General features: G+C 48.4%; 61 protein-coding genes (1 of these 61 cut by a window edge). 45 read left to right on the top strand and 16 right to left on the bottom strand.

What is annotated here, in order from left to right; all coding sequences use genetic code 11:
- The 6 genes from PMI05_RS03130 to PMI05_RS03105 all read left to right on the top strand — a co-directional run.
- Window positions 1-319, top strand: partial view of an RluA family pseudouridine synthase gene (locus PMI05_RS03130; RefSeq protein WP_007717096.1) — the end only. Its footprint begins 602 nt before the window's first position; only the last 319 of its 921 coding nucleotides appear in the window; the start codon falls outside the window, past its left edge; its stop codon occupies window positions 317-319.
- Window positions 320-600: 281 nt separating this feature from the next.
- Window positions 601-1512 (top strand): fumarylacetoacetate hydrolase family protein, encoded by a 912-nt coding sequence (locus tag PMI05_RS03125; protein ID WP_007717094.1) that lies wholly within the window; start codon window positions 601-603, stop codon window positions 1510-1512.
- Window positions 1513-1536: 24 nt separating this feature from the next.
- Window positions 1537-2697, top strand: a complete 1161-nt coding sequence (locus PMI05_RS03120; protein ID WP_007717089.1) for a homogentisate 1,2-dioxygenase — start codon at window positions 1537-1539, stop codon at window positions 2695-2697.
- Between the two features lie 19 nt (window positions 2698-2716).
- Window positions 2717-3337: a flavin reductase family protein gene (locus tag PMI05_RS03115; protein ID WP_007717087.1), complete on the top strand. Its 621-nt coding sequence runs from the start codon at window positions 2717-2719 to the stop codon at window positions 3335-3337.
- Between the two features lie 116 nt (window positions 3338-3453).
- A complete protein-coding gene (locus tag PMI05_RS03110) occupies window positions 3454-3801 on the top strand; it encodes a PspC domain-containing protein (RefSeq protein WP_007717084.1) in 348 nt (115 codons plus the stop codon).
- Window positions 3802-3950: 149 nt separating this feature from the next.
- Complete coding sequence (locus PMI05_RS03105) at window positions 3951-4130, top strand: hypothetical protein (protein ID WP_007717080.1); 180 nt, start codon at window positions 3951-3953, stop codon at window positions 4128-4130.
- 65 nt (window positions 4131-4195) lie between these two features.
- On the opposite strand, the gene PMI05_RS03100 is transcribed toward PMI05_RS03105, so the two are convergent.
- The 3 genes from PMI05_RS03100 to map all read right to left on the bottom strand — a co-directional run bounded on the left by PMI05_RS03100 (window position 4196) and on the right by map (window position 6758).
- Complete coding sequence (locus PMI05_RS03100) at window positions 4196-4792, bottom strand: TetR/AcrR family transcriptional regulator (RefSeq protein ID WP_007717076.1); 597 nt, start codon at window positions 4790-4792, stop codon at window positions 4196-4198.
- A gap of 14 nt (window positions 4793-4806) precedes the next feature.
- Window positions 4807-5832 (bottom strand): LLM class flavin-dependent oxidoreductase, encoded by a 1026-nt coding sequence (locus PMI05_RS03095; RefSeq protein ID WP_007717071.1) that lies wholly within the window; start codon window positions 5830-5832, stop codon window positions 4807-4809.
- A 179-nt stretch (window positions 5833-6011) separates the two neighbouring features.
- A complete protein-coding gene (map, locus tag PMI05_RS03090; protein WP_007717062.1) occupies window positions 6012-6758 on the bottom strand; it encodes a type I methionyl aminopeptidase in 747 nt (248 codons plus the stop codon).
- A gap of 132 nt (window positions 6759-6890) precedes the next feature.
- Between map and nadE the strand changes: the two genes are divergently transcribed.
- From nadE to PMI05_RS03075, 3 genes are all read left to right on the top strand, one after another.
- The gene (nadE, locus tag PMI05_RS03085) at window positions 6891-7643 is read left to right on the top strand and encodes an NAD(+) synthase (RefSeq protein WP_007717057.1); all 753 of its coding nucleotides are present in this window, start codon (window positions 6891-6893) and stop codon (window positions 7641-7643) included.
- Window positions 7644-7645: 2 nt separating this feature from the next.
- The gene (locus PMI05_RS03080; RefSeq protein ID WP_007717054.1) at window positions 7646-8470 is read left to right on the top strand and encodes an MBL fold metallo-hydrolase; all 825 of its coding nucleotides are present in this window, start codon (window positions 7646-7648) and stop codon (window positions 8468-8470) included.
- A 64-nt stretch (window positions 8471-8534) separates the two neighbouring features.
- Window positions 8535-8756: a hypothetical protein gene (locus tag PMI05_RS03075; protein WP_007717051.1), complete on the top strand. Its 222-nt coding sequence runs from the start codon at window positions 8535-8537 to the stop codon at window positions 8754-8756.
- A gap of 64 nt (window positions 8757-8820) precedes the next feature.
- On the opposite strand, the gene PMI05_RS03070 is transcribed toward PMI05_RS03075, so the two are convergent.
- The gene (locus PMI05_RS03070; protein WP_007717049.1) at window positions 8821-9306 is read right to left on the bottom strand and encodes a DUF2062 domain-containing protein; all 486 of its coding nucleotides are present in this window, start codon (window positions 9304-9306) and stop codon (window positions 8821-8823) included.
- A 212-nt stretch (window positions 9307-9518) separates the two neighbouring features.
- Here PMI05_RS03070 and PMI05_RS03065 point away from each other — a divergent pair, with 212 nt between their 5' ends.
- The 7 genes from PMI05_RS03065 to PMI05_RS03035 all read left to right on the top strand — a co-directional run bounded on the left by PMI05_RS03065 (window position 9519) and on the right by PMI05_RS03035 (window position 16895).
- On the top strand, window positions 9519-10148 hold the full coding sequence (locus PMI05_RS03065) for a DedA family protein (protein ID WP_039960143.1): 630 nt from the start codon (window positions 9519-9521) through the stop codon (window positions 10146-10148).
- A complete protein-coding gene (locus PMI05_RS03060; RefSeq protein WP_007717045.1) occupies window positions 10141-10659 on the top strand; it encodes a YkvA family protein in 519 nt (172 codons plus the stop codon). The genes PMI05_RS03065 and PMI05_RS03060 overlap by 8 nt, the downstream gene beginning before the upstream one ends.
- Before the next feature lie 19 nt (window positions 10660-10678).
- The gene (locus PMI05_RS03055) at window positions 10679-11626 is read left to right on the top strand and encodes a 3'-5' exoribonuclease YhaM family protein (protein ID WP_007717040.1); all 948 of its coding nucleotides are present in this window, start codon (window positions 10679-10681) and stop codon (window positions 11624-11626) included.
- A 121-nt stretch (window positions 11627-11747) separates the two neighbouring features.
- The gene (locus tag PMI05_RS03050) at window positions 11748-13310 is read left to right on the top strand and encodes a YcdB/YcdC domain-containing protein (RefSeq protein ID WP_007717037.1); all 1563 of its coding nucleotides are present in this window, start codon (window positions 11748-11750) and stop codon (window positions 13308-13310) included.
- 166 nt (window positions 13311-13476) lie between these two features.
- Window positions 13477-14472: a hypothetical protein gene (locus PMI05_RS03045; protein WP_007717034.1), complete on the top strand. Its 996-nt coding sequence runs from the start codon at window positions 13477-13479 to the stop codon at window positions 14470-14472.
- A complete protein-coding gene (locus PMI05_RS03040) occupies window positions 14469-14744 on the top strand; it encodes a hypothetical protein (RefSeq protein WP_007717030.1) in 276 nt (91 codons plus the stop codon). The genes PMI05_RS03045 and PMI05_RS03040 overlap by 4 nt, the downstream gene beginning before the upstream one ends.
- A gap of 81 nt (window positions 14745-14825) precedes the next feature.
- Window positions 14826-16895 (top strand): YecA family protein, encoded by a 2070-nt coding sequence (locus PMI05_RS03035; RefSeq protein ID WP_007717027.1) that lies wholly within the window; start codon window positions 14826-14828, stop codon window positions 16893-16895.
- 73 nt (window positions 16896-16968) lie between these two features.
- On the opposite strand, the gene PMI05_RS03030 is transcribed toward PMI05_RS03035, so the two are convergent.
- On the bottom strand, window positions 16969-18186 hold the full coding sequence (locus tag PMI05_RS03030; RefSeq protein ID WP_007717025.1) for an MFS transporter: 1218 nt from the start codon (window positions 18184-18186) through the stop codon (window positions 16969-16971).
- Window positions 18187-18414: 228 nt separating this feature from the next.
- Here PMI05_RS03030 and PMI05_RS03025 point away from each other — a divergent pair, with 228 nt between their 5' ends.
- The 9 genes from PMI05_RS03025 (at window position 18415) to PMI05_RS02990 (ending at window position 27290) form a co-directional block, all read left to right on the top strand.
- Window positions 18415-19368 (top strand): carbohydrate kinase family protein, encoded by a 954-nt coding sequence (locus tag PMI05_RS03025; protein ID WP_007717023.1) that lies wholly within the window; start codon window positions 18415-18417, stop codon window positions 19366-19368.
- A 57-nt stretch (window positions 19369-19425) separates the two neighbouring features.
- Complete coding sequence (locus PMI05_RS30955; protein ID WP_007717021.1) at window positions 19426-19563, top strand: hypothetical protein; 138 nt, start codon at window positions 19426-19428, stop codon at window positions 19561-19563.
- Between the two features lie 229 nt (window positions 19564-19792).
- A complete protein-coding gene (locus tag PMI05_RS03020) occupies window positions 19793-21253 on the top strand; it encodes an LCP family protein (RefSeq protein ID WP_007717019.1) in 1461 nt (486 codons plus the stop codon).
- Between the two features lie 174 nt (window positions 21254-21427).
- Window positions 21428-21742, top strand: coding sequence for a hypothetical protein (locus PMI05_RS03015; RefSeq protein WP_007717017.1), 315 nt, complete (start codon window positions 21428-21430; stop codon window positions 21740-21742).
- Between the two features lie 75 nt (window positions 21743-21817).
- Entirely contained in the window at window positions 21818-22288 is a 471-nt protein-coding gene (locus tag PMI05_RS03010) for a hypothetical protein (RefSeq protein ID WP_007717013.1), read from the top strand.
- Between the two features lie 146 nt (window positions 22289-22434).
- Window positions 22435-24438, top strand: a complete 2004-nt coding sequence (locus tag PMI05_RS03005) for an FAD-dependent oxidoreductase (RefSeq protein WP_007717010.1) — start codon at window positions 22435-22437, stop codon at window positions 24436-24438.
- Window positions 24439-24603: 165 nt separating this feature from the next.
- Window positions 24604-24900: a hypothetical protein gene (locus PMI05_RS03000; protein WP_007717008.1), complete on the top strand. Its 297-nt coding sequence runs from the start codon at window positions 24604-24606 to the stop codon at window positions 24898-24900.
- 74 nt (window positions 24901-24974) lie between these two features.
- Window positions 24975-25823, top strand: a complete 849-nt coding sequence (locus tag PMI05_RS02995) for an MBL fold metallo-hydrolase (protein ID WP_007717007.1) — start codon at window positions 24975-24977, stop codon at window positions 25821-25823.
- A gap of 231 nt (window positions 25824-26054) precedes the next feature.
- Window positions 26055-27290, top strand: a complete 1236-nt coding sequence (locus tag PMI05_RS02990; RefSeq protein WP_007717005.1) for an MFS transporter — start codon at window positions 26055-26057, stop codon at window positions 27288-27290.
- Here PMI05_RS02990 and PMI05_RS02985 read toward each other — a convergent pair.
- Complete coding sequence (locus PMI05_RS02985; protein WP_007716996.1) at window positions 27282-28070, bottom strand: GDSL-type esterase/lipase family protein; 789 nt, start codon at window positions 28068-28070, stop codon at window positions 27282-27284. The two genes, PMI05_RS02990 and PMI05_RS02985, sit on opposite strands and share 9 nt — an antisense overlap.
- A gap of 129 nt (window positions 28071-28199) precedes the next feature.
- Here PMI05_RS02985 and PMI05_RS02980 point away from each other — a divergent pair, with 129 nt between their 5' ends.
- The 3 genes from PMI05_RS02980 (at window position 28200) to PMI05_RS02970 (ending at window position 30650) form a co-directional block, all read left to right on the top strand.
- Window positions 28200-29159 (top strand): ABC transporter ATP-binding protein, encoded by a 960-nt coding sequence (locus PMI05_RS02980; protein ID WP_007716993.1) that lies wholly within the window; start codon window positions 28200-28202, stop codon window positions 29157-29159.
- Complete coding sequence (locus PMI05_RS02975; RefSeq protein ID WP_007716991.1) at window positions 29125-30120, top strand: ABC transporter permease; 996 nt, start codon at window positions 29125-29127, stop codon at window positions 30118-30120. The genes PMI05_RS02980 and PMI05_RS02975 overlap by 35 nt, the downstream gene beginning before the upstream one ends.
- An 89-nt stretch (window positions 30121-30209) precedes the next feature.
- Window positions 30210-30650 (top strand): small multi-drug export protein, encoded by a 441-nt coding sequence (locus PMI05_RS02970; protein WP_007716989.1) that lies wholly within the window; start codon window positions 30210-30212, stop codon window positions 30648-30650.
- A gap of 48 nt (window positions 30651-30698) precedes the next feature.
- Here PMI05_RS02970 and PMI05_RS02965 read toward each other — a convergent pair whose 3' ends face one another.
- On the bottom strand, window positions 30699-31157 hold the full coding sequence (locus PMI05_RS02965; RefSeq protein ID WP_039960134.1) for a GNAT family N-acetyltransferase: 459 nt from the start codon (window positions 31155-31157) through the stop codon (window positions 30699-30701).
- Window positions 31158-31304: 147 nt separating this feature from the next.
- On the opposite strand from PMI05_RS02965, the gene PMI05_RS02960 reads away from it, so the two are divergent.
- On the top strand, window positions 31305-31565 hold the full coding sequence (locus PMI05_RS02960; RefSeq protein ID WP_007716985.1) for a DUF2573 family protein: 261 nt from the start codon (window positions 31305-31307) through the stop codon (window positions 31563-31565).
- Between the two features lie 178 nt (window positions 31566-31743).
- On the opposite strand, the gene PMI05_RS02955 is transcribed toward PMI05_RS02960, so the two are convergent.
- Genes PMI05_RS02955 through PMI05_RS02945 form a run of 3 tightly spaced genes read right to left on the bottom strand, consistent with a single transcriptional unit; the run spans window position 31744 to window position 35399 of the window.
- Window positions 31744-33132: a hypothetical protein gene (locus PMI05_RS02955; RefSeq protein WP_007716979.1), complete on the bottom strand. Its 1389-nt coding sequence runs from the start codon at window positions 33130-33132 to the stop codon at window positions 31744-31746.
- Window positions 33113-33682: an RNA polymerase sigma factor gene (locus PMI05_RS02950; RefSeq protein ID WP_007716978.1), complete on the bottom strand. Its 570-nt coding sequence runs from the start codon at window positions 33680-33682 to the stop codon at window positions 33113-33115. The genes PMI05_RS02955 and PMI05_RS02950 overlap by 20 nt, the downstream gene beginning before the upstream one ends.
- 52 nt (window positions 33683-33734) lie before the next feature.
- Complete coding sequence (locus PMI05_RS02945) at window positions 33735-35399, bottom strand: DNA repair helicase XPB (protein WP_007716976.1); 1665 nt, start codon at window positions 35397-35399, stop codon at window positions 33735-33737.
- Window positions 35400-35540: 141 nt separating this feature from the next.
- On the opposite strand from PMI05_RS02945, the gene PMI05_RS02940 reads away from it, so the two are divergent.
- The 5 genes from PMI05_RS02940 (at window position 35541) to PMI05_RS02920 (ending at window position 40900) form a co-directional block, all read left to right on the top strand.
- Window positions 35541-36860 carry a hemolysin family protein gene (locus tag PMI05_RS02940; protein ID WP_007716973.1) on the top strand — a complete coding sequence of 440 codons (1320 nt, stop codon included), beginning with the start codon at window positions 35541-35543 and terminating at the stop codon, window positions 36858-36860.
- A 133-nt stretch (window positions 36861-36993) separates the two neighbouring features.
- The gene (locus PMI05_RS02935; RefSeq protein WP_007716972.1) at window positions 36994-37998 is read left to right on the top strand and encodes an ABC transporter substrate-binding protein; all 1005 of its coding nucleotides are present in this window, start codon (window positions 36994-36996) and stop codon (window positions 37996-37998) included.
- A gap of 92 nt (window positions 37999-38090) precedes the next feature.
- A complete protein-coding gene (locus tag PMI05_RS02930) occupies window positions 38091-39146 on the top strand; it encodes an ABC transporter substrate-binding protein (protein WP_007716971.1) in 1056 nt (351 codons plus the stop codon).
- Between the two features lie 28 nt (window positions 39147-39174).
- Window positions 39175-40110: an ABC transporter permease gene (locus PMI05_RS02925; RefSeq protein WP_007716970.1), complete on the top strand. Its 936-nt coding sequence runs from the start codon at window positions 39175-39177 to the stop codon at window positions 40108-40110.
- Window positions 40103-40900 carry an ABC transporter ATP-binding protein gene (locus PMI05_RS02920; RefSeq protein WP_007716969.1) on the top strand — a complete coding sequence of 266 codons (798 nt, stop codon included), beginning with the start codon at window positions 40103-40105 and terminating at the stop codon, window positions 40898-40900. The genes PMI05_RS02925 and PMI05_RS02920 overlap by 8 nt, the downstream gene beginning before the upstream one ends.
- A gap of 9 nt (window positions 40901-40909) precedes the next feature.
- Here the strand turns inward: PMI05_RS02920 and PMI05_RS02915 are convergent, their stop codons facing one another.
- Window positions 40910-42133: an MFS transporter gene (locus PMI05_RS02915; RefSeq protein WP_007716968.1), complete on the bottom strand. Its 1224-nt coding sequence runs from the start codon at window positions 42131-42133 to the stop codon at window positions 40910-40912.
- A gap of 132 nt (window positions 42134-42265) precedes the next feature.
- Here PMI05_RS02915 and PMI05_RS02910 point away from each other — a divergent pair, with 132 nt between their 5' ends.
- From PMI05_RS02910 to PMI05_RS02880, 7 genes are all read left to right on the top strand, one after another.
- On the top strand, window positions 42266-44068 hold the full coding sequence (locus PMI05_RS02910) for an SgrR family transcriptional regulator (RefSeq protein WP_007716967.1): 1803 nt from the start codon (window positions 42266-42268) through the stop codon (window positions 44066-44068).
- A gap of 100 nt (window positions 44069-44168) precedes the next feature.
- Window positions 44169-44600 (top strand): DUF533 domain-containing protein, encoded by a 432-nt coding sequence (locus PMI05_RS02905; RefSeq protein WP_007716966.1) that lies wholly within the window; start codon window positions 44169-44171, stop codon window positions 44598-44600.
- Between the two features lie 108 nt (window positions 44601-44708).
- Complete coding sequence (surE, locus tag PMI05_RS02900; protein WP_007716965.1) at window positions 44709-45530, top strand: 5'/3'-nucleotidase SurE; 822 nt, start codon at window positions 44709-44711, stop codon at window positions 45528-45530.
- Between the two features lie 3 nt (window positions 45531-45533).
- Complete coding sequence (locus PMI05_RS02895) at window positions 45534-46574, top strand: hypothetical protein (protein ID WP_007716963.1); 1041 nt, start codon at window positions 45534-45536, stop codon at window positions 46572-46574.
- A gap of 149 nt (window positions 46575-46723) precedes the next feature.
- A complete protein-coding gene (locus PMI05_RS02890; RefSeq protein WP_007716961.1) occupies window positions 46724-47206 on the top strand; it encodes a hypothetical protein in 483 nt (160 codons plus the stop codon).
- 64 nt (window positions 47207-47270) lie between these two features.
- Window positions 47271-47867, top strand: coding sequence for an RNA 2',3'-cyclic phosphodiesterase (thpR, locus tag PMI05_RS02885; protein WP_007716959.1), 597 nt, complete (start codon window positions 47271-47273; stop codon window positions 47865-47867).
- Between the two features lie 49 nt (window positions 47868-47916).
- Window positions 47917-48585 carry a hypothetical protein gene (locus PMI05_RS02880; RefSeq protein WP_007716956.1) on the top strand — a complete coding sequence of 223 codons (669 nt, stop codon included), beginning with the start codon at window positions 47917-47919 and terminating at the stop codon, window positions 48583-48585.
- Window positions 48586-48621: 36 nt separating this feature from the next.
- Here PMI05_RS02880 and PMI05_RS02875 read toward each other — a convergent pair whose 3' ends face one another.
- Both PMI05_RS02875 and PMI05_RS02870 read right to left on the bottom strand, forming a co-directional pair.
- Window positions 48622-49101: a chemotaxis protein CheW gene (locus tag PMI05_RS02875; RefSeq protein ID WP_007716954.1), complete on the bottom strand. Its 480-nt coding sequence runs from the start codon at window positions 49099-49101 to the stop codon at window positions 48622-48624.
- Between the two features lie 215 nt (window positions 49102-49316).
- Window positions 49317-49838, bottom strand: coding sequence for a hypothetical protein (locus PMI05_RS02870; RefSeq protein ID WP_007716952.1), 522 nt, complete (start codon window positions 49836-49838; stop codon window positions 49317-49319).
- 86 nt (window positions 49839-49924) lie between these two features.
- Here PMI05_RS02870 and PMI05_RS02865 point away from each other — a divergent pair, with 86 nt between their 5' ends.
- On the top strand, window positions 49925-50605 hold the full coding sequence (locus PMI05_RS02865) for a TerC family protein (RefSeq protein ID WP_039960132.1): 681 nt from the start codon (window positions 49925-49927) through the stop codon (window positions 50603-50605).
- A gap of 41 nt (window positions 50606-50646) precedes the next feature.
- On the opposite strand, the gene PMI05_RS02860 is transcribed toward PMI05_RS02865, so the two are convergent.
- Both PMI05_RS02860 and PMI05_RS02855 read right to left on the bottom strand, forming a co-directional pair.
- On the bottom strand, window positions 50647-51735 hold the full coding sequence (locus PMI05_RS02860) for an HD-GYP domain-containing protein (RefSeq protein ID WP_007716948.1): 1089 nt from the start codon (window positions 51733-51735) through the stop codon (window positions 50647-50649).
- 154 nt (window positions 51736-51889) lie between these two features.
- Entirely contained in the window at window positions 51890-52507 is a 618-nt protein-coding gene (locus tag PMI05_RS02855) for a MerR family transcriptional regulator (RefSeq protein WP_007716946.1), read from the bottom strand.
- Between the two features lie 233 nt (window positions 52508-52740).
- Here PMI05_RS02855 and PMI05_RS02850 point away from each other — a divergent pair, with 233 nt between their 5' ends.
- The 3 genes from PMI05_RS02850 to fabI all read left to right on the top strand — a co-directional run bounded on the left by PMI05_RS02850 (window position 52741) and on the right by fabI (window position 54543).
- Window positions 52741-53466 (top strand): ZIP family metal transporter, encoded by a 726-nt coding sequence (locus PMI05_RS02850; RefSeq protein WP_007716944.1) that lies wholly within the window; start codon window positions 52741-52743, stop codon window positions 53464-53466.
- 39 nt (window positions 53467-53505) lie between these two features.
- Window positions 53506-53673 carry a hypothetical protein gene (locus PMI05_RS30630; RefSeq protein WP_007716942.1) on the top strand — a complete coding sequence of 56 codons (168 nt, stop codon included), beginning with the start codon at window positions 53506-53508 and terminating at the stop codon, window positions 53671-53673.
- Window positions 53674-53769: 96 nt separating this feature from the next.
- Entirely contained in the window at window positions 53770-54543 is a 774-nt protein-coding gene (gene fabI / locus PMI05_RS02845; protein WP_007716940.1) for an enoyl-ACP reductase FabI, read from the top strand.
- Window positions 54544-54692: 149 nt separating this feature from the next.
- On the opposite strand, the gene PMI05_RS02840 is transcribed toward fabI, so the two are convergent.
- Window positions 54693-56860, bottom strand: a 2168-nt coding sequence (locus PMI05_RS02840) for an ATP-dependent helicase (RefSeq protein ID WP_007716939.1), incomplete at its 5' end; no start/stop codon positions are given.

The following is a 56860-nucleotide window of genomic DNA, read 5'->3' as shown; positions in this document are numbered from 1 at the left end:
GGATGGGCAGACAGCTGTTACCCATTATCGTGTGCTTGCCCGAGGGGAAGGAATGAGTTTTGTCGAGGTGAAGTTGGAGACAGGGCGCACTCATCAGATTCGTGTACATATGAGCAGTGAAGGGCACCCACTTGCAGGAGATGATCTGTATGGGGGAGAACGGGAGCATATCAGCAGACAAGCTTTGCACGCATGGGGGCTATCTTTTGTCCATCCGCGTAGCGGTCTTGCGATGAGCTGGGAGGAGCCGCTCCCACGTGATATGGAGCAGCTAGTCCAACAATTTTTTCCCGATTATCCGTGTAAGGAAATGACCTAGGCGAAAAATTTCGTCATTTCCCTCTGGAAAGCTGTAAGCGTTTTCGATATGATAGAAGATATTCGTTACAAACATTGGAAACACAACAGAGAATAGCTGGCTGTCTGCGGGGGAAAATCCCGCAAAGATTTTTTTCAGTAGCAGACTAGACCCAGCTTGCGCCTGAAGCCTGTTTCGGATCGTTTTGACAAAGAGGGTTTCCCTTTCTATTTGTCATGCACCGGAATTGCTTTGGGGGTGAGCTGGGTTTTCTTATTTGCCCAAGAGAAGGAGAGGGTTTCATGAAGCTAGTTTCCTATCGAGAAAGGGATGCTTGGCGAGCGGGGCTCTTGCACGAAGGAAAAGTCAAAGATATTGCACATGCTTGCCCGGGTGCGCCAAGCACAGTGAGTGGTTTGCTCGAGGAGTGGGAGAACTGGCTACCCGTTCTCCAAACAGCATACGAGGCACAGGATGGTTGGGATTTGGAGCAAGTCGAGCTAGGTTCGCCACTCCCACGTCCCGCCAGCTTTCGTGACTTTTACGCCTTCGAGGCCCATGTGATGACAGCGCGAGCCAACCGCGGACTTCCGATGGTGCCCGAATGGTATCACTTCCCCGTCTTTTATTTTTCAAATGCAGCAGCTTTTACAGGGACACAAGCGAATATTCGTAGACCCAAAGCAACCGAGTGGCTGGACTATGAGCTGGAAATTGCCTGCGTGATTGGAAAAGCAGGAGTAAACATTCCAGTGGAACGAGCGGAAGAGCACATCGCAGGATATTGTATCTTAAACGACTGGAGCGCCCGGGATATACAACGGGAAGAGGTCAAGGTCGGATTAGGGCCAGCAAAAGGTAAAGACTTCGCAACGTCCATGGGACCGTGGCTGGTTACACCGGAGGAGCTGGCGGATGTACGTATCACAGGCGAAAAGGGCAGCCGCTACGATCTGGAGATGGTGGCACGCATCAATGGTAGGGAGTATTCAAAAGGAAACTTCAAAGACATTCACTATACATTCGCTGAAATGATTGCCCGCGCCTCGGAGGATTGCTCCTTGTATCCCGGAGATGTCATCGGATCAGGAACAGTAGGGACTGGCTGCATTTTGGAGCTGGGGACAGAGCAGTATGCTTGGCTTGGGCCAGGTGATGTAGTAGAGCTAGAAGTGGAACGCCTCGGTGTGCTTCGCAATACGATTTGTGAATAAGGATGAAAAAGGAGGAAGGAACGTATGGCTTTTTATCAACGAATGGGGGAAGTTCCACAAAAGCGGCATACGACGTTTTACAAGCCGGATGGGGGACTGTACCGTGAGCAAGTGATGGGAACCAAAGGGTTTTCCGGAATTCAATCAATCCTGTATCACCACAATCCGCCTACCCAAGTGAGGGAGACGCGCAAATACGCAGATGTCCGCTTGGAATATGTGGAGCAGGTTGATTTGAAGCATCAGCATTTTAAAACGTTTGATGTTCAGCCGGGCGGGGACCCGATTTTCGGACGTCGCTACATGATGGGGAATACCGATGTCGTCATGGCAGTATGCGCACCTACAGAGCCGATGGATTACTTTTATCGCAATGCGGATGGGGATGAAGTCGTCTTCGTCCATCAAGGTGAGGGAGAGCTGCAAACGATTTTCGGTACACTCACTTACAAGCCGGGGGACTACCTCGTTATTCCAATCGGCACGACCTATCGGATTGTACCTTCTGTGCAGAGTCGTTTCCTCGTCATCGAGTCCCAGAATGAGATCGTGCCACCAAAGCGTTATCGCAACGAGCACGGTCAATTATTGGAACATTCGCCGTTTTGTGAACGTGATATTCGTTTGCCGGAAAAATTGGTGACGCATGTAGAAAGCGGAGACTTCGAGGTGCGCGTCAAACGCCAATCTGTGGTCTACAGCTACTTCTTTGACTTCCATCCGTTTGATGTCGTGGGCTGGGACGGTTATTTGTATCCGTATGCACTGAGTGTTCATGATTTTGAACCGATTACTGGACGCATTCATCAACCGCCACCTGTCCATCAAACCTTTGCCGGTCAAAACTTTGTCATCTGCTCGTTCGTTCCGCGGATGTACGACTATCATCCGCAAGCAATCCCTGCGCCTTACTACCACAGTAATGTAGAAAGTGACGAGGTGTTATACTACGTTGATGGCAATTTTATGAGCAGAAAAGGTATTTATGAGGGTTCTATCACTCTGCATCCAATGGGGATTCCTCACGGGCCGCATCCAGGCAAGGTAGAGGCGAGCATTGGGAAAAAAGAAACGCAGGAGCTGGCTGTTATGCTGGACACATTCAACCCGCTTCACGTTACAAAGCAAGCGTTGGAAATCGAGGATGAGGCATACATGTCAAGCTGGTTGCCACCGCAGGAATAGGAAGAGGTGCAAAAACGCAATGGAAATCGCTATTCACGAGATTGAACGGCAGGAAAAATACAAGCTCTTGATCGGATGTATCGTCCCGAGGCCGATCGCTTGGGTCACCTCGTTAGGGGAGGGGACGATCGTCAATGCTGCTCCTTTCAGCTATTTTAATGTCGCCAGCATTGAACCGATGATGGTTTCGGTTGCCGTCATGCGCAAGCCGGGTAGTGTTCCAAAAGATACGGCACGAAACATTATGCAAACGGGAGAATTCGTGGTCAATATGGTGGACGTACACAATGTGGATGCGGTCAATCAGACTTCTGCTGATTATCCGCCAGAGATCAGTGAAGTAGAGGCATTGGGGCTGGAAGTCGCACCATCTGTTCTCGTCAAGGTGCCGAGACTGCGTGCATCCCGCATCCATTTTGAGTGCAAGCTGCATCAGATTGTGGAATTAGGTAGTCCGACGACTTCGGATTTGATTATCGGGGAAGTGGTGCATGTACATGTAGCAGATGAGCTGTATCATGCAGGACGGATTGATGCAGCAGCGTTTGCACCGGTTAGCCGATTAGCGGGTCATACGTATGCGACCCTGGGCGAACAGTTTGATCGTCCCCGCCCTGTTTATGAGCCGCCTGCTAAATGATTGATCTCCGTCCAGCGACGGAGGACAAATCCCTCTACGGACCATTTTACCGGAATCGCCTATCGGGTATCCTGTAGATACAAGGCAAGCGGATACTGTAGAGAGGGTGGAATGCAATGATGGAAAGACGACTATACCGTTCTCATGATAAACGGTTATTTGGAGTTTGTGGTGGGATTGCGCAATTTCTGCGCATTGACTCTACGCTGGTACGTGTAGGAGTTGTCGTTCTCACTGTTTTTACAGGAGTACCGATTTTGCTTTACTTGCTGATGGCGATGATCATGCCAAAGGAACCGCAGTGGTCATACGCTTCTGACGGTTTCCCGATGCATGATGCACCATACAGTGGACATGCACGTATGAACGATTTGGATCAGGAGATTGACCGTTTGGAGAAGCGTGCTTTGGTACAAGAAGTGTATCGCCTGCGCGAAGAATTGGGCAAATACAAAGGATTCTAAAGCAAATAAGAGACTTCCAGGGCTTTTACGCTCATGGGAAGTCTCTTTTCACTTTTACCTATTTCGACCCTACAAAAAAATGGTCAGCAACTTCTGGAGATCGCTGCATATCATGTAAGGTGGAAAACCTACATAGGGAGGGAAAAGCAGTGTATCTCGGCGTGTTCGATTTGAATCAGCGTTTGGAGCAAACTCGCAAAATCTTGCGGGAAAAGCAACATCTGAAAAAACTGATTGAAGAAGACATCCTTGACTTGGAACAAGACGTCAAAGAATTAGAAGCGATGACGACGAAACAAGACAAGTATGCAACCAGTGCTCAGCGCTAAAACAGCTGTATGAACGACAAAAAGAGGAAGTGGCAACTGCCCGAAGAAGGCAGGGAGCCACTTTTTTAATTGTGAAGCGCTTGGTCCAAAACTTTTTCTACGATGGCAGGAACCATGCGGATCGCTGCACTATCGGTTCCGTATGTCTGGCTATCCGCGTAAGTACCTTCCATCAACAAGATAAGCGTATAGGCCAGCTCGCAGGGATGTGTAGCGCCAAGGGCAGTCGTGCGGTCCAAAAAAGCGTCGCGGATTCGTTTCTGATGCGAGCAAACCAACTCGCGAACAGGATGAACCGGATCAGGAAACTCGACAGCTACATTAATAAAACAACAGCCGCGAAATTGCTCGTTGGACGCTCGCTCAGCCAAATCAGCAAAAAACTGAATGAGCTGCTCTCGTGGCCGATTGGGATGTTTGGCGATGCTCTCTTCCCACTCTTGCCAAAATACGTCTTGCTTTCGGCTCATATAGGCGAGAATCAGGTCCGTTTTCGAGGAAAACTGCCGATAGACGCTCATTTTATTCATTCCGGCACGCTCGACGATGGCGTCTACACTGACGGTATGGATCCCTTCTTGATAAAACAATTCTTCAGCAGCGTTCAATATGATCTCTTGTGCTTTTTCTCGAGGCACGCGAGGCCGTTTTGCTTCCGTCATATACCATCCCCCATTTAGGACTTCCAGACGTCGGCGACAATTTCAAAAGAGCGCACACGATCGGCATGGTGGTACATTTGCGTCGTAATCATTAGCTCATCTGCTCCTGTAGCATCGACCAACTCTTGCAGTTTGCTTTTCACGGTAACAGGGCTGCCGATGATGGAAGAACGCAGCTGTGCTTGGACAGACAGTCTTTCGAATTCGCTCCATAGCTCATCCATATTGTCCACAGGTGGTTGGATTGGCTTGAGATCGCCGCGGACGAGATTTAAAAATGCCTGGTAATGGGAGGTGGCCAGTCGATTCGCTAGCTCATCGGTATCGGCAGCCATCACATTGACGCCAACCATGGCATATGGCTGATCCAGCACTTCCGATGGTCGGAAACAATGGCGATACGTCTGCAATGCAGGCAAGGTGAAGTTCGGCGAAAAATGCCCAGCAAAAGCAAACGGCAAGCCGAGCATACCCGCCAGTCGTGCTGAGAAATCGCTGGAACCGAGCAGCCAGATCGGGATGTTCAGACCTTCGCCAGGGATAGCGCGGATGGCTGATGCCGACTCGCTTGTTCGCGGACGAAGATATTCACGCAGCTCCTCCAATAGCTCCGGGAAATCGTCTCCACCAATCCGCAAATCGCGGCGTAGCGCACGTGCTGTTCGTTGATCCGCCCCGGGTGCGCGTCCAAGACCTAAGTCGATCCGGCCAGGATAGAGAGACTCCAGTGTCCCGAATTGCTCGGCGATCACGAGTGGAGCATGGTTGGGCAGCATAATGCCGCCTGAGCCTACACGGATTTTGCTGGTGCCTCCGGCAATGTAACCGATGAGAACGGAGGTGGCAGAGCTGGCTACGCTAGGCATTGCGTGGTGTTCGGCGAGCCAATAACGTGTAAATCCCCATTTTTCCACTTGTTGTGCCAGATTGAGACTGTTTTTGTACGATTCAGCAGCGTTGCTACCCTCCGTAATAGGTGCTAAATCAAGAACGGACAATGGGATATCTCGAAGCTGCTTAGATGAGATTGTATCGGACATGGGATGGAACCCTCCTTGTGCTTAACGGTTGCTGGTCGGAATAGTTTGTTACTGAGTAGTAACAAAACGTACTTGCATCATACGGAGCAGAAGAAGGGATGTCAACGCTTGGATGTGCGATCGAGCACATTGGGAGAAAAAGAAAAAGCCCTGACAATGCAAGGGCTTTTCGTACATCCTTATTGTTTTGTTAAGATAACAGGTCCATTCGCGGTAATAGCGAGGGTATGCTCGTATTGAGCCGACAGCTTCCCATCGCGAGTACGTGCTGTCCAACCATCTTCATCGACCATCGCGTGGTACGTCCCGATGTTCAGCATGGGCTCAATGGTAATGACCATGCCTTCTTTGAGGCGTTGTCCTCTGCCAGGAGGGCCAAAGTGAGGAACGAACGGCTCCTCATGCATTTCTTGACCGATACCATGTCCGGTAAAATCGCGCACGACGGAGTAGCCTTGTTCTTGCGCATACGTTTGGATGGCGTGAGAAATGTCACCGATCCGATTGCCTACGACAGCTTGCTCAATACCGAGATACAGCGATTTTTCAGTGACTTCCAGCAGTCTTTTCGCTTCCGGGGACACTGTTCCCACTTCATAAGACCAAGCGGAGTCAGCCAGCCAACCGTTTTTACGAACAACCATGTCGATTGTAACGATATCGCCATCACGCAGAGGCTCTTTTTTCGGGAAGCCATGGCAGATGACATCATTTACTGAACCGCATGTGGCATAGGGATATCCATGAAACCCTTTTTGCTCAGGGGTCGCGCCATTTTTAGCCAAAAATTCTTCTGCGAATTGATCAATCTCCCAGGTAGAAATGCCTGGACGAATCATCTTGGCAATCTCACGATGACAAGCAGCCAAAATCTTGCCTGCTGCATGCATGAGTTCAATTTCTTCAGGTGTCTTGAGGATAATCATCGACTCTCTCCTTCTCCTCGTTAGTCAAAAACTCTCTATAGTATATAGTGTAGTCCCGTTCTGCGCCAATTGCCACACCGAAAACGGCATGGTAGGATGAGGGAGAAATAATCAACCCTGGGGGTAGGTAGCGTGGACAAGTTTCAAGAACATCTGGCGAACTACCAGATTCATGTAAAAGAAGACGTGAAAAAACGTATTGCCTTTATTCGTGAGCAAATTGACGGAAATGGCCTCGGCGGTGCAGTCGTCGGTATTTCTGGTGGGATTGACAGTGCCGTTACGGCAGCGCTGTGTGTTCGTGCATTAGGCTCTGAACGCGTCATTGGCGTTTGGTTGCCTGCTTACTCGCAAACCCTTCATGAAACAGATTCCAAGCGACTTGCTGAAGCGATTGGATTGAATTTGCACACGGTTGATGTAGGGCCAGCCTACGACGCTTTGGTTCCTGCTATCGAGGGTGTACTTGGGCTTGATGACAAAACAAAAGGAAATACAAAGGCTCGTTTGCGGATGACAGTGTTGTACGCCGTCGCTAACCAAAAAGGATACTTGGTAGCGGATACGTGCAACCGCAGCGAGATTCATGTTGGCTATATGACAAAAGGTGGAGACGGTCTTGCCGACTTTAATCCAGTAGCAAGCCTGACCAAGCATGAGATGCGAATTCTCGCTGCTGAGCTCGGGGTGCCTGCTGAGATCATTACGAAGCCGCCTTCAGCTGATTTGTGGGAAGGGCAGACAGATGAACAGGAGATGGGCTTCACCTATGAGGACCTGGATCGTTTGCTGATTACTGGGGAAACTCGACCAGAAGCCAAAGAACGCATCGATTACCTGCATCGAATCTCTGAGCATAAGCGCAACATCATGCCAGGCATATAGATATGGCACAACCCTACAAGCTGTTTACAAGTTGTCTGTGGCAAACGACAAGTGCAGTCGTATCAACCGAGCAGCGTCTCTACTTGTTTGATCCGGCCTATTTTCCCCATGAGATAGAGGCAATTGCTGACTATGTGCAAAGGGAGAGGAATGGAAGAGAGCTCGTTCTTGTCCTGACTCACGGAGATTGGGATCATGTTGTTGGAGTCGGCAAATTTCCGGATGCCAAAGTCATTGCACAAAAGGGAATCCTGACCGATGGACGGATCGAGAAGAAGCTGAACAAGGCAAAACGGTTTGACGGGTCGTATTATGTGGTCAGATCGTATGAAGTAGGAATGCCGAATTTCACGAAATTAGTGGAGGATGCACAAGAGTGGCAGGAAGTCTTTTTCTTGCCTGTACCAGGACACACACACGACCAGATGGCGACCTTGTTCCGGGAGCAGAAGCTGCTTGTTGTCGGTGACATGCTATCCAATTTGGAGTTTCCGTTTATCGATGATAGCAGTGCCTATTTGGATAGTCTGGAAAAAATCGAGCGGTTGGTCCTTCAAGGAGATGTGGAAGAAGTCATTCCTGGACACGGAGTACCTGCAAAAGGACGCGATGAAATCCTGCATCGGATTGAGCGGGATCGCCAGTACTTGTTGGATACACGTGCAGTTGTTTTCGAGGGTATCGCCAATAACGTAGAAGAAGACGTACTGAAAGAGCAGTTTTCCCAGCTGACGTATGATGGGGTATCGATCGATGAACATCTCCGTTCCTCCCATGACGAAAACCGGGATCAACTATGCAAGGAAGCTATTTCGCAGAAAGGTTGATTATTCCACGGTTTTATAAGATAATAGGCGTTACGCAAATCTTTCTAGGAAAGAGGTGGAACAGATGTCTACGACTGAATTGATGCTGAGAACAAGTCTGGAAGGACGTGTGAAGCGTACGTTGCAAACGTACTTCCGTCGCCCTAACGACGTGTTGATCGAGGAAAGCCTCGGAGCGAACGGTTTGTCCCCAGAGCAAGTGAAAGTAACCGTGAAGCTCTTGAACGAAGAGAAAACTGTTGCCGAAATCATGGAGCACCTGCAGGATAAAGGCTACTTTGCATAACATTGCGAGCAAAAAAGACCGGACTGACATTCGATTGTCGGACCGGTCTTTTTCGTTCGAAAGATTAAGGGGTAGGGCTTTCCTCAGGTAATGAACGCCGTAATTTCTTGCGACGATACAATTGAAGGCCAGTTAAAACGAGAAAGTAGCTCACGAAAGCCACAATCAGCCCCATGAGGGCACTCCCGGTAAAATAGACAAGTCCTTTTTCTTTCACCCAGACAAGCCATTGCATCCTAGACTCATGGTGGATCAAATGCCCTTGTAACGGTTTGCCGATCAACACGTATCCAATATTGTAATTGAAAAGGATGAAAAGCGGCAAGATGAGCTTTCCAATGACAAACGCAACCAAACCAGCGGGCAAACTAGCGCGAAACAGCTTGCTTAGCGGGAAAAGCAACAGAAACGCGAGGCCAAAAGTAGGCAGGGTAATGAACTCGATGAAGATTCCGAGCGAAAATCCGCGGGCGACAAAAGCTGGAGCCCCTTTCATTCTCAGCACCTTGTAGTATTCGAATTTTAGCTTTCGATATGTTTTTTTCCACATCCGTGCTATCCCTCGTTTGTCCCAAGTCATTTGTCTGTAATATTCTCTAAGGGTAAGGCAAATGGTGAGGCTGGATTCGTTTTTCGGTTGATGTTGTAGAGTATCTCCAAGTTGGCAAAAATTAATAGTTACCATATGAGCTCTGATTTGAGAATGCGCCTTTCTTTTGGCATAATGGAAGAGGGCAGCTTGCTGGAAAAGTGGTGACATTCGTGGAAGATGTAATGGGAACCTTCGGTGACTATATTGCGCAATATGGGTATGGCGCCTTGTTTGGGTTGTTCTTTCTAGGAATTTTGGGGATGCCCTTGCCTGAAGAAACGCTGCTCGTTTTTTCTGGATTTCTTGTTTCAACGGGAAAATTGGAATTTTGGCCTACTTTTTTCGTCTGCTTTCTCGGTTCCGTTACAGCGATGACGGTGGCATACTGGATCGGCAGAACGTTAGGCTACGCTTTTCTCGAACGATATGGGAAACGATTAGGGATGGGCTACACGGTTTACAAAAAAACGGAAGAGTGGTTTAATCGCGTCGGTAAATGGGCGCTTCCGCTAGGCTATTTCATCCCTGGTGTTCGTCAGTTTACGGCCTATTTTGCGGGGATTACGCGATTGCCTTTTCCGACTTTCATGCTCTATACCTATTTGGGTGGGCTGTTTTGGAGTTTGCTTTTTGTGACGCTTGGCTGGCAATTAGGAGAACGCTGGGATGAGCTGTTTAGTTTGATTGCTCGTAACCTCGCGATTTTCTTTATCGCTTTGCTCGCATTGATCGCAACCTGGTCGTATTTCAGACACAAGAAAAATGTAAAAAAGCAATTACGGAGGGATCAGAATGAGTGAAGAAAACCGCAACGAAAATCTACTGCCTGTGGTTCAGAAGCCAACCGAACTGGTTCCTGTAGTATTACCAGAAAAACATCAGCGATTTTATGATAAATTGCGTGAAAAAATCGAAACGTTCATTAGGGACAAGGGAGTCAATGATTCCGTAGCCAATTTTATATTGCTTGCACCAGACTTGTTTGTACTCTTGGCCCGCCTTATGCTGGACAAGCGCGTAGGTGTTCAATCAAAAGCGTTAGCGGGTGTAGCGGTTGCCTACTTCATTACCCCGATTGATTTTATTCCGGAGGTATTAGTCGGCGGATTCGGACTTGTGGACGACGTTATTTTGGCTGTTTATGCTTTGCGCAAGATTTTGGTGGATATCGATGAATCGATTGTACGTGAGCATTGGAATGGCGAAGAAGACCTTTTGGCTGTCATTACGAAGGTGGTTCGATCAGCGGATGATTTAGTCGGCAAGAAAATAGTGAAAAAGCTGGAAGAAACCCTGTTCCGAAAAAAATAAGCTAGGATGGGACATATAGATGAAATATTTATTGGATTATCAAGAGGGAGAGCGTGTTGTCGCTTTTTGCCTGATTAAAAGCAAGGAAGCTGGCGTAGCGAGTAACCAGAGTGAATACTTGAATCTGGAGCTGGGAGATCGCTCCGGAACGATCACGGCAAAACTATGGGATGTCAATGCAGAAATGAAGGAATGGATCAACGTCAAGGCTGTCGTGAAGGTCGATGCTGCCGTCCAGGTGTATCGTGGGAAAAAGCAACTGGTGATTCAACGGATTAGACCGGCTGCCGCATCCGACGAAGTTCAGATGGAGTCGCTCATTCCGATCTCACCAGTTCCAGTAGATGAAATGTGGACAAAGCTTACCCATGCAGTCGACAGCCTGCAGAGTGCCACGCTCAAGGCCATTATTCAAGAAGCACTGTCAACAGAGGAGATTCAGGATCGCCTTCGCCATTATCCGGCTGGCGTTCGCATGCACCACAACTATTATCATGGTTTGCTCGAGCATATTGTCTCCCTGTTGACGGCGGCACAGAGCCTCTTGCCACTGTATCCACAAGTAGACAGGGATGTACTTATTGCGACTTGTATCTTGCACGATATTGGAAAACTGTACGAGTTATCTGATCCTATCGCCCCGGATTACACCACGCCAGGTCAGTTGATTGGTCATCTGGTCATGGGAGTCGAGATGGTAAGCGGCATTTGCCGCAAGCTAGATATTTCTTTAGGGGACGCGGAGGTTCTGCACTTGAAGCATTGCATTTTGAGTCATCATGGAGAGGTAGAGAACGGCTGGGGCAGTGCTGTATCTGGAAAAACGCCTACAGCTGTCATGTTCCATTACCTGGACCAGATCGACAGCAAAATGAACGCTTTGAGCCAAACACTAGCGGATATGACGGAAGAAGAGGAATGGGCGTACGCTGGCGTGCTTAGACGAAAAGTCTGGCGCGGGTATTAATTCATGCCATAAAAAGCCAACTGCTAAGCAAAACGAAGCAGTTGGCTTTTTTAGATAAATCAGAAACGTTTTTGCAGGAAGCTCGTCTTAACAGTAATGCTTGTAAATAGGAGGTATTCATGTGAAAAAGCGAAACAGAGCTGCCATGTTTGTGTTGGCAGTCAGCATGGTCACGACACCAGTTGCACTTCTGCATCCGTTGTCTTCCTATGCGTATGATGGCAAATCGAGTCTGGAACCCATTGAGTTGCCAGAAGACATCGTCCACTTGTTAACAGAGTTGAAAGAGGACTATGTGCCTCTCATGAAGGACCTTCATGTGGACTCATACGGAGGGACAAGCAACTCGGGGTATGTCATTAATCTCTCGGATCGAAAGAGCGTCATTACCACAAATACGACGCTCAATATATCCACAAATGCAGATGGAGATATGACCAGTTTTGTCCTGCATGATGTGAATCGGGACAAAACAACCAAAATCAATAAAAAGGAAGCCTATCAAAAGGCTGTCGATTTTATTCGAAATTACATAGCGGTTGATCATGTTATTTCCACGCAAGCGATGTTTTCTATCGATCGCGTATCAGAGCTGGATCATCTGGCAGTTGTCAGCATCTACCCACAGTTGAACAATACATGGGTGGACAAAGAGATGGCACGGGTCATGGTTGACGCAAAGGGTCAGGTTGTCCGTTTTCAGCAAGAAAAGGTAAAGCTATCTACTACAGCAGAGGTAGCGGACCCAAGCAAGGCAGTACCGCTTGAAAAGGCAATGAAGGAGTGGCAAGACAAGGTATCCTTGGAATTGGTCTACGATGAGTCAGCGGGAAAGCTCGTTTACGTGCCTGAACAATTCCCAATGATAGATGCTCTGTCTGGTGAAGAAGTTCCGTCTGTGTATAAAACAACGAGTGAAACGATGAAAATCAAAGGAACAGCCGACATGAGCGTCTGGCGAGATACGAAAAAGATGGAGCAGATGCTCGAGAAGGATTTTGACTTGAAGTTGAATCAACGCACATACAAAAATGTAAAAGAAGACAAAAAGTATAAAAACAGTGACATCGACCGCCATGAATGGAATGCGAGCTCGTATCAAAGCGCGTGGATTACCCTCGACCGTAAAACAAAATCACCCATTGAATTCAAGCTGGACGGTCCCGTAGAAAAGGAGCGTGAGAAGCCGCTCACGCATGACGAGGCAAAAGACATCGCAGTACAATTTGTGGAGAAATACTTACTGTCCAAAGAACAATCTTTCTCCGTAAAGGAGACGAGTCTTGTGGAAAATCTGCCGGGTTGGGCCGATCAAAATCTGGTACGGCCGATCAGTAGCTTTGCTTTTCATCCTGAGATTGACGGTATTCCATCCAAGAGACCACTGTTTTATGTGGAAGTGGACGCAAAGAAGGGCAATGTAGTCCTTGCTCAAGTAAATGAACTCCCGTCCATGCCTGCTACCATCAGTAAAGACGGTATTGTCAAGGATGAGAAAGCAAAGGATGCGTATGTCAAAGAAGCAAATCTGCGCTTGGCATACTGGTATCCAAAGGTAGGTACACATGCAGCGAAACTGCCACAGCTGGCCTATTTACCGACAGCTGATGCCAAGTCTTTGCAGATCGATGCTGCAACGGGTGCAGTAGAAGAAACCTGGCTGGAATGGAAAGCTACCCAATAACCAATACCCGATATGGTGTAGAAGCCATGTCGGGTTTTCCTTTTCATCATTATCGGAATTCATAAACACTTCAATGCAGGTAGGATTTTTTTTCTTTTTGTAGAATATCTTCTTGATTCCCATTTGATTTGGCAAACAATGCCGATCACGAGAAGGAGAAAGTGCAATGAAACGGCCAACTTATACCCTACCAAGTATTGTAAAAAAGGTATTCCGGCCCGGTGAGCGCTCCCTTCCACGTACGGAGATCTGCTCCCGGATGGAAGCGAATGAGCTGAATGCTTTTTTGGATCTGGACTGCGAGACAATACTGGATAAAGTGTTGAACATGGAGCAGTCTCCAGTGCGAGTTGGAAGCTCAGAGGCGATCGTAGAGGTCACTCACCAGCCGCATCAAGTGTACGACTTGGCTCATCGCTATTTGCGAGATAGCCAAACACCAAAAAAGCTTGAGCAAATTGTCGCAGAGCTGCGTCGTCAAACGCAGTTTGGTTGGAATCAGATTCTTCGTATGTTGCAATTGGAACGCGATCCTCGCTTTGTGCAATATCAAGGCGACAGCAGATGGTTTTTGGCAGAGTGGACTTTGGGCAATGACCAAGTGTATGCGTTTTGCCGCGACAATGGTATTACGCAGGTAGCTGCTCGCACATTAGTCCATTTTCTGGAGCAGGAAGTAGGGATTGCTGCAGATGCTGCTTTTCTCCCTGCGCAAGATGACCGCTTCCGCATTGACGGTGATACCATGTACATCATTGCTCGTAGCGAAGATTCCAAGGAAGAGCAGGCGGCCCTCGAGGTTGCTATTGCTGCCCCTTCTGTATCGATAGGAAACAGCGAGTCCGTCTCAGAAGAAATTGCATTGGAAGAACCAGCGAATCCCTTACACCAGGTGGAAAAACAACAAGAACAATTATTTACCAAGGAGGAAGCTACTATGTCTACCATTACCAACCAGCAAGTTCTCGAGGAAGTACAAAAACTGATGCAAGAAGCTATCGACCGCTTGGAGACAAGAAACCAAGAAATGTCCCAAGAAGTTGTTGCTCATTTTCAACAAAGCAATATGCAAGCTATAGAAGTGCTGATGAAAGAGAAACATAAGCATGAGCAGATCGTACTTGGCATTCAACAGGTGCTAGCTACCAGTGAACAACAATGAGTAAACTTGAGGCTACGATCCGGTTAGAGCAGAGATTTGCCATCCTGCGCGAGGTTATCGCGGGCTATCGGATTCGCCTTCAAGAAATGGAGAAGGAAGTGGTGGAGCTTTTTGCCACGAACCAACTCTCTGCTATTTCAGCATGCATGGGCGAGAAGCAGCGCATCGTCAGGTTGATGAATCGACTGGAACAATTTATTGTCCAATGGGAAAGCAACAACACGGATGTGGGTATCGCACATGAACCAAAGCGAGAACACTTGAACACATGACGAATAATGCGGTAAAATAGGGGGATTGTGCATGATTCCCCGCGCATGCCGCGTGGGATGGAAAGGAGATCCAAACCCTCTATGTCGGTAGGAAGAAACGAACTGTGCCCTTGTGGGAGCGGAAAAAAATACAAAAAATGCTGTGGGGTTGTCACTCCCATTACGGAGCTGCGTAGCCGCCACGAGCAAAAGCTGCAAAAAGAATACGCTGGCTGGGTCGAAAGACTGAACCATTTTGTCGGCGCAAATGTAACCAGCGAGACGATTCAAGAAGCGCGGAGTCGTTTTGCCGAAGAAGTAGGTTTGACCCAAGAGAGCGTCGCACGTCCTGAATGGGCAGCCCATTTCTTCAACTGGTGTGTATTAGACGTCAAAACAGGTGGAAGCACGCTGCTTGAGAACTATATCAAACAGCATGGACGTCGGATGGAGCCTGATCTTCGCCGTGCGTTTGCTGGATTACACCTGAATGTTTATGAAATCGTGGAAGTGGATCGTGATGTCATCACGGTTCAACAACCGATTTCAGAAGAAAAACACTATCTGCTTCGTGCCAATACGTTGAATGTTGTCCCTGGACAATTGATCGTAGGGCGCCTGCTGAATCTAGGTCTGCGTGATATGCTCTTCTCTGGCAGCATCATCTTGCAGCCACATGTCAAGGAAAGCCTGCTCGAGTGGTTACACCAGCATCCAGAAGTAGAAGCCGCGAAGGCAGATACGAGCAAGAGAAGCTATACGACAGAGCTGTATCACTTCATCGTTCAATTTGGTGAAGCGGCAAGCGAGTCGGAAGCACCGAAGCAAGAATCGCTTCTGCGTCGTACCTATGCTATGCCAGATCGTAAACAACTGCTGAAAGTAATCGAGTCGAACCCTGCATTTGAGCTGAAAAAACGGGATCGTGCTCGTGAGACATGGGTATATGCGACACGCAAGGAAGAGCATTTGTTCCCGAATTTAAAGGATGCTTTGCTGGAGCTATACGAAGTACAGGCAGAAGTGATTTTGCAGGATGACAGCCTGATTCTGGAAGGGTATGCATTGCAGTTGGACGAAGTCGCAGAGCTTTTGCTGCTGCTTGCATTTGAGAACGAAGAGGAGATTCGCGTTCTTACTTCAACGGGCTCTCGTTTGTCCAAAGGAACTCTGTTTATCACGAGTCAGCCTACTTTGCCACCAAAAGTGTTGCAGTGGGCAGTCCAAACTTATTTTGCTGAAAAATGGCTGGTTACCTCCCATGAACAGCTCGATGATCTGGCTCCACTCTTGGTTGCGGCTACAGAAAACAAGGAGCTGCATGAAAAACTCCACAAGCTGATGGAGCAAATGGAGCAGGATCATAAAATCGGACAAGGTTTGGCTCGCTTTATCCGAATGGACATGCTTCGTCCTCGCCTCTCGTTGTCAAATGACAGCCTGCATGTGCATAACCTGCTGCGCCGTCCGCTGATCGAGGGGTTGCCGGAGAGTGTATACACCGTACACCCTGACAGACTTGCGGACATCAATCGCTTCGTGCATGAGATGACCGAGGGCAAGTCAGAAGCAACCGTCAAAAAGTACGATGAGGTTATGAACAACTTGCGTTCATTCGTCAGAGGAGCGTTTGGCCCATCTTTCACATGGGAGCAGTTGCGCAGAGAGGAACTGGTATACTTCCTCGTCCACGACATTTTCACGCGTACGGACGCAACGACCAAAACGTTGGCAACAAATCTGATGTCTGTTTTGACGGCGTTCTTCAAGTGGCTGGATAAGCAAGGACCATACGCGCTTTATCCTGTCATGCAGCCATTGTTCGCCGAGTTGAAGGAAACATTGCCGGAATCCTATCGCTTGCGTGGTGTGCTGGAAAAAGAAGCGACTCAAAATCTTTACAGCAACCCGATGGCGATCAAAGATATCACGGAAGAATCCATAATCGTGCAAGAGATCACTTCATCTGGTTGTACGGCAAAACGTGCGAATGGCGAGACAATCAAGCTGTCTGTTGGCGCTGAATTGGGTGCTACGCTGGCAGCAGATTGGATGATCCATGGCTTGTTCGGTCAAGGTGAGGACGGTACTTGGAGACTGTACGGTACGCCTGAAGTGTATCCGCCAGTCATTGCCCAAGTGCTGGGCGCACCAACAGGTGTATTGGTCTAGATTCCCTAGTATAAATAAAAACCCGAGGATTCGTGTCCTCGGGTTTTTTGTTTTGCCTTTTCTTTGGTATAGATTAGTGGGCCCATTCGCGGAGTGTCTTGTCTTTCGGCAGGAAAAAGCCCATAAATCCGATCAACGGGAGGAACGAACATAACAGAATGACAAAGCTCAGACTGTAGAGATCGGCGAGATAGCCGAATACGAGTGCGCCCATGCCTCCCATTCCAAAGGCAAGCCCGATTATCAGCCCGGATACAGTACCGATTTTACCAGGCAATAGCTCCTGCGCGTAAACGACCGTGACGGAGAAGCTGGAAAGCATGATAAAGCCGCTGATTACCAGCAATGGAAAGGCCCAAAAGCCTGAGACGTAAGGCGTCAGCAATGTCAGTGGAAGTGAACCAAGTGTGGAAATGATGAGCAAGTTCCTTTTTCCGAATCGGTCAGACAGCGGTCCGCCAAAAAATGTCCCAATCGCTCCTGCGAAAAGAAAACCAAAAATGACGAGCTGTGCATTGGCGTAATCCATATCTTTCACATACATCAAATAAAACTGGTAAAAGCTTTGGTAGCCAGCATTCATCCAGGAACGCACACTGACGATGACAATCAGGAGGCCGAGGGCAATCAGCCGCTTGTTCCGGTTCGTATACGTGACAGGTGCGGCAGTAGCCTTTTTCAAACGCTGTTGTCCACGATACCAGAGAGCAACATAGAGCAAGATGCCGCTAGCTAATAGCGCAGGAAGCAGAAACCAGGCAGCCCCAGTCTGTCCCAGGTTTGCAAAGACCAGGATAGTCATCAAGGGAGCGAGTGCTTGCCCAGCATTTCCACCAACTTGAAAAATGGATTGTCCTAGCCCTCTGCGAGGACCAGATGCCAAGTGGGCGAAGCGTGAGGCTTCTGGGTGGAAGATGGCTGAACCAATTCCAACACAGGCGACTGCTACGAGAACGAAAGAGTAACTACCGGAGAAAGCGAGCGCCAGCATCCCTAATCCCGAAACGATCAAAGCCAGTGGTGGCAATAAAGGGATCGATTTGCGATCGGAGAAGTAACCGACGAATGGTTGCAAAACGGATGAGGTAAGATTCATGACGAGTAATATCATTCCGACTTGTGTAAACGTTAATGCCAGATTCTTCTCTACAATAGGAAGCAATGCAGGGATGACCGCTTGCAAGCTGTCGTTTAACAGATGCGCAATGCTAATGGCAAAGAGCATGCGATAGACAGTCGGTGCCGCAGTCCCTGCGGGTGTAGAGTGAATGGGTGTCGATGAGGCACTCATGTCAGTTCATCCCCAACCTTTCTTTCGTAACTTACTTTTTCATTTTTTTCAATGTAGCACGGATTTTATAGGACGTCACCCATGAATGATGGAAATATGATGATCGTAAATAAAGAATTTGATCTGTCAGGAAGTTTTTAAAAAGGTAGGTAAATGGGGGGATGCTGTCGAAAAAGAGAGGATCATTATGGACTAGACCATGAGCAGAAGGCTAGGGGGAATGCTGGAATGCTGGAAGGTATAACAGAATACTGGCTATGCGTGGGAGGAGCCAATGTTGACGTACAGGGAGTCACTTCTGCCAGACTGTTACCTGGAACAAGTAATCCGGGTGAAGTGCATCAAGCAGCAGGCGGCGTAGCTCGAAACGTGGCGGAAAATCTCGGATGGCTAGGAGAAGAAGTGCAGCTGTTTGCTCTGGTGGGAGAAGATGCAGACGGCGAGTGGTTAAGACAGGTCACAGCAAATAGTGGAGTGGCTACCCATGGCATGTTGCGAATCGCAGGGAAATCGACTGGGCGCTACTTGGCTATTCGTGATCGTGATGGTGAATTGTACACGGCTGTTGCAGATATGGAACTAAATGAAGAGTGGCCAGCGGAGATTGTCCAGCAAGGTCTCAAGCGGTTGCCTCAGGCAACAGGCTTGTTTCTGGATGCCAATCTTCCCGTCGAGGTTATGCGGGCATTTTTAGCGGAAGCCAGAAGACTCGACAAAAAGATCATCGTAGACCCTGTTTCTGTGAAAAAAGCAGAAAAATGGAAAGGGTTGCTTGAAGGCGTTCATATACTTGTCGCGAGCATTGATGAACTGGAAGTGTTAGGTGGCCAATCGCTTCATTCCTATAATGATGTGGAAATATGCGCGAAAAAATTGGTGGCAGAAGGTATCCATCAGGTCATGGTCATTTGTGGGGAAGCAGGGCTGTGGCTGTGCACCGCACATGAGGAAAAATGGCTTGCTGCACCGACTATGCCGATTCGAGAGTCCGCGGGAGATGCGTTTGCCGCGGGTATCATTTATGCGCAAAACAAAGCGCTGTCCCTTACAGAACAAGCAGCTTTCGGCGTTGCTCTTGCCGAGATGAGAACAAAGGGAAATGGCCGATACGATATCGATGCCCTTTTGGCACGAAAAGATTACTATGCTGCAATAGAAAGACAGATCCTCGACAGAGAATGAAAATACATAGCTTGACGTACACTACCCGTTAGTTGGTACAGAGGAGGAGTGTATGTCATGGAAAAGAAATCGAATGATGTGAACGGAAAACAAGAGAGCCATGTTCGGCAGGGCGGAGATTCACACCGTTCCAAAAACAAGCGTCCTGAGGGTCCTGTACAAGGGTTTAGTCAGGCGCCACGCGGCTTGCAATAAGTCGAAAATTATATGTGCAACTAAAGTCCCCTTATCGACAAAAAGATGGGGGACTTTTCGTTTAAAGGAACATTTTTCTACAAATGCAGACAACGATATGATACAATACCTGAATCAGAGTATTGCCAACTGAAGAAAAAAGTGGTGCATATTGTCGAGTGGCACAATTCAAAATCGTGCCTCCCTTTACTTTGTCAAAAAGCGTGCGCGAACAAGGAGACTGATTCATATGCCAGATACTGTTGTGAAAACACGCGCTTCAGCTTCTCGAAAGAAACAGCCGAGCCGTAATCGAAAAATACGTAAACTCGTTGTATCCTTCACATTGATCACCTTGCTGCTGGTTGGCGGTGTGGCTGGAGCAATTTATTGGAAAATTGAAGACACTCTGACGGAAGTAACGAGCCCTGCAAACAGCGGATTTACTTCGCCAGTATCCCAAAATGTCGATCCTGTATACTACTCGGATAAGCCAATGTCGTTCGTATTGCTTGGTTCTGATACTCGCCCTGAAACAGGTTCCATGAATACAGACGTAATGATCGTGGCAGTTGCCAACCCAAAGACGAAGAAAGTTACCATGGTATCAATTCCACGGGACACACGCGTCAAGATCCCAGGCTATCGCGACTACCATAAGATCAATTCTGTCTATGCCAATGGTGAAGCAGAACGCAGACAAGCAGAGCGCAACAACCAGACGGTTACCGAAGATGGTATTTCCTTAACGAAGAAAACGTTGAATGAAATACTGGGTATTCCGATTGAGCATTTTGTAGCCATTGACTTCGATGGTTTCAAAGCGGTCATTGACGAATTAGGTGGTGTGGAAGTCAATGTGGATCGCAGACTGGTATACGATGATCCAACTGACGATACACACATCAATCTCCAGCCAGGACTTCAAAAATTGAATGGCGAACAAGCACTTGGTTATGTGCGACATCGTCATGACAACCGTGGAACGAAGTACTACTCCAGTGACTTCGACCGTAACCGTCGCCAACAAGAAGTCATCAAGGCTGTCGTAGACAAAACGGCTTCTCTTGAAGGGCTGACGAAGATATTTAACGTCATGGATGTAGGTGCCAAGAATATACATACCGATCTTTCCAAGGATCAGATCAAAGGCTTGGCCTACGATTTCAAAGGATTTAATTCCTCTACGGTCAGCGCATTGGATAATGGGGCATATTGGCAGGGAGGATACACGTATCTCGAAAAAGAAAAGCTTGAGACTGTTCGAGATTCCTTGCAATCAGAGATGGGATTGAGTGAGAGCGTCGTAGCGTCGCTCAATAATTCGCCGATACTCAGTTCCGGTGAAGCGGTAGCGACAAGCAACAAGAAGAGCTTCAAGAAGAAAACGACAGAATCAGCTTCGTCAACACCAGCGAAACAAAAAACGGAGGCTCCGAAAGAACAAGAGCCGACGGATTCACCAGACAATCAGGACGGTACGGCAAATGAAGGTACAATGCCGCCACCTGATGTCGTAAACCAAGAAGGGCAAGGCCAGTCGACAGATCAAGGTCAGGGAGCACAGACGCCTGCGACAGATGCAACACAATCTCCTGGGAATGTACCGGCAGGTAATAACGGAAACAACTCTACTCCACCGCCGGATATTATCCCACCGTCGAGTCAGGATGCAGGTCCTCCTACAGGAGGTTCGAACACGAACTCCTAACGAGTACAAAAAACACCCGTTCATCACGAGCGGGTGTTTTTATTTGTCGATTCGTTAAAAATTTTAAAAATTCGTTTATGGAAAAGGTTTAGAAAACACCAATTTCGTGGTACAATAATAATATGCTGATAAGACAGATTAATCAGATAATTATTACTGACTGGAGGGATTTCTATGACGATTTTCTTGGTGAACCTGTTCTTGGTGATTGCCTTTGTGTACCTGATCAGCCGCCAACAAAACGAAGAGTTTGTGTACGATGAAGATTTTTTCCTCCAGAACCCTTCAGCTTTGGAAGAATATCAGCAGATGCCGATTGATTTCCAGCATGCCTTTTTCCGCAAGCATAAAGAGTGGATTAAGGAAAAATATATGCGCGGAGAAAGCTACATTTTAGGTTACTGTCCAAACAAAGAAGTACGTCGTGCGTGGCTGTCAGAATTCATGAATCAAAAAAATATGAACAATACACCAACCCCTTCCTCGTGAAGGGGTTTTTCGCATCTGTAGAACTCGTGCTATACTGCTACGAGAGGATATCGTGAAACAGGAGGAAAGAAGTAAGTGCTACAATTTATGGTGGAAAAACTAAATCAACAGTTACATACGCATGGAGTGATTTCGGATATCGTCTTGCGCTCCGATCATTCGTTGTTGGAAGAATCGGAAGGGCAAGAGGTTCTGATCACGTTTTCCGAGGCGGAGGATGAGAAGCAACCAACGGCTACCATCCATCTATTTTCGCTTGCGGAAGAGGACAGCTGTGAAATTGAGGTGGAAATTGACTATCCTTATAGCTTGCAAGATGAGGAGATCGAACAATTATGGACGCAAGCAAAATGCTTGGTAGCTGAGTGCTCGCTGACAGAAAAGCGCCGCTTTGTAGAGCCTGGCAAGCAGGCAGAAGCGAATGTCGTGCTGGATTATTACTTTGTCGTGCAGATGCCGCGAACAGAAGCTGAGGAAATCGCATTTACAGAAACCATCGCAAGATTTTCCGCAGACTTGGGGATGCTCGTCAAACTCGGTAGATAAATCATAGGCAGTACATAAGGAAAGCTCAGGCGTAATGTCCTGAGCTTTTTGCATAAAAGGCGAGGAAGGAGGAATATGAGGAGAAGAGGGAGAATCGTATAGATAATGAAAATGAATGAGCATTCACTCGTTAGGGGGCGTTTAACGTGGAACTTTCAAAAGTATGGGAACCGATTCAAATTGGTTCGATGACGTTGCCAAATCGGATTATGATGGGGTCCATGCACGTTGGATTTGAAAAGCTTCAGAATGGTGTAGCGCGGCTTGCTACCTTTTACGCAGAGCGTGCCAATGGAGAGGCAGGTCTGATCGTGACAGGAGGGGCTGCCGTACATCCAGAAGGCGGCATGGGCGACGAGTATTGCAATGTATACCATGACGAGGATATCGAGAAATTGCGACTTATCACGAAAGAGGTTCATCAAGCCAATGGGAGAATTGCGTTGCAGCTGTTCCATGCTGGCCGTTATGCGTACAAGGAAGCAACAGGATTAGACCCTGTAGCGCCATCGCCATTGCAGGCGCCGATTAACCGTTGGAAGCCGAGAGAGTTAAGCGCAGAGGAGATCGAAGCAACGATCCAATGCTTTGCTGATGGCGCCGTCCGTGCTAAAAAAGCTGGCTTTGATGCCGTAGAAATTATGGGTTCGGAAGGATACTTGATCAATCAATTCTTGTCCCCTGTGACCAATAAGCGAGAAGATGAGTGGGGTGGGGACTTTTTACGTAGAGCCCGTTTTGGGATTGAGGTGGCTAACCGTGTCCGCCAAGCAGTGGGACCGGATTATCCGATCATCTATCGGATGTCGGGATTGGACTTGATGCCAGATAGTACGACGATGGAAGAGACATTGCAATTTGCCAAAATGCTGGAGGAGGCAGGAGCTGATGCTCTCAATGTCGGAATTGGCTGGCATGAATCACAAGTACCGACGATTGGCATGATGGTGCCGCGTGGAGCATATGTATGGGTGGCGCAGCAAGTTAAGCAGGTCGTGAACATCCCAGTTATCGCCAGCAATCGAATTAACGACATGCGCCAGGCAGAAAAGATTTTGTATGAAGAATGCAGTGATATGGTTTCAATGGCTCGTCCATTTTTAGCGGACCCGTATATCGTTCAAAAAAGTAAAGAAGGACGCTTTGATGAAGTAAACACATGTATTGCTTGCAATCAAGCCTGTCTCGACCATATTTTTGATGGGAAGGTAGCCTCCTGTCTGGTCAATCCTCTTGTGGGCAGGGAAGCAGAGTGGCAGTTGGTTTCGGCGGAAAACTGCAAGAAGGTGGCTGTAATCGGTGCGGGGCCAGCCGGCTTAGAGGCAGCTCGTGTGCTGGCAGAACGAGGGCATCAGGTGGTCATCATGGAGGCCAAAAAACAGATCGGTGGACAATTAAACTACGCCAGACAGGTGCCAGGTAAAGAGGAATTTAATGAAACGCTTCGCTATTATCGGACAGAACTTGCACGACTTGGTGTCGAAATCAGGCTGGGAACACTGGCAGAGGCAGATGCCCTGATCGAAGAAGGCTTTGCAGAAGTTGTGGTCGCAACGGGAGTCATTCCTCGGCGTCCAGAGATTCCAGGTGTGGAGCTCGGACATGTGAAGGGATATGATGCGGTATTTGAAAAGCGTGCCAAGGTCGGTAGACAAGTAGTCATCGTCGGAGCGGGGGGAATCGCATGTGATTTGTCCCATTTGCTGATGCACGACGAAACGATTTCACCGAAGGCAGCAGAATACTTGCAGGAGTTTCGGATTCTGGATGGAAGAGCTGTGCAGCAATTGCAACAGCGAAAACGAAAAATCAGCATGCTGCGGCGTGGGAAGCATGTCGGTTCGGGCTTGGGTAAAACGACGCGCTGGGCAGTTCTCGCTAACCTGAAGCGACGTGGCGTAGAGATGCTGACACAAATTGAATACAGCCGGATTGCAGAAGAAGGAGTGTATTTCATTCAGAACGGGGAGGAGCGCATGATACCTGCTGATACGGTCATTGTAGCGGCTGGAGCGACCTCCAACAATTCGCTATACCACGCATTGCTGGATCGGTTGCCTGTGCACCTCATAGGCGGGGCGAAAGAAGCGGGAGAGCTCGATGCCAAGCGAGCCATTTTGGAGGGTGCGACCGTAGGGAGAGCGATTTAAGGCGCTGAAAAGATTTTCTATTTCGAAATCAAGGGTAATCGGATATGATTAAGAAAAGTATGTCGTCTTTTTAGAAGTTTTGTCGAATCGCTTTTCATCCTACGCTAATTCTTGCAAAATGAAGTTATACTGTTCAAATTCATTTGATTGGGGGCTCTCGCCTTGATGAACCATAATGGCATTCTCTTAGGGAAACGTTACTTCCTGTACTCGTTAGCACCGCTAATAGAGGTGGAGGGATGGACGTTTACGATAGCCCCGGGGTTTAAGATGATCGCAGGCGGGAGTGCCAATCCATTACAGACATTAATCAGCGTTTACCGAGAGAATGAAAAGGTAGCGCAACTCGTGCTTCATCATAGACGAAGTGATTCAGATGTCACTGTGCAGGCTGTATCGAGTGATCTCCTGTTAGAAATCGCCCCGGCGACTAGAACTGTAAGTGTAGCAGAAAAGCTGTAAGGCACCCTGAACGGGGTGCTTTTCACTTTCGATCTTCAATCATCATTCCGAGCAATCGAGGAGGCGGCAGGATCATGGTAGGGAACGAATGGCAGATAGGTCAGTTTCAATTGTCTTGGCTGAGAGGTGGACTCACGAAGCTGGATGGAGGCGCAATGTTTGGGGTGGTGCCCAAGCCACTTTGGAGCAAAAGGTACCCATCCAATGATCTCAATCAAATCCCTTTGCGTGCTGACCCGATCCTGGTAAAAGCTCATGGCAAGCATATTTTGATTGAATCGGGTATGGGAAATGATCGGCTAACGGAAAAACAGAAGCGCAATTTTGGCTTGGAAGAAGAGTCTCACGTGGTGGACTCCCTCGCTGCAAAAGGGTTGACTCTAGCCGATATTGATATCGTCATCATGACACATATGCACTACGATCATGCTAACGGACTTGTTTCTATTCGTGATGGACAACTTGTCTCTACGTTTTCACAAGCTGTCATCTACGTGCAGGAGCAGGAATGGGCGGAGATGAGAGAGCCAAATGTTCGCTCGAAGAATACATATTGGGAAGAAAACTGGCGTCCGATTGAGAATCAGGTGAAGACGTACGGAGCTTCGCACGAAGTTGTGCCAGGAATCACGCTTCATCATACAGGCGGTCACAGCCAGGGACATGCTATCGTCCGGATGGAGACAGAGGGGCAGCTGCTTTTGCATCTAGCGGACATCATGCCTACACACGCTCATCAAAATCCATTATGGGTGATGGCCTACGACGACTATCCGATGACATCCATCTATGCAAAAGAAGAATGGATCAACAACGGGATCAAGCAAGGCGCTTGGTTCACGTTTTACCACGATAGTGTCTACCGTGCGGTGAAATGGAACGAGCAGGGAGAAATGGTTGATCGTATAGAAGTTGTTTTGTAAAAAGGGATAGGCAAAGACCGTCAGTGTTTTCTGGCGGTCTTTTGCGTTGTCTAGGGTTATCGTGTCCAACCCTATCGAAATTTTGATTACTCTCATAGAAATGTTTCATAATCAAAAGATTTTGAATGCTCATTGACGAACGACCATTGCCTCTCTACAATGGGAACATCACAGAGCATCTGTTCTGGCAGCGATGGAAAGGCATAACAGTGGTGAGGAGAGAGAGAGAAAATGAGCTGGATCAAGATGCGTTTACAGGAGTTTCACCCGATCGTCTGGTCATTAGTCGTCGGGACCGTGTTCGTCCGGGCCGCCAGCTCGATGAGCATGCCGTTTTTGTTTTTATACTTGTCCAATCAAACAGATATGAGCTTGGCAATGATCGGGTTGACTATTGGAGCAGGACCGCTCGCAGGTACAATCGGAGGCTTTATTGCGGGAGCATGGTCAGACAGGATCGGGCGCAGGCGAGTCATGCCAGGGGCGTTGTATGTATGGACTTTCGTGTTCGTCGGGTTTGCGCTTAGTAAAGACCCGTGGATTCTGCTTTTGCTCAATATAGCAGGGGGACTCTGTCGATCCTTCTACGAACCCGTTTCACAGGCACTGATGGCAGATGTAACGCCGCAAGAGAAGCGGCTTCGTGTGTTCGGTATTCGCTACATGGCAATTAACGTGGGGGTAGCAGTTGGGCCTATCGCAGGGGTAGTGCTGGCGAAAAGCTCAGTAGCCCTACCATTCTTAATGACCGCACTGATTTATCTTATCTATGTGATTAGCTTGCAAGGATTATTGAACAAGTTCGGCATTAAACAAATTGAAGGCCAAAAGAAAGAAGTCGTTACATTCAGCCATGCATTCAGCGTAGTCGTGAAGGACAAGGCGTTTCGCTTGTACATGCTCGCCGGTGTTTTAGGAGCGATTGGCTACTCGCAGATGTCTACTACGCTGGCCAAATTCGCAGAAATGACGGTCGTGAATGGAACAGAGCTGTTTGCCATCCTGATGACAGTCAATGCGATTGTCGTCGTTGTGATGCAGCTTCCGTTGACGACTTGGGCAGAAAAAAAGACGCCTCTCACCGCAATTTTGGTGGGAAACGCCATGTATGCGGTTGGTGACGTGGGTTATGCCTTTGCCAATTCATGGCTGATATTCATTGTGGCGATGGTATTTTTCACGATTGGCGAAATCCTTACGTTTACCGCAGGGGACGTCCTGATCGACCGAATGGCCCCAGAGAGTATGCGCGGCAGCTATTACGGTGCGAAAAGCTTCAGCAACCTCGGCCAGTTCATCGGTCCGTGGATGGGCGGATTGCTGTTAGCACACTACGGAGGTACGACCTTGTTCTTGGTGGTAGCAGCTACCTCGATGATGAGTAGTGCCTTCCAATGGGCGGGTGCTCGCGCCTTTGAGGCAACCCGTGGGAAGACCTTGAATGAGGCGAGGATTGAATCACTCTAACGCTTGCAAGATACGATCCGCCATCCGTTTATAGCCATCAGCATTCGGGTGGAAGTGGTCTGTATACAAGTAGTTTTGTTCTTTACGCAAGAACAAGTCGTATGTCGGCACCACGAGTACTTGCGGGTACCGTGAGGCGATTTGGGACGCCTGATTGTTCCAGTCGAGCACGGGCCCAATGGTGTCGACGGCTGCTTCGGTATTGCCAAAAGGATTGTACAGGGAAGTATATACGATCGTCGCGGTCTTGTTGACGCTGCGAATCTGTTTGAGAATCTCTTCATAGTTGACCGCAAGCTGATTAAGAGCTGTGGTCACTTTTTCTTTTTCAATGGTATACAGCCCGCCTGTCTGCCTGAACAAATCATTGCCGCCGATGGTAAAAAGAATCAGATCGGCTTCAGCGAGCAGCTTCTTTACTTGCTCCTGGGAGATTTGTTTGAGCAGCTCAGATGATTCCTGTCCATTAATCGCGAGGTTTGTGAACGTAATAGACTGGCCCGATTTTTTCTCCAATGCTTGGCGAACGAGTCCGACATAGCCTTGGCCGTTTGCGTCTCCGGCACCGCGCGTGAGGGAATCCCCTAGTGCGACTACTTTGTGAACACCCTTTTCTGGTAAAGGAGAGGGTGGCTGCTCTTTTTGCGCAGGTGGGGTTGTTGTGGACGGTGCCAACTGCTGCGGATTCATCGCGAGGACAAACCCTGTCGCAAATAAGAGAAATGAGAGTAAAGACAAGAGACCTGCCGTGCGCCAAAGAAATTGGCCGGATGTGCGCATCGGGTATCCTCCTATTCGTTTTAAAGTGTATGGTCATGGTATAATGTGGATGGACATCTTATGACAGTGTACCATAAACAGAACGCCATCGTCAGTTGACGAGGCGTGACCCAGATAGGAGGGCGCACATTGGCCGAAACGGTCCTCTCAGTAAAAGGATTGCAAAAAGCGATTGGCAAAAAGCCGATCATTCATGATATTACGTTTGACGTTTTCGCCGGAGAGGTATTTGGATTTCTCGGGCCGAATGGCGCAGGCAAAACCACGACGATCCGCATGCTCGTTGGATTGGCAAAAGCGGATGGGGGAGATATTCGCATCGGAGGCATTTCCCTTCAGGAACAGTTTCCGCAAGCGATTGCGCAGGTTGGTTGTATCGTCGAAAACCCGGAGCTGTACAAGTTTTTGACGGGCAGAGAGAATCTGGAGCAGTTTGCGAGAATGAGCGGCGGTATTACTCCTGAGCGTATTAAGGAAATCGTTCGCTTCGTTGATTTGGAGCGGGCGATTGATGATAAGGTAAAAACGTACTCGCTCGGAATGAGGCAGCGCCTGGGGATCGCGCAGGCACTTTTACACCGGCCGAAAATATTGATTCTGGACGAACCGACGAACGGTTTGGACCCGGCGGGGATTCGTGAATTGCGCCAGTTTATTCGCAAGCTTGCTGAGGAAGAAGGACTCGCTGTCTTCATTTCGAGTCATCTTCTCAGTGAAATCGAGATGATGTGCGACCGGGTGGCGATTATCAGTCAAGGGAAGGTCATTTCGGTTGGATTAGTCAAAGAACTGATGGAGCAGTTTGCTGATCAGGTAGATTGGACAATCCCGTCTTCCCATATACAAAAGGCCGAGGAAGTCCTGCGAATACTACCAGCAGTGACAGATGTGTGGGTGGTCAGTGAAGAGCGCCTGAAAACACGCATGGATATAGAAAAAGTGAGCGAGGCTAACCAAGCGTTGGTCAATGGCGGCATACCTGTGACGGGGATTGCAACGAAGACGGTTACACTGGAAGACCTGTTCCTTACATTGACGGGAGGAGGGGGAAGTCATGGAGCAGAGCATGGTGGGGCTCGTACAGAATGAAACCATAAAATTGCTGCGTAGGCGCCGTTTTCTAGTCGTTGTACTGATCTTGGCGATTCTGATCCCGATTTTTACATACGCGCAGTATCGTTCGGTTGTCACTGCACAAGAACGAATGGGGACGACCGACTGGCGACCACTATTAACCCAACAAATCGTCGATATGCAAAACAGGCTGGCATCAAGCCGTCTTCCTGAAGAGTGGCGGGATTTTATCAAGGTCAGGATCGCACAGCAGCAATATTATTTGGATCACGACATTAACCCGATGGCACCGGGTGGACCTACATTCGCCCGTGGTTTTATGGACCAAGCCATTTCGATGTTTCTACCCATGATAATCGTCGTACTTGCGGTTGACCTCGTATCTTCTGAGTTTAGCGAGGGGACGGTCAAGCTGCTATTAACGCGACCCGTACGGCGTTGGAAGGTACTGACCAGCAAATACATCACCCTGTTGCTGTTTACCTCTCTCACGGTTCTCACGACACTGATTCTTGCTTATTTGCTCTCTGGGGTCGTGTTTGGCTATTCAGGTTGGGACCTGCCCATTTTGACTGGCTTTGAAGTAGCGGGAGGAGAGCTCGAGACATCTGGCGCTTTCATGCTGCCACAGTGGCAATTTTTGCTGATGCAGTACGGGCTAGGCTGGTTCGTCTGTGCCGTGGTTGCAACAGTAACACTTATGGTCTCTGTTTTGGTTCGGAGTGCTGCTGCGGGGATGGGGATTATGATGGCAGCGCTAATCAGCGGAACAATCCTGACGCAGATGGCATCCTCTTGGGAATCGTCCAAATACTTGTTCGTGGTAAATTTGCAGCTTACGGATTACCTCAATGGAACTCTACCTCCGATTAAGGGGATGACGTTGCCGTTCTCGTTGACCGTGTTGAGTGTATGGGCGATCGCAGCGCTGATCATTGCGTACGCGACCTTTATCCGTAGGGATGTCACATCCTAATTTGACATTTTTTCGTTACTTTATTACATGTCTGCTCGTCTTTACCATGACGAATGAAAAAGACAGCGAGAGGAGAAAGGCGAAACAGAATGGATGTATTATGGAAAGCAGGCTCGGTGACACTATCTGGCATGTTTGAGCTGTGGGCAGCGATCCCTGTAGGTTTTATGTTGCAGCTACCACCGGTTCTGATCGGAATATTTAGTGCGGTGGGTGCGATTATCAGCGCAGGTATCGTCATTTTTCTGGGAGGTTCCTTACGCGCCTGGCTTTTAAAGCGTGTAGAGAAACGGAGCAAGCGTCAGGGGCGTATGTGGCAGATATGGGATAAATACGGAGTGGTCGGCCTTGGTCTCGCTTCGCCGCTTTTAACGGGAGCCCCACTGGGAGCTGCCATTGGTATCTCGCTGGGAGCCCCTACGAAAAAGCTCATGTTGTGGATGTCGGTGGGCATCATTATCTGGAGTGTGTTATTGACGGCAGGAGTGGCTTTTGGTCTTTTGCAATTCATGGTACCTGAAACGAAATAGCTATATGCATGAAAGCCGCCAATTTCTGGCGGTTTTTGTTCATGCTCTTCATAACGTGAGTCTGTAGACAATCTCTCCATCGTATACGTCGCCAGTTTCTTCAAAACCGGTTTGACTGTATAAATGCCTTGCGCCTGCATTGTCCGGGCATACAGTCAGGTTGACAAATCGGCTTTGCGGGAAACGGTTCCGTACCGTATCTACGATCGCTGCGAGAGCCGCTCTGCCATATCCTTTGCCTTGGTACTGGTGATCGATCAAAAAACCGTTGAACCAGAAGCACCAATCTGTTGAGGCGTCATAGGTAATCATGACAAACCCAACCATTTCATCAGCGACATACAAACAGAATGGTTCATATGCGCAGTTGTCACCATCAGGACGGATATGGACCTTCGCCAATGAAACGGCAACTGACGGGACAAAGTGCTGCTGCTCATCTTGTACCTGCAAGCGTAATGCATCTTGCCAGTTATCTCTGATTGTTGGAACCAAACGAATACGAATGTCTTTGATAAGTCTTCACCTCGATCATTTTGATAGTGTAAGCGTAACCGATCCCACCTGAAAAATCTTCCTTTTCCAAGTGGGCGTTTTTTCGTAAAATAAACCAAGGATACAAATAGAAAAGTTCCCGAAAGTGAGGTAACTGACATGGACGAGAAAAAAGAAGCGTTGGTCCCTGAACTGGAGGATCTAGTTCATAAATTTACAGAGCTGTTAACAGGAGAAGCGACTCCTGAGCGCGTAGAAATGGTAAAAGTATGGTGCCTGTACACGACAATGGCAAAAGCGATGCCGCCGCTGATTCAGCATTGGGGAAGCGAGCCTGAGCATATGGAAGCACGGAATCAAATTCGGGAAATCATCGAGCAAATCAAGCAATGGAATCAGGAGAAAAATCAAAAGCATTAAAGATAGGAAAAAACGCTGTCTCTTTGCGAAAGAGAACAGCGTTTTTTTACTTCAATCGAATCTCTAACCGGCGTAGAGGCATCAGCTCTCCTCGGTACTGTTGCTGGTCCTGCTACAGATTTTGTTTGCGGAAAACGGATCGGAGTGTACCGTGTCTTTTTCGATTGCAGGGATCTTTTTACGGATTCCACGTGATATGTTTGGCAGCATCCATTAATTCATTTAAGGTGACTCCATGTGCCGTTATGACTACATACAACGATTGGTTGTCGGATTGTGCGTTAAAATGAGCCGCGTGCTGGGCCGTTGATCCTGTTGAGTCAGTTTGATCAAATGAAACAGCGATGGCTTGTTCTCCGTTGACCGCGAACAACTGAGTAGCGGAGAAAGTACCTGGGATAGAGAGACTGCGCTTACCTTCTGTATTACGTACAACATCTATGCGAATCCAGTCATTGTTCTTCTTGTAATCTGCAGTTAAGCGAGTCACCTTCTGACTGGTTTCGGATTCATATTGGACCGATACCGTACTCATCGAGAACCCATTCGGTGCTTGCGAGAGGGTAGGCACGGGCATATCTGATGCTTGTACAGCGGTGTTCAAATCCGAGAAGGAAGAGAGCGTAATGGGTTGCTTCGCTGCCGTCGGCAACGTTGGACCCACTAATGCATTCTCAGTCGTACCGCCATCAGCAGTGTCTGGTTCCAATTGGGAAGCGATCCCAAAGGTCGTAGGATTCTCAGCAGCAGCGCCATTGGCTTCCTTAGCGGCTATATGGTTACCACTTTTTGCTGACTCGGCTGGAACTTCCGATTTCGCTTTTGCCGCTTGATCAGCTGAGTTCCCCTGTAATCCGCGAGATGCCACGCTGTTCTGCCCGTCTTTATTAATCGTACGTGGCTCTGGTGTGGCTACTTTTTCCTGTGGTTTCACCATCGCAATTGCATTGTTCGATTGGGTAGGTGATGCAGGAGGTGTATCTTTTGTAGGTGCAGTCGGAGCGACCTGCGATTGTGTAGCAGCGGACGCTGGATTGCTTTCTGCTTTTTTCATCGTCGGACTATCAGCAGCTGCTGGTACGGAAGCGATAGCAGGTGCTTGCGGTGCCGATTTTGATACCGCATCGTTGAATGCAAAAGTGTTCTGGTTGTCGTGCGTCCCGCTTTCTTGTATGGCAGCCATTTGAGTACTACCCGGTGCCAGCTGTTGGTAGCCGACGAAACCAACTCCGAGCAAGACAGCCGCTGCGCTAACCCAGGCGTATGAAGGGAAGCCTTTGGTCCAACGCTTGTTTGGCTTTTCTATCACAGTGCTCGTTTGTTGTTCTGAAGATGCAGTAGCGGCGTGAGGGGGTACACCTTTTCCGGCGGTCTGGTAGATTGCTTGCATGATTCTGTCTTCCAGGTTCGCTTGAGGTAGTGGAACCTCCTTCAAGAACTGCACCTCCTCTTCTGTTGTCATTTGCGTTTCTATCCAAGCGATGCATTCGTCACAGGTTTCAATATGTGAGTGTGAATCGCTATCTGTGTCATCTAGCCATGCTTTTCTAAATGCCTGGCAGTTCATGTACGAGCCCCCCTTCCTTGCGGGATAACAATTTTGCGAGTTCCTGACGAGCACGCAAGTAACGGACACGAGCTGTAGATTCGGCGATGCCGAGGAGTGTAGCTATTTTTTCAAACGGATATTCGTGCGTACAGCGAAGGACAATCACTTCTCGATAAGAATCCGACAGTAAAGCAAAGGCCTCCTGAATTTCTCGACGTTGCTCTTTTGTCATGAGCGATTCCTGAGGGGATTCATCTCGTGTATTAGATGGCACATAGGCCAATTGTTCATCCGAGTCATGATACTTTCGGCGACGCAAGAAGTCGATGCTCTTATTTCGGGCAAGCGTATGTAACCAAGAAGAAAATTGGCTGTCCCCGCGGAATGTGGACAATTTTTCATACGCTTTTACAAATACTTCCTGAGTGAGATCCTCTGCATCAGAGCGATTGTTTACCATTTTGTAAATGAAAACGTAGATCATATGCTGATATCGCTGGATGAGGTCGCGATACGCTTCGATGTCGCCTTGAAGAATCCGCTGAATGATTTCGGCGTCGGATTGCATTGAATCTTTGGCCTCCCTTCCCTCTATGAGACGCTGGTTATTCGTAAACGTTTCAGACCAGCGTTTCGCTTTCTATAATATCGTATGGATAGCCTTGTTCGACCAGAAAAAGCTGGCGATGGAGCGAAAACTCCTGCTCTCGCGTGTCTCGTGTTACCAATGTATAAAAATGGGCGGTGTTGTCGTCTGTTTTGGGCCTTAAGATACGTCCCAGGCGCTGTGCCTCTTCTTGTCTGGAACCATACGTCCCGGAAATTTGGATCGCGACGTTGGCATCGGGCAAATCAACAGCAAAGTTGGCTACCTTGGATACGATCAGGCGTGTAATTTCCCCTTTTTTAAACTGCGTGTACAAAAGCTCACGTTCTTTGTCCGGTACTTTTCCTGTAATGAGTGGCAGTTGGAGGGCTGATGCCATCTGCTCAAGCTGATCGATATATTGCCCGATGATCAAAACGCGATCGTGGGCGTGCCTCTCCAATAGCTCGCGGACGACCTCCAGTTTTTTTGGATTTTCCGCCGCAATGCGAAACTTTTGACGAGCGGTTGCATGTGCATAAGCCTCTCGCCACTTCGGCTCAAAGGGGAGTCGAATTTCTCGGCAATGCGCCTCTGCGATCCAGCCTTGCTCTTCCATGACTTTCCATGGAACCTCGTACTTTTTTGGACCAATCAGCGTGAAAACATCTTCCTCCCGCCCGTCTTCCCGAACAAGAGTAGCAGTCAGCCCAAGTCTGCGAGTGGCTTGAATCCCAGAAGTAACACGAAAGATGGGTGCGGGCAACAAATGCACCTCATCGTAAATAATAAGCCCCCAGTCGCGCTCTGAAAAGAGTTTCAGATGAGGAAAATCATCTTCGGCGGTGGGGCGGTATGTAAGAATTTGATAAGTCGCCACAGTTATTGGCTTGACTTCTTTGTTGTCACCAGTGTATTCGCCGACCATATTTGGATCAAGTCCTGTTTTGTCCAAGAGCTCTGCGATCCATTGACGAACCGAGGTTGTATTTGTGGTCAAAATGAGTGTGGCTGTTTGCAGTTGGCAAATGGCACCAAGCCCAATGACTGTTTTTCCAGCACCACAGGGCAGGACGAGTACGCCGCTTCCCCCAGTCACAGCTCCACCAGAATAGAAGGCATCGACAGCTTCTTTTTGATAAGAACGCAATGAGAATGCTCTGCCTCGGGATGTCGTTTCCCGCAAGCTGACTGCGCAGGATTCGCCTTCTGTATAGCCTGCCAAATCTTGAACAGGAAACCCGAGCTTAAACAGCTCTTGTTTGATCAGACCGCGCGCATAACTTTTGATAACGAATTCATGCTCAAAAAGAGCAGCGATTGATTTATAACTGGTCACCTCTGCTAAAAGAAGTGGGTCATCACTCATTAATACGAGATGATCGCCAATGCGTTCCAAACGAAACAAGCCGTATTTTCGCATCGTATCTTCGATTTCTTTGACGATGGTTGGCGGGACACCGTACTTGCTGTAGCTGCCAAGCACGTCTGTTACCTCTTGTGATGTAAGACCAGAAGCAGCCGCGTTCCAAAGCGATAAAGGGGTGATCCGATAGGTATGGATGTATTCTGGGTTCTTGATTAGCTCGGTAAAACCACTAATAGCTTGTCTGGCCTCGGGAAATAAAGGATGCTGTGTTTCCAACAATATCGTCCGATCGCTTTGAACGATCAAGGGCAGGTCTGGACGGTACGACAATAGACTCACCTCGTTACAAAAGGCATAGGAATCAGCACTATGGTATCACAATCTCAAAAAGAAAGAAAAACGAACAGGTAACATTTTGGCGAGGATGGGAAACAATATCCCAAAGCATGGACGGAAAGGACGGCGGGGAGCATGGCAATTTGGGGAAGCTTGTTTAATTTGATCTTGGTCATGATCCTCGTACTACTAAACGGGTTCTTTGTTGCGACCGAATTCGCGATCGTAAAAGTAAGGGAATCGCGCATTGCCCAGCTCGCAGCGGAAGGAAACAAGCGCGCTGTTGATGTCGAGAGGGTCTTGCACAATTTGGATGCCTATCTCTCCGCGTGCCAACTCGGGATTACGCTCGCTTCATTAGGACTCGGCTGGCTGGGTGAGCCTGCCGTCGCGCATCTTCTGCATCCAGTTTTTCGTTATTTCCATTTAAATGATACGGTTGTTACCAGTATTTCCTTTATTATCGCTTTTTCGGTGATTACGTTTTTGCATATCGTGCTGGGGGAGCTGGCTCCAAAGACACTGGCTATTCAATACTCCGAAAAGGTGGTACTTGCGGTAGCCAAGCCGATCCAACTCTTTTACAAAATCATGTATCCCTTTATTCAAATGCTGAACTGGGCCGCGAGCCGTTTTCTTGCGCTTTTTCATATATCCTTGGAGCCGCATCAGGAGGCACATACAGAAGAAGAGATTCGCATACTTGTCAATGAAAGTCATAAAAGCGGCTTGATTGATCAAACCGAACTGATGCTGGTTGATAATATTTTTGATTTCTCGGAGACGATGGCAAGAGAAATCATGGTTCCGCGTACGGATATGGTTGTCTTGAACATGCGCGATCCCTTTGACGAAAACGTCAAGCATGTCCAAAACGGACGGTTTACCCGCTATCCAGTCGTGGATGGTGACAAGGATCATGTAGTAGGTAGCTTGCACATCAAGGATATGCTGACAGGGCTATTAGAAGGAGAAAGTCATGACCTTCAGACCTTCATGCGTCCGATTTTGACTGTGCCGGAGACGATCTCGATCAGCCGATTGTTGACCATGCTGCAAAAACAACGAGGACAAATGGCAATTATCATAGACGAGTATGGGGGCACTGCGGGGCTGGTGACCCTTGAAGATATAATGGAGGAAATTGTTGGAGACATTCAAGACGAGTTCGACGACGAGCGTCCAGAGGTGGAGCGCAATGACGGGATGCTGTCATTGGATGGGCGTATGCTACTGGAGGAAGTGGGCGATTATCTGGACATCGAATTGGAGTCAAGCGATGTAGATACGCTAGCAGGCTGGATTTACATGCAAATCGACCATCCGCCACGCGTGGGGGATCGAGTAAAAGAGGGGAAGTACGAATTTGTTGTGGGAGAAGTCGACCATTACAGAATCACTAGGGTATATGTAAAGAAAATCGGCAAAGCAGAGGAAGAGGTCAGTCCCACGTAAGTGAGGAAAGGGGGCTTCTCAATGCGTCATATAATTGCTATAATGGGACACAAGTTGCATAGATGGCAATGAGCCTAATTGCTTAGGGTGATTAGGAGCAGCGAAAGAGTAGAGACTAGAGGAGGAAGTACAGATGAGACGAGCAGTCAGTATGGTACTGACCGCATTGCTGGCGTTTTCTTTGGCAGCATGTGGCAACGAAACAGGTGGGAAAACAGAGACAGCAGCAACGACAGGCCAAGGGCAAACAGTGAAGCTGGGGTTGACACAATTCGTGGAGCACCCTGCGCTGGATGCTATTCATAAAGGAATTTTGGATGGTCTGAAGGATGCTGGCTACGAAGAGGGCAAGAACTTGGAGGTAGACTCCCAGAACGCCCATGGTGACATGAACAATACGGTCTCGATCGCACAGAAGTATGCCGGAGATAAAAAGGATCTTGTCGTAGCGATTGCAACGCCATCCGCTCAGGCTGCAGCCAAGGCGATTGCTGACAAACCTGTTGTTTTCAGTTCCGTAACAGACCCGATCTCGGCTCAATTGGTTGGCAGTCTGGAGAAGCCAGACAAAAATGTGACCGGGACGTCCGATAAAGTATCGATGGAACAACAATTGAAGCTGGTGAAAGCCTTCCTGCCTGAGCTGAAAAAGCTGGGCGTGATCTATACGACCTCCGAAATTAACTCTGAGGTACAGGTCAAGGAATTGGAAGACGCAGCGCAAAAAGAAGGCGTAGAAATCGTCAAGGCAGGCATTTCGCAGCTATCCGAAGTGCAGCTGGCAGCTCAAGGGCTTGCTAGTAAAGTAGATGCCATTATTATCCCAATTGACAATACCGTCGTATCTTCGTTTGAAGCGGTACTCGGAGCAGCAGAGGGAAACAAAATCCCTGTATTTGCTTCTGACACCGATACAGTGAAACGTGGAGCGGTTGCTACGTATGGGATTGATTACTACCAAATCGGTAAACAAACAGGCGATATGGCTGCCCGTATCTTAAAAGGGCAAAGTGTTGCTGATACTCCTGTAGAGATTTCGAAACAAGCTGATTTGTATATCAATGAAACAGCTGCTGCAAAGTTTGGGCTCACTATTTCTGAGGCACTCAAACAACAGGCGAAAGAAATCATCAAGTAAAAAGAGAGCGTCATGCTCTCTTTTTATTCTTTTAAAACCGTTTTATCCATGTTAAAATTGTAGAAAAAAATTCACGAGGGGGAATTCACTAAATGTTCAAACAAAAGAAGAGTATTAAAATTTTTCAGAGTTTTTTATTTCCTTTATTGCTTTTGTCTGTTACCGCTTGTGGACAGCAAAGCGCTACCCCTGCAAACAATTCTACACCAGCTCCTGCAACCACGACGGCACCTGCTCCGTCTACTGAAACCAAGCAGCTGACAATTGGAATTGCCCAATTCGTTGAACACCCTGCTTTGGATGCAGCAAGAGAGGGCTTTATCAGCCAACTGGCTAAAAACGGCTACGAAAAAGACAAGCAAGTAAAAATCGATGTGCAATCCGCTCAGGCGAGCATGGATACAGCCATTCAGATTGCCCAAAAATTCGAGGCTGACAAAGTAGATTTGGTGTTGGCCATTGCGACTCCAACGGCACAGGCTGCCGCGCAAACCAGTAAAGAAATTCCGATCCTGTTTACTGCGGTAACCGATCCTGTAGAAGCTGGTCTGGTTGCAGCGATGGACAAGCCGGGAGCGAACGTAACCGGTACATCGGATATGAATCCAGTCGAAGAGCAATTGAAGCTGATCAAAGAAATGAAAGCTGATGCGAAATCTGTTGGAATCATTTATAGTTCTGGCGAAGTCAACTCCAAAGTACAGGTAGATGCGGCAAAAGCCGTAGCTGGCAAGCTTGGTTTGGAAATTAAAGAAGCGGCCATTACGAGCGCAACGGAAGTGAAGCAAGCAGCTGAGTCCATGGTGGGCAAAGTAGATGCTTTCTATGTACCGACTGACAACATGGTCGTATCTTCGATTGCAGCTGTTATCGGTGTAGCGGAAGCACAAAAAATTCCGGTCATCGCTGGTGAAGAAAACTCAGTGAAGAGCGGAGCGATTGCCACTTACGGGATCGACTACACGAAGCTGGGCGAGCAAACAGCTGATATGGCAGCAAAAATCCTGAAGGGTGAAGCGAAGCCAGCTGATATGGCTGTTGAAGTGCAAGCAGACATGAAGCTCGTATTGAATAAGAAAGCAGCGGAAAAAATGGGTGTGACGATTCCGCAAGCCATGCTCGACCGTGCTGGACAAGTGATCGAGTAATAAATGCAGTAATTGGAGGATTTTTTCTATGAATCAACTGGCAGTAATGGGAGCCATTGAGCAAGGTTTACTATTTGGTATTTTGGCTCTCGGTGTATATCTGACCTTCCGAGTCCTAAACGTTCCTGACTTGACTGTAGATGGTAGTTTTGCCTTGGGAGGCGCAATCGCAGCCAAGTTCATTATCGATGGAACCAATCCGTTTTTGGCTACTCTGCTGGCTTTCATCGTAGGTGGTTTGGCAGGAGCTTTTACGGGCGTCTTGCATACCAAAGGAAAGATTAACGCACTTTTGGCGGGGATCTTAACGATGATCGCCCTGTACTCGATCAATTTGCGTGTCATGGGGAAAGCGAATCTGCCTCTTTTGCGGGAGGATACCCTGTTCACTTATGTGAAGGATATGGGCATTCCGAACCTGGCAGTAGGTGGAGTTACCTTGCTGTCTGGTGTAGCAATCGTCTTTATCGTAGGTGTTATGGTGTTGAAGCTCATCATTGACTGGTTCCTGCATACGGATATGGGTCTGGATTTGCGTGCGACAGGTGACAACTCGAAGATGATCCGCAGCTTTGGGGTAAACACAGATTCGACAACGATCATCGGTTTGGCTCTCTCCAATGGCTTGGTAGCTTTAGCTGGTGCGTGGGTAGCCCAATACCAAGGCTTTGCGGATGTAGGAATGGGGATCGGGATGATCGTCATCGGTCTCGCTTCCGTTATTGTCGGGGAAGTTTTGTTTGGCAGCTCTTCGATTTTCCGAGTGACGCTTGCTGTCATTCTCGGCTCGATTGTGTACCGCTTAGTCATTGCACTGGCTCTGGATGCAGGACTCAATCCTTCTGACATGAAGCTGATTACTGCCCTGATTGTTATCTTTGCCCTGACTGTTCCAACTGTGGCAAAAGGCATTTGGAAAAAGCAAGCGGGACGCACGGCAAGGGGAGGAAGCAGCGATGCTTAAAATTACAAACGTCAACAAAGTATTCAACGAAGGAACTGTGAATGAAAAGATCGCGCTTCGAAACGTCAATCTGCACGTTAAGAAGGGAGAGTTCATCACTGTTATCGGTAGTAATGGTGCCGGTAAATCGACGATGATGAACATGATCTCCGGTGGACTGACGCCAGATAACGGAAGCATTACAATTGACGGTAAAGATGTCACGCGCTTAGCAGAGCACCAACGCGCAGGTCTGATCGGCCGTGTGTTTCAGGACCCAATGGCAGGTACAGCGCCGAACATGACGATTGAGGAAAATCTGGCAATCGCTTTGGGGCGGGGAAAACGTCGTACACTTGGATTTGGGGTGAATAACCAGAAGCGAGAGCTGTTCCGTGAGCAGCTCAAGCAGCTGGATCAAGGGCTGGAGAACCGTTTGAAGACCAAAGTTGGTTTTCTCTCAGGAGGACAGCGTCAAGCGCTTAGCCTGTTGATGGCTACCTTCACAGAGCCGAAGATTTTGCTCCTCGATGAGCATACAGCGGCGCTTGACCCGAAACGGGCGCAGTTGATTGTAGATTTAACGGAAAAAATCGTGGAGCGCTATAAACTGACGACAATCATGGTCACGCATAATATGGAACAAGCGTTGAACATGGGCAGTCGTCTGTTGATGCTCCACGATGGGGGAATCATCCTCGACATTCCGGATGAGAAAAAACGGACGATGAAACCGCAGGATCTGCTTCGAGCATTCGAAACAGCCCGCGGTGGAGAAAGCTTCAGTGAAGATCGCTTCTTATTAACCTAACGGATCGAATCAGCCTTCCTGTTCAAGCGGGGAGGCTTTTTCATTGTTGGAAAGATACACGTACATGAATCCGGCACCGATCAAGAGGATGCCTGCGACAATGGTGAAAAGTATCGTGCCACCATAATGCAGCAAGACAAGGCTGCCCAAGTACGGTCCGCACATGCGGGAAATATCCCAGTGTGTTCCTGTGATGGCGAAGTACCGCCCGCGCATCGTGACAGGTGATATCCGTGTAACGAAGGCCATCAACTGGGTCAGACCAATACTCTCTCCGATGACGAGGAACACTTGTAAAGCGAGAAGGACAGGTACGTTGTCGATGAAGGCGTAGCCCAAGGATACGATGAGAAAACAAATGTACGAGCCGCTAATCAACAGGCGAGTCGACAAGTGCTGGGTCCATTTGACGAGCAAGTACTCGAACATGAGCAACAGTACCCCTTTTACAGCAATGAGCAAGGCGAGTGTTTGTAAATAGTCTGGTAGCGTGTATTTCAGATGAAGCTGGAGGTTCGTTTCGGTTTGCGCGTAAAACAGACTGATCGGCAAAGACAGCATCATAATGGCAAGGGCTGGTCGATAAACATGCCAGGAGCCGCGTGAACGTACGTCTGCTGCTTCTTCGACCGGAGCCTCTGGCAGTGGTGTTTGCGGGATTTTCCACCAGACGGCAAGAGCATAGATCAATAGAGAGATCGCAGTAAACAAAAATGCCATAGCAGGATCGTACTTATAAATGATGACGCCGACTAAAGGGCCCAATGCGGCCCCGATACTGCTAGAAGTATTGAGAAGGGCAAAAGAACCGGCCATTTGTGCGGAGGAAATCGTATCAGCGAGATGCGCGCGGCTGGCAGGGATAAACAGGGATCGGCCAGCACCGTTGATGATGTACAGGATCGCAAAGCCTAGCATAGAGTCTGCCCAAGCCATTCCCAACATGGCGAAGCCTTGCAGAAACAAGGCGAGTAGCATGATCGTTTTTCGGCGATAGCGGTCTGTGATGCCACCAGCAAATAGCGTCAGCAAAATCTCGGAGAAGGGTTGCAAACCAATTACGAGCATGGTCATGGTAACAGAGCCGCCGATGTTCTCGCTCAAGTACAAAACAAGAAACGGGGCGATCATGGCGCTGGATAAAGAGGTGAGCGTTTCGCCGAACAGACGGACCCAGAGAAGTGTCGGATACGCAGCAAAGAATCGACTGAGTGCATTAGGGATGTGTGACATAAGAAAATCCTTTCTACGGCTTTTCCGGTTAGTTGGTGTTTTTAGAATTGTAAGGTGGCAAAGACCGGAGAAAAAGCGTACGATTAGGCGAATAGCTTTTTCATGTTTTATGAGGAAATTGGTGGTGGCAAGATGCAACTCGTTGAACAATACATGCGTTTATGTGCGGGGCGGCCTGATGAAACGATAGGGCATCCGCTTGACATATCGTTAGCTGAAGTTGCTTCGCTTTTATTTTGTACCTTGCGGAATGCGACCTTGACCTTGAAAAAAATGCAAAGCCAGGGATGGGTAGTCTGGCAGCCAGGGAGGGGGCGAGGAAATCGATCTGTATTGACATGCTTGCTAGTGCCCGAAGACTTGATCATGAGCGTAGCCAAGGAACTCGTGCAAAAAGGGGAGATTCGTGCTGCACGGGATATGATTGATGAGTATGGGATAAATTTGCCTGTTTTGGGTGAAAAATTTTCACGATGGATGAATAGTCAGTTTGGACATCGTGTGAAGCGGGAAAAGGGAAGTAAGGGCAGAGTCGATACCTTGCGATTGTTTTACAGTCGACCATTCGCAGGGCTTGATCCGATTCATATTCTCCTGCGCTCTGAGTCACATATGGTCAAGCAGCTATTTGATTCTTTGGTCCAGTTTGATCCAATCACGAAACGGATTGAACCCGCTACCGCTTTTTATTGGGAGGCTAGTGAAGAAGGAAAGCAGTGGACTTTTTACTTGCGGAAAGGTGTCTTATTCCATCATGGCCGTCCACTTGTTGCCGAAGATGTGCGCTTCTCCTTGCTTCGTTTGATGGAGCATTCCTATAAACATCGCTGGCTAGCCACTTCAATCGAATCGATTACCGTAAAAGATGACTACGTATTGACGATCTCTTTGCATATGCCGGATGAATTGTTTTTACAGGCACTGAGCAAGGAATATATGGCGATTGTCCCCTGTGATTACGTTCTGGAGATGGGGGAGCAATTTGCGCAAATGCCAGTAGGAACGGGGCCGTTTCGAGTAGTCCGTAACGACGATTCCATGCTCGTACTAGAAGCGTTCACGCCTTATTTTGGGGGGAGGCCGTTCTTGGACCGAATCGAAATCTGGTGCGTACCTAGAATGGCAGCAGAAGCACAGGCAGATGAGAGCTTATTATCCGTAACGGCTTTGGATGATCATCGGGATACGAGCTTTCTGGCGTGGAGTGACGTTGGCAGATTGGAAGATTGTTTTCAATACGTCAGCTTGAATGGAGCAAAAAATGGCCCGCTGTCACATAGCGAGTTTCGGAGTCTCATGGTAGCTATTATTTGTGGACAAGCCTTGAGACAAGAGCTACAGGGAACGAGGGAGCATGCAGTCATCTGGGGTGGAAGTGATTCGTTCCAAGAAAAAAGAGAGGTGCCGGATTCACTGGAGTTGGTTCGTATTTTCAAAGAGAGCGGATATCTGGGAGAGGCACTGTCGCTCTATACGTATCCAGATTCCGATCATATAGAAGATGCCCAGTGGATTCAGAAAGCGTGCAAGGAATACGGAATTGCCATAGAGATCAGGTATGCATCCCCGGAGGAGCTTGCCTTGCCTTCGTTATTACAAGAGGCAGATTTGGTTGTGGATAGTGCGAATGTAGATGAAAGGGCGGAGCTGTCTTTACGAGAATTTCTATACGCTGGTGCGTTGAGTATTTCTCATCATTTAGATCCGCATGGAAAGGAAGAGATCACGTATTGGATGAACCGCATGTCGGGCGTCCAAACAGCACAAGACCGACAAGCTTGCGTGGACAGTATCATGCATACGCTTGCAGCTTGCAGTACGTTTGTCCCACTGTATTCGAATCGCGTAGAAATGCTTGCACATCCGCGGTTATCTGGTGTAAGTCTGGATGCCTATGGCTGGATTGATTTCAGACGCATTTTTGTTAGGGAATAGCATAAATTTGTCACATAATTATGTGAAACCGCTTTCGTCTTTCATCGTATTATCATATGTAGTTATATATTATGCTCATAAAGTTTTTTGAGGAGGAACTATGCCGGTGTATACCAAAATCGAAAAGGACAAACACATTTTGTTTGCGTCCATTCGCTTGATGATCTGCGTCGGGCACGCCGACGGTTATATAGGAAATAAAGAAATGGATCGTATTCATGAAATCGTGAATTCGGAGCATTTTACATTGAAAGAACGACAAATTTTAATGGATGACATGGATTATCCGAAGCGTCCGGAGGTCATCGTGGAAGATCTGGTAGCCATGACGCAGGCTGAAAAGCTCGTTATGATGCGCAAGCTCTACCACATGGCATTGATCGATCGGAAGCTATCACCGTCGGAAACAAAAGAGATTGCCCGTATCGCATGCCTGATCGGAATCTCGGAGGAAAAGCAGCGTCAAGTAGAAGAGTGGATTCGCGAAGGGATTGCCTGGCGCGAACGCTGGAAAGATATTGTAGGCGAATAGCCGGGGCCCCAATATGATTGGGGTCCTTTCGTTTTAGGTGGAAGCGTGGCGCAGCCTCGTTATCTACAGTACAATAAGAAAAATAACGTCTCAGCGAGTGGCAACGCTATGGATGAAGGAGGAGACCCTATTTTGCGGATCTTGGTTACGAATGATGATGGCATCGATGCTCTTGGTATCAAGCGGTTGGTAGAAGCTTTGCTCACTTTGGAGGAAACGGAAGTCTATATAGTGGCACCGGTTGAAGAGAAGAGCGGGGTCGGACATGGAATCACTTATCGCAGTGCACTCGCGCCTGAACAGCGTGATTTTTACGGAATGCCGGTGAAAGCGTGGGCGGTCAATGGCAACCCTGCAGACTGTGTAAAAGCTGCTTACCACCTCCTGTTTGAACATGGGAAAAAGCCGGATATCGTATTCTCGGGGATTAACGTCGGGACGAATCTCGGACGTGATATTTATTACTCCGGTACGTGCAGCGGTGCCAGGGAGGCAGTAATCTTGGGTGTTCCCGGTGTTGCCCTTTCCTATGATAACTGGTTCGATCAAGACAACTACGGAGATGTAGTGGAGATGATTCGTCCGATTGTAAAAGAATTCAGCGATCGTGCGGTCAAAGGAGAACTGGCGTCAGAGGTATTCTGGAATATTAATATCCCGCATGTACCGCTGGCTGAGGTGAAAGGAATGGTTCCGGCCACCTTGTCCATGAACCACTACGAAGACAAATATAGCGAAGAAGCAGAAGGCTATTATTTGGCACGCGAGTACCCTCAAGTCATGCCGCTGGCGGAGCCGCTGGACTATGATTTGCTCAAGCATGGCTATATTGCGATTACCCCTGTCCACATTGACGCGACAGATCGGACTCTCTTAAAACAAATGGACAATTGGGCATTGCTAAAAGCTTGGGGAAAACAGGAGGATTAACGCATGAATGAGGAATTTTTCCCTCCGCTAACCCCCGATGACACCCTGTGTTCTCCAGACGAGTCAACACAGGGAGAGGTGCTCGATCCCATGGTTTATCACGATTTGTACAAGCTGGCAGAAGAAGAGGGGCTTCCTTACTTTGTCCGTCTTAGTGGAACGGGCGAAGTGGAGCTGTATTTGGTGTTCGAATCGGTGGATGCTTTCAGTGAGCAGACGAGAGATGCTGTTTCGCTCGAGTTCAAGACGTATCAAAATAAACTGCTAGCGGTTATTTGGACGCTGTCGGACCCGCTGAATCCACTTGGTTTTCCCTTGACGTTTGACATAGCGCGTGCTGATGAGCGAAGCATGGCCTTGAAAATGATCGAGCAGCCGTATACCTCTTTGCACTACTTGGCTTACACGGATCGAGAGCTTACCCACATCTATTCCGAGTCGATTTCTTTTTCCCCAGCGGAAGTGGCTCGTACGCATGAGATGATTCAGGCGCTCTATGAGGGAACATCCGATACACTTCCTGAAGAGGTGCAGGTGCGTGAGGAAGAGACCGAAAGCATCTCAGCGATGAGCTTGCCTGGATCTGTTTTTACAGAATCGGGGATGGCCTTCGTATTGCGCTACAAGCACATGAGAGATGTCCATGGTGAAGAAGGAGCCCAGCATTTATTGATGAGTACTGTGCAGCAAGCGGTGTGGGTTATGCGCAGGCACGCCCGCAGCGAGGTCCGGGATACGTCCTTTACCGTATGGGCTGCGGAAGCGGACGATTACGCGATGATCGTGTTGACGCCAAGTCTCTCGCATTTATTCGAGGTCGTTCATATGTCAGAGGATGAAGCAAATCCGTTCTCGCGCTTTTTGATGACCTTGCCGGAGTATGTGCAGTCGCAGGACGCTTCTCCCTTGCAGCTAGGCGCGTATCCACTATTGCGTTATGAGAGCGGTCGCCTCTATCATTTGGAGCTGGATGAAGATGTACAGAAGCATCTCGCGCAGGTGTTTGCGAAAGCGTTTCCAGGAATGTCTGTCCCTTACCTGTAATTGTTGAGAGATTGTGAAAAAAGACTCACCCCGGAATCTTTTGGTCTTCGATGAAATATGGGTAAATAAGTCATTTTTCAACAAAGGATATGACAAGCGGGAGTTCGAATTAGGTAAGATAGACAATCCATTGGGGAGAGGTGACGACGATGTACGCTGTTGAACCCAATTTGTTCCAGGCTGTTTCTGAATGCGCCCACCGTTTTCAAGGGGAGATTGAGCAACTGGCACAACGTCATGCGCTTACGATCGAAGGAGGACTTCCTGCCTTGGAGCTACAGGTACATCCGCAGTTTCAGGCTTTACTCGAGTACAATCTATGGGGAGAAGCCGGTTTAGTAGTTATCCACGGGAAATTACATAAGCGCGATCAAGTTTGGACAGATTCGTTTTCTGTCATGATGAAGTTTTCCTTGACGCATGATCCGAGTATCGATATCGAAGGAAAGAAGCAGCGCATTGAAGAGTATTTATACGGGGAAGCAGAGTACTTCTGGAATATCCCTCCCGCTGGTCATGTCGGTCATAGTGAGCTGACCTTGCGTTTTACCTACCAGCCTGGATCGAACCGTCTTGCGGAATATGTCAGGAGTGTTTTGGGAATCGTAACCGGAAAGATGATGGCTGCCTAACGCGGCATGAAAGATAAATGGCTCTCCGTCACAGGAGGGCTATTTTTTTCGAAGGAGGACAGAAATGCGCTTATTCATAGCACTGGATATTCCAGCTGAGGCTGCCGCTTATATTGCCGATGTTCAAAAACGGTTGAAGCAAGATGTGACTGCGGACAGGTGGCAATCTCTCGCAAATTTGCATTTGACTCTGCATTTTCTTGGAGAGGTGGATGAGTCACTCGTACCCGCTATCTGTGAGGACATGGATATCGTCAGCGCGATCATCCAGCCATTTACCCTGCGTGTTGGTAGCTTTGGGGTTTTTCCGAATGCCCTGCATCCACGTGTGCTCTGGCTGGGACTGCGCGGCCAACTTTCTCCTCTCCAGCAGCTCCATTTATTGTTGGGCAGACGGTTCGAATTGCACGAAGGCTTGTCCTACGATCGGAAACAGTATCGGCCGCATATTACGCTTGCGCGCGGTCCGCATCGCAACGGAGATGAGTTGGCCCTCCAGGATTGGAATGAACGTTATTTAGCGCAGGAGCCGCCACAATGGAAGGCACGGGATTTCCGTTTGTATCGTTCTGAGTTGTTGCCGGAGGGCGCTGTACATACGATGATCCACACGAGCACGTTTGATAAAGATCACAGCAAAAAACAAGCGTTGCCTGAATAGACTAAGAAGAAAGGATCAGGGAAGCCTTCCAGAAAGCGGTGGAAAGCGGATGGGTGAGTTCACGACCGGCATTCTTTATCCACGCAAATACGAACCGAAAGTACTGATTGCCTTATCCAAGACAGAGCAGCCACACTTCCACAGAAACGTCAACAGCGACTGGAATGCATTTTTCCTGCAGGATGAGTGGCTGGAAACCTCCACGACGGTTGATTTTTTGCTGAGACTGTCCAAGCAATTCGTACCCCTCCTCTGGTTTCATGACGCTGAGGACAATGGCTGGGGCTTTCGCTTGTTCGATGCAGGCTTCGAGGTTGCGTCAGCGACAATCAGCTACTCGCTCGATGTAGAAATGGCGGAAGCTGAGTTTGGCAGGCTTTATCCAGAGATTGACCTGCAGAAAGGAATCGTAGACAGCGAGGACGTTCGGCAAAAGTATGAAGACATACTGGAGAGGGTAGTGCGTTCGGAGTTGTATCGGCGCGAGGTAGGTAAAGGGATCACACGTATCAAGCCGCAGTCGTTTGGTCGGATCGTGGGTCCGAAGCAGATTCAGCAGTTACGTTCCCTTTTTGATTTGCAGTTGTTGACGAATGTCGATGACGACACAGGAGCTTCACTGTTGTACGACTCGGTTGACCTGTTCAAAGAAATTTTGGGAATCGAAGAGATGGTGTGGGTGAATTATGCGTATTTAGCAAGCGGAGGAAGAGAGTAGCCCAGTGCATCATCGCACTGGGCTTTACACTGCCACTTACTTCTTTTTCCACTGTCCAAAAATTTCATCCACATCGAGCAGCATGATCAACTTGTCGTTCATACGGGCAATGCCTTGCAAATACTTGCCCTCTACACCAGCGATAATGGGTGGGGCAGGCTCGATCAAGCTCTGCGGAATATTCATGACCTCAGAGACTGCATCCACGATAATCCCGATGTTCAACCCATCCATCTGTAAATCGACAAAGCGAGTGTCATCCGTTTCTTCCAAAGGTTCCAGATCAAACATTTTACGCAAATTGATTATCGGTAAGATCCGCCCACGCAGATCAATGACTCCTTCTACATATGGTGGAGATTTTGGAAAACGTGTAATGGGCAGCGGCTTGATGATCTCACGTACGAGTGAAATCGACAGTCCGTAATATTCATTCCCCATTTTAAACAAAATCTGTTGGTCAACTGCTGCTTCTGCCTCCCAATCCGAATCGTTGCTTCTTTTCGTCATTTCCATGTGCACTATTCCTCCCCGAACCGCTTTCCATGTCTTTACCCATATTGTACCATGGGCAAACCTACTCAGGACGTTTTTTTGTGACAGGCAAAGACTTATGAACTAGTTTCAGGGGATAATCTGCAAGGATGCGAGAACAACAATGGTCATGCTGACTCCAAAGTAACAAAAAGAACAGACCGACAAGCGTCAGGCTCGTCGGTCTGTTTTCTTGATTATGGTTCACGAAGGTCGTTCAATGAGATTCCTTGCTCGAGCGCAAAATCAAAATCATCCACATCGTAAAATTGAACAGGCACGATATATTCCAATATCCGATCCTGATAATCAGGCTGGTCTGTGAGAAGTGGGGCCTCAAATTTCATGGCCGTCAACAATAGCTGTGTCTCTACGGGATCAAATATCTCCCCCCACATGGCGTTGTCCTCCACTTTTACGACCGTCAGGGTCACACCGTTCGGAAAAGAAAAGGGAACCTTGGACCATGGTGCTATCAGTCCTTTTTCCATTCGCTTGCGATTGAATGGATCGGCAAAAAATTGGCTCATTTCTTTCATAATCCGCCGGACATACTGATCATCAGTAGAGTAGGGCATGATAGGTTCAGGACTCTGGATAAATTCGTCCAATTCATAGATTGTCGACGCGGGTATCAGATATTCTACTGGTTGCGATGGGACCATCAACTCCCCGTAGATAGCCAACATGATCGCTTCTATAACGAATTGTTTCGACATTTCGACAACCCTCCTCGTTACCATCATACAAAAAATTAGGGGCACCGTACAAGGGTGACGAGTAGGGCTCAAAAAGTTCAGGGAGGGTGCATCCTTTGTTTGAATCTGCCTTTTTTTCGTCACTGCTACTCATCATTACCATCAACATCGTATTAAGTGGTGATAATGCCGTGGTCATTGCCATCGCTTGTCGGAAGCTTCCTATCGAACAACGGAAACGAGCCATATTGTGGGGGACGTTTCTTGCTATCATCGTACGCGTGATCGCTACGATTCTTGCTGTTTATTTGCTAAAAATCCCGTATCTATACATGATCGGCGGAGTTATCCTACTATGGATCAGCTACAACCTGTTACGCGAGGACGAGCGGGAGGAAGCGATCAGCTCGAGTGAAGACTTGGTTCAAGCGGTCAAGACGATTGTCGTAGCAGATGTGATGATGGGACTGGATAACGTACTCGCTATTGCAGGGGCAGCACAAGGAGATATCGTCCTCATCGTGTTGGGCCTTTTGATTAGTGTGCCTCTCATGATTTTTGGCAGCCAGCTCATTCTAAAAGCAATGGAGCGCTTTGTATGGCTAGTTTATGTTGGTTCAGGTGTCCTAGCTGTGACAGCGGTGAATATGATTCTAATGGAAGATACGATGCATGAGTGGATCGCCGGGAGGCTTTGGCTCGAATATGCAATCAGAATTGGGGTGGTTGCTCTCGTGTTAGTAGCGGGATATTTGCAACGTACGAAAACATCACGTACCCACGCATGAAAAAACTGAGATGAATAATGAATCTCAGCTTTGTCCTGGGCCTATAAGGTTTTGACGATCGTCACGCTCATCCATTCTTTATCGTAGAGATCGATTTCATAGGTGCTGGCTACTTCAGAGCCATCTTCATTGGTAAGAATCCGGATTGTAGGTCGATTCACTGCCAATGGATTCACTTTGGAAACGACCCCCGTATGCCCTGTACTCAGCAATACAGTTGAAGCAATTGGATAAATAGCGACGTGCTGCAGGAATAGCTTGAGCAGGTCGAGGTCGAAATAGGTGTTTCCTGTAGCGAACAAGTACTCGGTAGCATCACTCGGCGAATAGCTTTGCCGAAATGGACGCGGGGAAACTAAGGCATCGTAAACATCAGCGATTGCCACGATGCGTGCATACTCGTGTATGTTTTTCTCACACAGCTGACGGGGATATCCTGTTCCGTTGTATCTCTCGTGGTGCTGTAGCGCACAGTGTGCGGAGACGACTGAGATGTTATGCTGATTCCGCAAAATATTGAAGCCTTCTTCGGTATGGTATTGGACACGTTGGCGTTCTTCTGCACTTAACTCGGTACGCATGGTCCAGAGCTCCTTGGGAACCTGTGTCATGCCGATATCGAACAAAAGCGCACCAATGCCCAACTCCATCATCTGCTGCTGGTTGTAGCCTTTGGCCATCCCTACCACACCGGACAGAATGGCGACATTGACTGCGTGATGAAAAAGGTAACCATCCAACACGTGAAGACTGGACAGGTTAACCAAGATATCTTTGCGACTGCTCAAATCTTGAAAGATTTCCCGAAACACTTTTTGAAAACTGCTCCCGAAATCAGGTGCGGACGTACGGCGCTTGATCTGCGGCTGATCCATGAGGGTGGTCATCGTTTTGTACACGGCATCCACGGCTTCTTTACGCGTCTCATCGCGGATTACATCTTCCGGCATGATATCTTCTGTGTGCTTGTCTTGAATGTACAGGGTATCAATTCCCAATTGAACAAGCCGTTCAATGTAACGGGGGGTTAGTTGTACCCCGATCCCCAACAGAACGTTCCCATTTTCTTGGAACACGCTCTTGGCGATAATATCGCCCGGCTTTACCGAAGTAATATGCAATTTTCTCACAACGAAAGCCCCAGTCCTTTTTTTGTGGAATGTAAATAGTCCTGATTTTCAGTCAGTTCATGTAGTACCATTTTATCACAGTAGAACATGGGGAGACTACCGCTGTTGAGGTACTTCTCTTAATTGTCATTTTTTCCCTTATCGAAAAACACGATTATTGCTCGGCTGCTCGATCTGAACGTGTAAACCAGCGGAAAGGGTTGAGTGACCAGCGAGGTTCGTAGCGGGCATAGCGCTCCTTGCGACGAGTCAAGCGCTGCTGCATAAGATCCAGTTCAAAAGTAACACGACGCATTTCCAAGCGAAGGGACTCTTGCATTTCTTCGATATCCGCAATCTTTTGCAGAATGGTCGATTGCATATGATTCATAGAGGAGAGCTGTGTGAGCTCCTGCTGAAATTGGACGAGTGTCTCGTGGACCGTCAATTCCACTTCTCGCATGCCCGTTCCCAGCTTGTTTGTGGCGCTGATCGTAACGGCGGTTTCTTCCGCGCCTGCGAGTTCTTCTTCCATGAGCATATCCTCAGACAGGCGTCCTTCTTCTATCAATTGGCGCTGAATATCTTTTAACGAGCTGCTGCCGTTGTCTTTTCTTTCCTTTACTTCCTTGAGCAGTTCAAAGCCTGCTTCGCTGATCAAATAGTGACCCTGCGGATTTTTCAGTCGTTCCTGTGCGGGTACGAACAAGTCCAGCCAGTTACGCAGTGTACGAACATGCACATCAAGGCGATCAGCTACCTCTTTTGAAGCCATCCAAACTTGTACATCCATCCCGAATCACTCCTTTTTTTCCTCTCGGTATTCCCGGTGGACTCATTATAGCACCAAAATTTTCCGGGTAAGAGAGAATCGACAAAGGTTCTAAAAACTAGTGATCTTTCGTCCGATTCGGACAGATCGTCGCATTTTGTCAAATTTGGTTGTCTGTTCATAATGACCGGGACAGGCGCGTACATATGGAAGGAGTAAGCATGTTTTTGCTCGTTGGGTGAGGAGAGGACCGGATGATGCAATCTGTTTTCTGGATTGTCCTTTTGACTGCTGCCTTGGCGAGCAGTATCGGGGGACTGCTGTTATGTCTGCGTGCCTGGTCAACCGAGGCATTGTTTGCGATGATCAGTGCAGGGGCTGGGCTACTGCTGGCGATTACGCTGCTAGATTTGATGCCACATGTCTTTTCTGACAAAAGCTTGTGGTTGATGCCATTTGTGCTCGTTGGCTTTGTGACGCTTTTTGCTCTGGAATTAATTAGCAAGTCGAGCGGAGAGTTTGGCTCCACGGGAATGATTGGGGTCATGACAGGTTTTTTATTGCATGCATTTGTCGAAGGGGTCTCATTAGTCGCCAGCCTGCGGATGGATTCAGAAGTAGGGGTATCTGTATTGGTGGCGATGCTGCTACACAAAATTCCGGATGGCGTAACCATTGCCTCTCTTTTGCTGGCAGCGACCAATTCGAGAAAGAAAGCATTTTGGGGGGCGACATCCCTTGGAATCGCGACGATTGCGGGAGCTCTCAGCTTTGGTTTTGCCGAGCAAATGTTTCCACCGAATTGGTCTGGTATTATGTTGGCCATGACGACCGGTATATTTTTGTATGTATCCGCCAGCCATCTCGTCCCTTATATCGGACAAACCAAAAAGGCACAGTACGGAGTTTATTTTGTTGGTGCCATGGCCGTGTATCTGATTTTGTCTGCCTATTTGCACGCGAACCACTTGCATGCATAAAAGGTCCCATTCCTAGCCAGTCTAGTCTGGAGGAAGGGAGTGTGGACTTACAGTATGAACTATCAAGAGCAAATGCAAACAGACGATCTTTTGCAGTCACTGACTGAATTCCCGGTCATGGGGACATCGTTGAATCCATTGCAGGAATCGTGGGCTTCCGCTGACGTTCTAACTGCACTAATCGATCAGGCAGGAAGTACCGATTAAGTGTTTTTGTACCGCCCCTCTCGTTTATCCCCTCGTATCCATGGACAAGATCGGTTATAATGCAGGGGAATAAGTTGGGAAAGGGGCAGATACATAATGAATACATTGTTGCAAGGAAAGAACATCGTCATCATGGGCGTAGCAAACCACCGCAGCATTGCCTGGGGAATTGCGCAATCCTTACATAATGCTGGAGCGAATCTGATTTTTACCTACCAAGGGGAGCGTCTGCGTGAAAACGTGGCGGCACTCACGGAAAAATTGGGAGTAGAGGCGCTGTTGGTAAATTGCGATGTCACGAAGGATGAGGACGTCGAAGCTGCTTTTGCTGTGATCAAAGAAAAAGTGGGCGTTATTCACGGTTTAGCGCACTGCATCGCGTTTGCGAAAACGGAAGAGCTCGAAGGCGAGTATGTTAACACATCCCGCGAAGGATACGCACTGGCACAAGACATTAGCGCATTCTCCCTGGTAGCAGTTGCTCGTGCTGCTCGTCCTTTGATGACCGAGGGCGGTAGCATCGTGACCTTGACTTACCTTGGCGGTGAGCGCGTGATTCAAAACTACAACGTAATGGGTGTAGCCAAAGCTGCGCTTGATGCATCTGTTCGTTATTTGGCAAACGACTTGGGCAAAGAGAACATTCGTATCAATGCGATCTCCGCTGGTCCAATCCGTACGCTTGCTGCAAAAGGAATCCGCAATTTCAACACCGTACTGAAGGAAATTGAGGAAAAAGCTCCATTGCGCCGCACGATTGACCAATCGGAAGTAGGCGACACCGCTCTCTTCTTGTTCAGCAATCTCTCCCGAGGAATCACGGGTGAAATTTTGCACGTCGATGCTGGCTACAGCATTATGGGCGGCTAACCAGAAGCAAATTTCCCGAAAAAGAATAACAGGCCCCGCTTTCTCGCATACTATACCCAAAATGCGTGAAAGGGGGCCTGTTTTTTATGTTTCCATTGATTACGAATATGGAAGAATTCTTGATTTATATGGGTGGCGGCTTTCAGTACTTACCTGCCCATCTCGGCGATGAAGCGGGAGGTGCGGGTCTTTCGTCCGAATCGCTCCCGGGGGATACCGATGCACAAGCTGCGACGGGCCCGGGTAATCGCGACGTATAAGAGACGACGTTCTTCTTCAAGCGCACCGGAGCCGCCTTTTCGCAGTTCATCCAATGTGTACTCATGAGGAAGGGCACCTTCTACCAGATCGGGCAAGAAGACGTGGTCGTATTCGAGACCTTTTGCCCGATGAATGCTTAAAACATGAACAGCTTCGTCCGGGAGTGGTCGCATATTGCGCCACTCTTTTTCTTGTCGCGCCATTTGATCAATATAAGCCAAAAAATCACTGATTGTCGCATGGCGCTTGGAAGCTGCCAGTATTTGCTGCAGCTCATCGCTCCAACGTTCCCGGCCATCTTCCCGGTCTTTCGCTCGTTTTTTTAGATAGTCGCGCAGTTTGCCATCCTCATAGATCAGCTCCAATGCCTGAGCAGGTGAAATATCCTTGCACGCGGTGAGAATCTCATTGATTTGCTGCATGTGCTTGCGCTGATACGGTTTGAGCTGTGTCAAATGCGGAAGAACGTGCAGAATCGGCTTGTCCTCGATGATTGCTTGGCTACGCAAGGCATTCCACATTTCAGCTGAGATGTAGAGGGTCGACAATATTTCTTTCAGTGCATCGGTGTCATCCGGGTTTAACGCGAGTCGCAAATAATTCAGCGTCCAGCGAACCGTCTGGCGTTGGTAAAAGGAATCTTCCTCTTGCGTGTAATGAAAAGGAATCCCTGCTTCGCTCAGGCGCTCCAAAATGGGGCGTGCAGATTCATTGGTGCGGTACAAGATCGCGCATTCACCCAAAATGGCCCCTTGCTCACGACGATGGATAATTTCATCGACGATTCGGGAAGCTTGTTCTTCTTCGTCTTCCGGCTCGAATAAATACGTGTCGCCTTCCTCGCGATGAAAGGACTGACATTCCTTTGCCCACCGCTCTCGGTTGTGACCGATCAGTGAGTAGCCAAGACTGACAATCGAGGAATGGGAACGGTAGTTGACCTCGAGTGTGAATGTCGACGCCTGCGGGAAGTCTTTGGTGAAGCCCAAAATGTACTGCGGATCACTGCCGCGAAAGCCGTAAATCGACTGGTCGTCATCCCCGATGACACACAAATTGTTTTGTGGAGCGGCTAATAGCTTGACAGTCTCGTACTGAATGCGATTGATATCCTGAAACTCATCGACCATCACATAGGTAATGCGTTCCTGATAACGGCGTAGGAGTCCTGGATCATCGCGCAGCATTTCGTAGCAGCCAATGAGCATGTCGTCAAAGTCAAACCATTGATGCTTTTTCTTCGTGGCCTCGTACAGAGGATAAAGCTGGATCGCCCGTTTTTCTGCATCGTTCGTTGCTTCCCGATACGCGACCTCCTGGGGGCGGATGTATTCGTTTTTCCAACGACTGATGATGCCGAGTGCTTCGGTGATCTCGGTTTCTTTTAACGTGGCAAGGTCGTCATGACCGAGCAGTGCGCCGGTCTCGCGCATCAACCGCCATTTTTGCCAATCCTTTTTCAAGAGGCGCTGCTGATCCCAGCGTTCTGGCTGGTGATGCAGGAGCATTCGGTAAAAGATGCTGTGGAACGTACCGGCAATCAGCTCACGTGCTTGTCCAGCGGGTAGTTGCCGGGCAATGCGCTGACGGATTTCATCGGCGGCTTTGGTCGTAAAGGTCACGACCATGATTTGATTCGGCTTTACGCCCAAGTCTGAAATCAAGTGAGTCGTGCGTGCAGTCATGACGCGCGTCTTGCCACTTCCGGCTCCCGCGAGGATGAGAAAAGGCCCCTCGGTAGCGTGCACCGCTTGCTGTTGACCCGGGTGCAGCGATTGATCACGCATTTGCTCAGCCATGTGAGAGATGGTCTTCTTCGGCATCAAGCGTTTGCGGAAAACCGGTGGCTTCGGAGCTGGCGGGGGAGGCGTCGTGCTCGTGCCAATCGTTCTCTTTTTCGGAAGGCGAAAGGAGCCGATGGTCGGTGTATTTTCTTCGTCAATAGATGCCTCGCTGTGTTCCTTGGTTGAGAATGCGAGTGGTTCTTTCGTGTTATCGTCGCTGTGATCCTTTTCGACCGTAGCAGCCAAGACAGCCTGAAAGGCAGTGGCAGGCG

Source organism: Brevibacillus sp. BC25, from assembly GCF_000282075.1.
Taxonomy (GTDB): Bacteria; Bacillota; Bacilli; order Brevibacillales; family Brevibacillaceae; genus Brevibacillus.
Note: the sequence above shows the minus strand (reverse complement) of the source record. Positions and strands in the feature narration are given on the sequence as shown.

Bases quoted from the DNA above. Each gene is read 5' to 3' on its own strand.
- PMI05_RS03125 (WP_007717094.1), top strand. From the start codon at position 601: ATGAAGCTAGTTTCCTATCGAGAAAGGGATGCTTGGCGAGCGGGGCTC.
- PMI05_RS03120 (WP_007717089.1), top strand. From the start codon at position 1,537: ATGGCTTTTTATCAACGAATGGGGGAAGTTCCACAAAAGCGGCATACG.
- PMI05_RS03115 (WP_007717087.1), top strand. From the start codon at position 2,717: ATGGAAATCGCTATTCACGAGATTGAACGGCAGGAAAAATACAAGCTC.
- PMI05_RS03110 (WP_007717084.1), top strand. From the start codon at position 3,454: ATGATGGAAAGACGACTATACCGTTCTCATGATAAACGGTTATTTGGA.
- PMI05_RS03100 (WP_007717076.1), bottom strand. From the start codon at position 4,792: ATGACGGAAGCAAAACGGCCTCGCGTGCCTCGAGAAAAAGCACAAGAG.
- PMI05_RS03095 (WP_007717071.1), bottom strand. From the start codon at position 5,832: ATGTCCGATACAATCTCATCTAAGCAGCTTCGAGATATCCCATTGTCC.
- map (WP_007717062.1), bottom strand. From the start codon at position 6,758: ATGATTATCCTCAAGACACCTGAAGAAATTGAACTCATGCATGCAGCA.
- PMI05_RS03080 (WP_007717054.1), top strand. From the start codon at position 7,646: ATGGCACAACCCTACAAGCTGTTTACAAGTTGTCTGTGGCAAACGACA.
- PMI05_RS03075 (WP_007717051.1), top strand. From the start codon at position 8,535: ATGTCTACGACTGAATTGATGCTGAGAACAAGTCTGGAAGGACGTGTG.
- PMI05_RS03070 (WP_007717049.1), bottom strand. From the start codon at position 9,306: ATGTGGAAAAAAACATATCGAAAGCTAAAATTCGAATACTACAAGGTG.
- PMI05_RS03060 (WP_007717045.1), top strand. From the start codon at position 10,141: ATGAGTGAAGAAAACCGCAACGAAAATCTACTGCCTGTGGTTCAGAAG.
- PMI05_RS03055 (WP_007717040.1), top strand. From the start codon at position 10,679: ATGAAATATTTATTGGATTATCAAGAGGGAGAGCGTGTTGTCGCTTTT.
- PMI05_RS03045 (WP_007717034.1), top strand. From the start codon at position 13,477: ATGAAACGGCCAACTTATACCCTACCAAGTATTGTAAAAAAGGTATTC.
- PMI05_RS03040 (WP_007717030.1), top strand. From the start codon at position 14,469: ATGAGTAAACTTGAGGCTACGATCCGGTTAGAGCAGAGATTTGCCATC.
- PMI05_RS03035 (WP_007717027.1), top strand. From the start codon at position 14,826: ATGTCGGTAGGAAGAAACGAACTGTGCCCTTGTGGGAGCGGAAAAAAA.
- PMI05_RS03030 (WP_007717025.1), bottom strand. From the start codon at position 18,186: ATGAGTGCCTCATCGACACCCATTCACTCTACACCCGCAGGGACTGCG.
- PMI05_RS03025 (WP_007717023.1), top strand. From the start codon at position 18,415: ATGCTGGAAGGTATAACAGAATACTGGCTATGCGTGGGAGGAGCCAAT.
- PMI05_RS30955 (WP_007717021.1), top strand. From the start codon at position 19,426: ATGGAAAAGAAATCGAATGATGTGAACGGAAAACAAGAGAGCCATGTT.
- PMI05_RS03020 (WP_007717019.1), top strand. From the start codon at position 19,793: ATGCCAGATACTGTTGTGAAAACACGCGCTTCAGCTTCTCGAAAGAAA.
- PMI05_RS03015 (WP_007717017.1), top strand. From the start codon at position 21,428: ATGACGATTTTCTTGGTGAACCTGTTCTTGGTGATTGCCTTTGTGTAC.
- PMI05_RS03000 (WP_007717008.1), top strand. From the start codon at position 24,604: ATGAACCATAATGGCATTCTCTTAGGGAAACGTTACTTCCTGTACTCG.
- PMI05_RS02995 (WP_007717007.1), top strand. From the start codon at position 24,975: ATGGTAGGGAACGAATGGCAGATAGGTCAGTTTCAATTGTCTTGGCTG.
- PMI05_RS02990 (WP_007717005.1), top strand. From the start codon at position 26,055: ATGAGCTGGATCAAGATGCGTTTACAGGAGTTTCACCCGATCGTCTGG.
- PMI05_RS02985 (WP_007716996.1), bottom strand. From the start codon at position 28,070: ATGCGCACATCCGGCCAATTTCTTTGGCGCACGGCAGGTCTCTTGTCT.
- PMI05_RS02975 (WP_007716991.1), top strand. From the start codon at position 29,125: ATGGAGCAGAGCATGGTGGGGCTCGTACAGAATGAAACCATAAAATTG.
- PMI05_RS02970 (WP_007716989.1), top strand. From the start codon at position 30,210: ATGGATGTATTATGGAAAGCAGGCTCGGTGACACTATCTGGCATGTTT.
- PMI05_RS02960 (WP_007716985.1), top strand. From the start codon at position 31,305: ATGGACGAGAAAAAAGAAGCGTTGGTCCCTGAACTGGAGGATCTAGTT.
- PMI05_RS02955 (WP_007716979.1), bottom strand. From the start codon at position 33,132: ATGAACTGCCAGGCATTTAGAAAAGCATGGCTAGATGACACAGATAGC.
- PMI05_RS02950 (WP_007716978.1), bottom strand. From the start codon at position 33,682: ATGCAATCCGACGCCGAAATCATTCAGCGGATTCTTCAAGGCGACATC.
- PMI05_RS02940 (WP_007716973.1), top strand. From the start codon at position 35,541: ATGGCAATTTGGGGAAGCTTGTTTAATTTGATCTTGGTCATGATCCTC.
- PMI05_RS02935 (WP_007716972.1), top strand. From the start codon at position 36,994: ATGAGACGAGCAGTCAGTATGGTACTGACCGCATTGCTGGCGTTTTCT.
- PMI05_RS02930 (WP_007716971.1), top strand. From the start codon at position 38,091: ATGTTCAAACAAAAGAAGAGTATTAAAATTTTTCAGAGTTTTTTATTT.
- PMI05_RS02925 (WP_007716970.1), top strand. From the start codon at position 39,175: ATGAATCAACTGGCAGTAATGGGAGCCATTGAGCAAGGTTTACTATTT.
- PMI05_RS02920 (WP_007716969.1), top strand. From the start codon at position 40,103: ATGCTTAAAATTACAAACGTCAACAAAGTATTCAACGAAGGAACTGTG.
- PMI05_RS02915 (WP_007716968.1), bottom strand. From the start codon at position 42,133: ATGTCACACATCCCTAATGCACTCAGTCGATTCTTTGCTGCGTATCCG.
- PMI05_RS02910 (WP_007716967.1), top strand. From the start codon at position 42,266: ATGCAACTCGTTGAACAATACATGCGTTTATGTGCGGGGCGGCCTGAT.
- PMI05_RS02905 (WP_007716966.1), top strand. From the start codon at position 44,169: ATGCCGGTGTATACCAAAATCGAAAAGGACAAACACATTTTGTTTGCG.
- surE (WP_007716965.1), top strand. From the start codon at position 44,709: ATGGATGAAGGAGGAGACCCTATTTTGCGGATCTTGGTTACGAATGAT.
- PMI05_RS02895 (WP_007716963.1), top strand. From the start codon at position 45,534: ATGAATGAGGAATTTTTCCCTCCGCTAACCCCCGATGACACCCTGTGT.
- PMI05_RS02890 (WP_007716961.1), top strand. From the start codon at position 46,724: ATGTACGCTGTTGAACCCAATTTGTTCCAGGCTGTTTCTGAATGCGCC.
- thpR (WP_007716959.1), top strand. From the start codon at position 47,271: ATGCGCTTATTCATAGCACTGGATATTCCAGCTGAGGCTGCCGCTTAT.
- PMI05_RS02880 (WP_007716956.1), top strand. From the start codon at position 47,917: ATGGGTGAGTTCACGACCGGCATTCTTTATCCACGCAAATACGAACCG.
- PMI05_RS02875 (WP_007716954.1), bottom strand. From the start codon at position 49,101: ATGGAAATGACGAAAAGAAGCAACGATTCGGATTGGGAGGCAGAAGCA.
- PMI05_RS02870 (WP_007716952.1), bottom strand. From the start codon at position 49,838: ATGTCGAAACAATTCGTTATAGAAGCGATCATGTTGGCTATCTACGGG.
- PMI05_RS02855 (WP_007716946.1), bottom strand. From the start codon at position 52,507: ATGGATGTACAAGTTTGGATGGCTTCAAAAGAGGTAGCTGATCGCCTT.
- PMI05_RS02850 (WP_007716944.1), top strand. From the start codon at position 52,741: ATGATGCAATCTGTTTTCTGGATTGTCCTTTTGACTGCTGCCTTGGCG.
- fabI (WP_007716940.1), top strand. From the start codon at position 53,770: ATGAATACATTGTTGCAAGGAAAGAACATCGTCATCATGGGCGTAGCA.